Source organism: Agrobacterium sp. P15N1-A (genome assembly GCF_044626815.1).
Lineage (GTDB): Bacteria > Pseudomonadota > Alphaproteobacteria > Rhizobiales > Rhizobiaceae > Agrobacterium > Agrobacterium leguminum.
Window position 1 is genome coordinate 112,486 of record NZ_JBIUPF010000004.1, and the last position, 57,671, is coordinate 170,156.

Consider the following 57,671-nt stretch of genomic DNA (forward strand, 5'->3'; position numbering starts at 1 on the left):
GCCGCGGGGGCGGATCCGATTTGAGTTAAGAAGATGTAAACGGTTAATACCGTATTTAAAATACACACGGGACGGTGTAGAACTGCCGCCGCTTCGTGCCATCGTCTTTCGGATCAGATCATGCGTTTGACACATTTTGCACTTCTTGCCTGCACCGCGCTCGTTCTTGCCGGCTGCAACGATACGCTCGAAACCGTTGAACGCGACGTTTCCCACGTCAAGAACAAGGTCGATTACCCGCTGTCTCCGTCCATTCTGGCTGAGATCGACAAAAGGGGCATGGACCGCACCTCGCCGATCATGATCCGCATCTTCAAGGAAGAAGGCGCGTTGGAAATCTGGAAAGCCAGGCGCGACAACCGTTTCGAGAAGATCGCCGGCTACGAGATTTGCGCATGGTCCGGCAAACTCGGCCCGAAGGTGAAGGAAGGCGACCGGCAGGCGCCGGAAGGTTTCTACAACCTGACGCCTGCGCATCTCAATCCGAACTCGAAATATTATCTCGCCATCAATACCGGCTTTCCGAACCGCTACGATGCCGCCAATGGCCGCAACGGCACCAATCTGATGATCCATGGCGCCTGCTCGTCCTCCGGCTGTTATTCGATGACGGATGCGCAGATTCTTGAAATCTACGGTTTTGCCCGTGACGCCTTCAAGGGTGGCCAGAAGACCGTGCAGCTGCAGGCCTTCCCGTTCCGCATGACGGCGGAAAACATGGCCCGCCATCGCCAGAGCGAACATCTCGAATTCTGGAAGATGCTGAAGGTCGGTTACGACAATTTCGAAGTGACCAAGCGCCCGCCGGAAGTGAATGTCTGCGAGAAGAAATATGTCTTCAACCAGCAGACGGAAGGCGGCAGCTTCAACGCGTCTGCCCAATGCCCGGCCATGAGCACACCGCCGGCGCTCGTCAGCGCGCTTTCGAGCTACGAGAAAACCTACGATCTCGCCTATGAAAAGGCGATGAAGAAATATGACGGCATGGCCTGGTACGACCCGAGCGAAGCCGAGCGCAAGGCGCTGGTCGCCGAAAAGCGCAAGGGCCGCGAGCCCGCCTATGCCCCGACCGGCTCGGCGCTGAAGGCCGGCAAGCTGATGAAGGAAACGGAATATGCCGCGCTGATGGAGAAGAAGGCGCAGCAGGTGACGTCGTCCTCACCGGCGACGACCGCAACCGCCTCTTCCCTGCGCGGCCCGCGTCCTTCGGCTGTCCAGCCCGCCACGGCACCGCAATCGAACCCGGCCCCCGCGGCACCGACGATGGTTGCCTCTGCTGCCCCCGCAGCAGCCGGCCAGACCGGAGCTGCCGCCCAGAGCATCCCGGTTCCTGCCATGAACCCGCTTGCCTATTCCGCAGCGCCTGCACCGGAAGCGCCGGAAAAGAAGCCATTCTGGAAATTCTGGGCCAAGGAATGAGCGACACGGCCGAGATCGTCTATGATTTGAGGGGGCTTAAATGCCCCCTTCCGGTTTTGAGAAGCCGCAAGAAACTCGCAACCCTGAAGGCGGGAGATATTCTGACCGTCGAGACGACCGATCCGCTGGCGGTGATCGATATTACCCATATGTGCAATGAGGATGGGCATAGGCTGGTGGAAACCACTGCGCTGGATAAGGGGCATCGGTTTCGCATTGTGAAAGGCGGGTAACCGACGTTCAACGCTGACGCTCCGGGCTTACCCCCCTCGGCCCTGCCGGGCATCTCCCCCTCAAGGGGGGAATCAGTTGCGGCGACCGCTCGTTTTCTCACAAGCCCTGCACTTCGGGCTGCTGTCCCCATAAAGATGTTCGGAGCAAGCCGCTTGTCGATCTCCCCCCTTGAGGGGGAGATGTCCGGCAGGACAGAGGGGGGTGAACCACACCCGCCGACCTAGACCATCACGACACGCCCTAAAACCGCAACCCCGAAACCGCCAGCGGATTATCCGTCATCGCCTGCCTGTCCGGCCGGTCGATGCCCGGTGCGCTTGTAAAGGCCGCGAACAGGTCCTGCACGAAGGCTTCCGGCAAATCCTTCGTAATCAGCACCATGCGCGTACGCTGATCAGCCAGGTCCGGCCAGGCTGCAAGGCGCTCAGGCGTATGGAAAATATTCTGCACTCCATGCAGCACCAGCGGCCGGGCCGGATTATCCGACAGCTTGACGATGGCCTTCATGCGCAGGAGCTTTTCACCATGTGCCGAGCGCAGCAGATCCACGAACATGTCGATCGCCATCGGGCTGACCGGCTGATCGTGAATGATCGAGAAGGAACGGATAGACGCATCGTGCCGGTTCACATCGTGATGATGGTGGTGGTCGTCGTGATCGCCATGATGGTGGTGATGGTCGTGACCGTGATCATGATCGTGGTGATCGTGTACCGCCTCTTCGCCCAGCCAGCGGCCGACATCGGCATTCTTGCTGCCGGCATCGTAAAGGCCGTTGTCGAGAAGCCCCGCGGCGCTCCACTCAGTTTTGTCGCCATCCTCGATGGTCGCACGCGGATTGAGCGCCTGAAGACGGGCTGTCAGCGTGGAAATCGTGGCGGCATCGGCAAGTGCGCGCTTGGTCATCGCCAGGCGGTCAGCCACGGCGGCCTGTTTCACCGCCTCCTGATGATTGTCGAGCGTGGAAAGGCCGTTCACGGCATCCACCACCGTAATCATGCCGTTCAGCACGAAATTCTGCGCGATGACCGGGTTGCCCATGACCGACTGCATGACGGGGGCAGGATCGGCAAGGCCCGTGGTCTCGATCACCACCCGTTTTACCGGCTTCAGCTTGCCTGTCTGGATGCCGTCCATCAGTTCCGCCAGCGTATCCACCAGCTCGCCGCGCACCGTGCAGCAGAGGCAGCCCTCCGCCAGCTCGATGATGCCCTCGCCAGCACTTTCAACCAGCATGTGATCGATGCTGACATCGCCGAATTCATTGATGATGATCGCCGCGTCGCTCATCGCCGGATCCTTGAGGAGCCGGTTGAGCAACGTCGATTTTCCGGCGCCGAGAAATCCGGTGATGATGGAAACCGGGATGCGATCGCGAGACATGACTTGCCTGTGTGTTGATGGCCGCTCCGGCAGGTCACTGGACGACACGAAACCCGGAGCCGCATGGAGCTAAAAGAAATCGCCCGCGCCTGGAAGCCGCGAGCGACACTGTAATATCATAACATCATCGACCTGCGAATACACAAAGCGCATTGCAACCGCGAGGCTCAGCCTCAAGGCAGCCATCGATCATCAGAATGTCGGGCGCGGGATCGGGATCGGCACGTTCGCGAGTTCGCCCTTGCCGGCTCCCTTGGCGGCATTCACCGCCACCGTCTCACTGCCCGGAATGAGACCGGCGAAGGAATATTCCGGCGGGCGGGTCATTTCCTGCACATAAGGCGAATGGATGACCATGCGGCCAGCCTCATCGCGGCTTTCGCTGCGCACCTTGGCGGCCTTCGGGTTGCAGATTTCGGCGCTGACATCGTTCACATCGCCGGTATCGCCATAGGGCGCCAGCGCGGCGAGCGAGACGCCTTGCCCCGAGGGCGCCGTCAGCCCCATCTGCAACAGATCGGCCGATTGGTCGGTGCGCCCGGCAAGGCTGTCAGCACCCAGCACGACCGTGATGACGGAGCGGCCATTGCGCACGGCCGACGACACCTGGTTGAAGCCGGAGGCACAGATGAAGCCGGTCTTCATGCCATCCGCGCCATCGAAACGGCCAACCAGCATGTTAAAATTGGCGTAGTTCTTCTTGCCGGTGCTGACGCCTTCCAGCGAGAAATAATGGGCATATTCCGGAAACTCGCGCTTGATGATCAGCGCCAGCAGCGCCAGATCCCGGGCGGTCGTATATTGTCCTTTGCCGGGCAGGCCATTGGCATTGATGTAACGGGTGGAGCTCATGCCCAGCCGCTGCGCCTGCGCATTCATCTGCGCCACGAAATTGTCGCTGGTGCCGCCGATGGTCTCGGCAATCGCCACGGCGATGTCATTGGCGGATTTGATGAGCAGCAGCTTCAAAGCGCTATCCATCGTCAGCTTCTGGCCGGGCTTGAAATACATTTTCGAGGCCGGCTGATCGGCGGCCTTCTTGCTCATCACCACTTCCGTCTGCGGGCTGATCTTGCCGGCCTTCATCTGCGAAAAGGCGATATAGGCGGTCATCAGCTTGGTGAGCGAAGCGGGATACCACTTGCGGAAGGCTTCCTGATGGGAAATCACCTTGCCGGTTTTGACATCGACCACCATTTTCGGATTGGCATTTGCCACGGGCGCTGCGGCAACGAGGCCTGCGGTCATGATGGCAACGGCTGCGGAGAGCCGTCTGGCGGCGTTTGGCGATTTAAAAGTCTGTGGCAAGGCTTGTCCTCGAATTCCCGTCTTCGGTCGGGGAATGGCAATATTCACCATATATGTCCTAGCAATGGCAAAGTACATTGATTACGTCAATTATGCGGCGCACTATCCACCCCGGAGGATAGGATTTTACGACACGCCGCACCGATGAACCCAGGAATGAACGAATGCCGATTTTGAACAGAGCCGCCGAACTCCAGCAGGAAGTCAGCGAATGGCGGCGTCACCTGCATGAAAATCCCGAGATTTTGTATGATGTCGACAACACTGCGGCCTTCGTTGCGGAGAAGCTGAAATCTTTCGGCGTTGACGAAATCGTGACCGGTCTCGGCCGCACGGGTGTGGTCGGCATCATCAAGGGCAATCTTCCGGGCAATCGCACCATCGGCTTTCGCGCGGATATGGACGCTCTCCCCATTCTGGAGGAAACCGGCAAACCCTGGGCCTCCAAAACCGCGGGCGCCATGCATGCCTGCGGCCATGACGGCCACACCGCCATGCTGCTCGGCGCAGCGAAATATCTCACCGAGACCCGCAACTTCGCCGGCTCCATCGCCGTCATCTTCCAGCCGGCGGAAGAAGGGGGTGCCGGCGCGCTCGCCATGGTGGAGGACGGGCTGATGGAGCGTTTCGGCATCAACGAGGTCTATGGCATGCACAACATGCCGGGCATTCCGCTTGGTGCCTTCGCCATTCGCAAGGGCGGCATCATGGCGGCACCGGACAAATTCTCGATCACCGTCAAGGGCCGTGGCGGCCACGCGGCACAGCCGCACCGCACCGTCGATCCCATCACCATCGGCGCGCAGATCGTCGGCAATCTGCAGATGATCGCCTCGCGCAATGCCGACCCCATCCGCTCGGTGGTCGTCTCCGTCACCCGCTTTCAGGCCGGCTCCAGCCACAACATCATCCCCAACGAGGCATTGATCGCCGGCACGGTGCGCAGCCTCGATGAAACGGTGCGCGATCTGGCGCAGGATCGCATCAAGCAGATGGCGGAAGGTATTGCCCTTGCCAACGGCGCGGAAGCGGAAGTCGTCTATGAGCGTTATTGCCCGGTGACCTTCAACCACGCCGCCGAGACCGACCACGCCATCCGTGTGGCGCGCGATGTGGCAGGCGAACCGAATGTCGACCCCGATGTCGATCCTTCCATGGCGGGAGAGGATTTCTCTTTCATGCTGAAGGAAAGACCGGGCTGCTTCATCTTCATCGGCAACGGCGATTCGGCCGGGCTTCACAATCCGGGCTATGATTTTAACGACGAGGCCATCGCTTACGGCATTTCCTATTGGGTGAAACTGGCCGAACAGCGCCTGACGAGCTGATTGCCGACTGAAAAGAAGAAAGCCGAGGAAGAGATCGACCGCGATGAAGAACTCGGTTGATCCGCAGGCATCGTCAGGTTAAAGAGCAATTCAGTGTCCACGTAGCTCAGCAGGATAGAGCACAGGATTCCTAAGACAAATTGGGGGTTGCGCCCGGAAACGACGCAATCGATCTGCTCAAAGTCGGGGAAAGCTTCGCTGGTCTTCCAGCATGCCAATCCCGAGCCAAGCTCCGGAGAAATCCGGTGAAGGTGTAGAGACTGGATGGGCAGCACCTAAAGGCCGCAAGGCCCATGGTGAAGGGACAGTCCAGACCACGAACGTCTTGCCGGCAAACGGCGGGACGGCGGCGAAAGCCGAAGCGGTATGAATCCTGGGGTCGGAGGTTCGAATCCTCTCGTGGACGCCATTTTCCTGTTTTATTTGCTATCGAAAATGCAAGGCGCGTTTATGCGGATCAGGATGATATGACATCAACTGTCAGCGGAGCCACCGAGACCGCATCCACGCCATTCGCTTTCAGGAAGTCGGTAACCAGGCCTTCGGCTTTGGCGCTTTCCACAAACGCGGTCAGATAGCTCTCCGCCACCGGGCCATGCGTCCGTGCCACTCCCATCGCCTGCTCGATCACCATGAAGCGGCCGGCCAGAAGCCGCAGTCCACCGAACCGGTCCGCGTCCTGCTGAAGTTGCTGACGAACGCCCGCCGCGACGTCGGCTGACGTTTCCAGGAAATGCTGGACGACGGTGGGGGACGTCGCGGCGCGCTCGATCGTGGCGTGTAGAAGTTCTCGTGTAAGATACAGGTCGTAGGCGCTGCCCTTGCCCACAACCACCCTACGGCCCGCAACATCAATATCTTTCATTTCGGAGACCGGCGAGCCGTCTCGGACAAGATAACAGCCTTCGATCAGCACGTAGGGGGCAGTGAACGCAATCAGCTGCGCGCGTGTGGGATCGCGAGCGAAAAAGCCGATATCGGCACGGCCTTCCTCAACGGCGGTGACTGCCTCACCCGCTGACTCAAGAACGACAAGTTCGAGCGCTACGTCCAGACGCTCGGCCAGCGTCCGGGCGAGATCGACGGAAACGCCTCCCGGCACGTCTTTCCGGCTTGCGAGAATCGGATTCCCGACGTTTATCGTCGTCCGCAACGTTCCCGAGGGAGCAATTGCGCGTCGCACTTTGGCGATGTCGATGTCTGTCATTTCGCGTCTCCGATCACGCTTCCCACCCGGATGCCTTCCGACCCGTCCTGTTCAGCAATTGCTTGAGGATGAGCGGCAGCACGCCGCCTGCCCGAAGAATGCCGACCTCCGCGCTGGTTTCGATTGCCGCCGCGGCATCCAGGGTCGTCGAAGTGCCATCGGCCTTCCGTATTGTCACGGTCACATCGCAACGTGGTGTCATGGTCTGTGGATCGGCGTCAATCACGATGACATCGTCGGCCGAGATGCCGAGGTCAGCGGGCTTGACGCCTTGCGGTAACCGTAGGGGCAGCACGCCCATGCCGATCAGGTTCCAGCGGTGAATACGCTCAAAGCTGGTTGCGAGCACGGCGCGGACACCGAGAAGCGCCACGCCCTTGGCTGCCCAGTCACGAGAAGAACCCATTCCATAACGCTCGCCTGCCACCACGACCACGGACCTGCCCTCGGCTTGGTATCGTTGCGCCGCGTCCCAGAGTGACAGGACATCACCCGATCCGGCGTGGATGGTGGAACCGGGGGGAATGTCGTGGCCGAGAAGATTGCACACCGTTTTGTTGGTGAACAGGCCACGAATCATCACTTCCCAGTTGCCGCGCCGCGACGAGAAGACGTTGAGGTCGAAGGGATTTTCCCCGCGTTCGATCAGATGGCGGCCGGCATCGCCCTTTGCAGGGATCGCGCCGGCCGGTGAAATATGGTCGGTCGTGATGTCATCGCCAACAACGAGGATCGGATGCGCCTCATAGGTTCCGAGCTTGGTGCCCTTGCCGAAACTCGCAAATGGCGGACGGCGGATGTAGGTGGATGTCTCGTCCCAGGGAAACAGCGTCGTCGTTGGAGCCGGAAGCTCCTTCCACGCCTTGCTCGCTTCGGCGGCATCGTAGGTGGGCGCGAAGTCCTCTATCTTCGATGCGGCAGCCAGGGCTTCGTCGATCTCCGCAGCACTCGGCCACAGCATGGAGAGCGTCACCGGCGTGCCGTCCTGCGAAACTCCGATCGGATCGTTCATGATATCGAGTTCGACGGTCCCGGCGAGCGCGAAGGCCACGACCATTGGTGGCGAGGCGAGGAACCCGGCCTCAAGCTGGGGATGGATGCGCCCGGGGAAGTTTCGGTTTCCCGAAAGCACGGCGACCGGAAGGATGCCACGTTTGGCCATCGCATCCGCGACCGACTCGGTCAGCGGGCCGGAATTGCCGATACATGTCGTACAGCCGTAACCCACGATACCGAAGCCGACGGATTCGAGATCGGACAAAAGCCCTGCCCGCACGAGATAACGCTCCGCCGTCGGCGAGCCGGGAGCGGTGGACGTCTTGACCCAGTGCGGAGGGCGAAGTCCGTAGGCCTTCGCCTTGCGGGCCAGAAGTCCGGCAGCGATCAACAGGCGCGGATCGGACGTATTGGTACAGCTTGTAATGGCCGCTATCGCGACCGAACCGTCGTTCGGTTCGCCCTCGACGGAAGGCGCGCCGCCGTTCTTTTTCATTCCCGCGACTGCGCTACGGGTTTCGCTGACTGCAATCCGGTCCTGCGGGCGACGGGGGCCTGCGAGGCTGGGTTCGACGCTGGACAGGTCAAGATCGAGCGTGGACGTGTAGCGCGGACTAGCGTTCGGATCGAACCAGATACCGACCCGTTTCGCATAAGCCTCGACGAAAGCAGCGTGTACCGACCTGCGCCCGGTGGCGAGAAGGTAATCGATCGACTGGCGGTCGATCGGGAAATAGCCGCTATTCGCCCCAAACTCGGGCGTCATGTTGGCGACGACCGCACGGTCGCCCGCCGTGAGGTTCGAGACGCCCGGGCCGTAGAACTCGACGAACTTATCCTGCAAGTCGATCTGGCGGAGCAGATGGGTAACGACAAGCGCCAGATCGGTCGCAAGAACGCCCTCCCTCAGCGCGCCCGTCAGGCGGACACCGACAACATCGGGAACGCGGAGGGCGACAGGCATGCCGAAGAAAACGCTTTCCGCCTCCAGCCCGCCGACACCCCAGGCCAGCACGCCAATGCCATTGATCATTGGCGTATGACTGTCCGTCCCGATCAGCGTGTCCGGCATGGCCCACAGCCTGCCGTCGCGCTGCACCGACGTCGCGACCGTCGCAAGCCGTTCGAGATTGAGCGTGTGCATGATCCCGGTTCCCGGCGGATGCGCCCGGAAGTCGGCAAGGCTGTTTGTCGCCCATTTCATGAAACTATAGCGCTCGGCATTGCGCTCGTACTCCCGCTCCATGTTGCGTGCGAGTGCCGCCGAAGTCCCGAAAGCATCGACGGCGACCGAGTGATCGGTGGAGACATCGACGGGAACGACGGGGTTGAGCAGGGCCGGATCGCCGCCTGCCTCGGCGAGCGCCGAGCGCATGCCAGCGATATCCACGAGCGCGGGCCCGCATGTCGTGTCGTGCATCAGCACCCGGTTCGGCAGAAAGGGAATTTCGACATCGCTCTGGCCCGTTTCGAGCCAGGCGAGCATAGCGTCCTTGGCACGAAAGGCGTCGTCACCTGCCGTACGGAGAACGTTCTCCAGCAGGATGCGATGGATATAAGGCATGCGCACCAGACAATCGCCAGCCTCGGCCGGAAGATCGATGATGTCGTGGCTGACGCCGTTGATGTCGAATGTGGTGCGCATGCTGTTTTTCCATTCAGGCTTTGCGGGAGGACGTGCGGCCGGCGTGGAACTGTCCGGTCGGACTGTCATCGGCGTCGGGAGCCGGGAAGCGCATGAACCATGTCATGAAGAACGAGATCACGAGAAGCACCGCCAGAAACAAAAGGCCGCCGAGGGGGCTGCCTGTCGCCGTTTTAGCCCAACCCATCGCGTAGGGTCCGACGAACCCACCGAGGTTGCCGATCGAGTTGATCGCCGCAATCGACACCGCCGCCGTCGAACGTGACAGGAAGAGGCCCGGCAACGACCAGAACGGCGATTTGAACGCATAGATGCCTGCGAGAGCCACCGAGATCAGGCCAATCGCGACATAGGGATCGTGTGTCAGGCCTGTAGCGGCCAGCGCGAATCCGCCGATCAGGAGCGGTACGGCACTGTGCTTTTGTCGTTCGCCCATGCGGTCGGAACTCCTGGACCACAGGACCATCGCGATCGTGGCGATCGCATAAGGAATCATGGCGACGAGGCCGATCTGGGTGTGCGTTAGGGACTTGCCGAAGCTCTGGATGATCTGGGGCATCCAGAGACCGATCCCAAGATTGCCGACCTGATAGATGAAATAGATCGCTGACAGAAAAAGCACTTTCGGGTTGGAGATCGCCGCCCACAGCCCAAGATGCTGGACGTTCTTGCGTTTGTTATGGTCTTGGGCAAGCTCACCGACCAGCCAGTTGCGCTCGTCCTCGGTCAACCACTTCGCCTTCTCCGGGCGATCTGTCATGTAAAAGTAGTTGAAGACGCCGGCCAGGATCGCGGGCAACCCTTCGAGCACCAGCATCCAGCGCCAGCCCGCATGTCCGAACCAGTTCACGTTGTCCATGATCCAGGTGCTGAGCGGCGCGCCGAACAGATAGGAAGCCGGGATAGCGGCGGTGAAGAAAGCCACCGTCGTTGCCTGTTCCTTGGCGCGGAACCAGTAGGTGAGATAGATGATGATACCGGGGAAGAAGCCTGCTTCCGCGACGCCGAGGAGGAAGCGGAGTGTATAGAGCTGCCAGGCCTCCTGAACGAAGCCCGTCAGGACCGCAACCGCACCCCAGGTGAGCAGAATACGCGAAATCCAGATGCGCGAACCGTATTTCTGGAGCGCGACGTTGCTCGGAACCTCGAACAGGAAATAGCCGATGAAGAAGATTCCCCCTGCAAAGCCGAAAGCTTCGGCGGAAAGGGCAAGGTCCTTGTTCATCTCGAGGGCCGCGTATCCGAGATTGGCGCGATCCAGATAGGAAATGACATAGAGGATGAAACAGTAGGGCACGATTCTCCAGAAGACTTTACGCGTGGTCGTCTTCTCGAGCGTGCTCGTATCGGTGAGCGTCATGGCTCCCTCCCAAAGGTATTTATGTCGCTTGCCTCCCAAGGCATGACCCTTGTTTACATATTATAATTATAAAATGCAATTGAGATTTTTAAAGGACCGGTTTATCACAAGTGCTGGGCCATACGGAGGAGACCTGAGAAATGGAAAATCGCGGCGACCTGGTCGTTTATGTCGGCGCGCGAACAACGCGGCAACGCAACGCGCGCGGCAACGGCCTCAATGTGTACCGTCTTCGCAACGGCATGCAGTGGGAACACCTTCAGCTCCTCGAGATGGAAAACCCGTCCTTCCTAGCATTCGATCGAACCGGCCAGTTCCTGCACACCGTCCACGGCGACTCGGATCGGGTGACGTCATTCGCGATCGAACGGTCGACGGGCAAGCTGACGCCACTGGGAACGCAATCGACACGGGGACGCAATCCGGTCGATCTCTCCTTTGACCCGACGAACCGATACCTCGTCATCGCAAATCACGTTACGTCGTCCATCGTCCTTCTTCCGCGCCTTGAGAACGGATCTCTGGGCGAGGTCTGTGACCTTGCCGCAGTTACCGGGGAAATCGGCCCGCATCGCGTCGAGCAGGCCATGCCCAAGCCTCATCAGGTGAAATTCGATCCGAGTGGCCGGTGGATCGCGGTGCCGGACAAGGGTGCCGACACCGTCCTCATCTACGAGATCGACGCGGTGAGCGGAACCTTGCGGAAAGCGAGCGCCTGCGCCACGCGGGAAACCTCGGGTCCCAGACACATCGCGTTCCACTCCAACGGCCGCCTCGCCTATGTTGTCAACGAGCTCGACTCAACTGTCACCGCGTACCGTTTCGATCCCGACAACGGACGCCTCTCGCCCTTCCAGATACTCTCGACCCTTCCCGACACCTTCACCGGAAACAGCCGCGCTGCCGAAATCGCGGTATCGGGCGACGGACGGTTCGTCTATGCCAGCAATCGCGGCAGCGACACCATCGTGGTCTTCGAACTGGACCGCTCCGGCCACATGCGTCTTGCCGGACATTGGGCGACCGGCGGAAAGACACCGAGATTTTTCACAATCCTTCCAAACGGCGTCCTCCTCGCGGCAAACGAGGATTCGGACACCGTGACCGCGTTCGACATAGACGCAATGACCGGTCGCCTGTCTGCGAGGGATGAGGTGCTCTCGGTCGGGAGCCCTGTCTGCATCGTCTTCAAGGCGCTGGACTGATGGACGTCAGACCTTCGGAGTCTTGATGCGGCTCGCGCCCATGATGTGGGTGAATAGAAACGCCGCAGCCTCGTTTCGTCGCCCGTCCTCGACGAGATCGAGGATATGGAGATGTTCCGCCGTCTGCTTCGGCAGGCGGCTGCGGTCGATGGTGATGTGATATTCGATGAGGCGGCGAAGCCTGTTGATCCGCTTGATGGAGTCGAGGAAGAACTCGTTGCGGGAGCATGCGACGAGCATCTCATGGAACTCGTTGTTGGCCTTGAAGATATCGGCACGCGACCAGGTCTCGAAGCCGCCGTCGCGCAAGGCGGTCTGGACCTCGCGGGCGCGCTTCAAGCCCTCGACGTCGGGCTCGAACGTCGGCAACAGCATCGCCTGCTGCTCGATCACGGCCCGGAACGCATATCCATCCTCGTAACTCTGTCTGGACGTCAGAGCCTGACGGAACGCCCACCCATTCCCCGGCAGTCGCTCGATCCAGCCTTCGTCAGCGATGCGGTGCAGAACTTTCAGGAGACGGGTTCTGGGGACATCGTAGAAGCGCATCAACTCGTTTTCGCTGACGCGCTCTTCAAGCTTGCCCGACAGACGGTCTTCGGCCATACGGAAGTAGATTGCCTCGTCGCCCGCCGCGTCGTCGTTGGCGGTTTCAAGCGCGATATTTTCAGCGTCGACGGCAAGGAAGTAGCCCCTGTTTGGCTCGGCCCGGACGATACCATCTCCTTCGAGTTTCTGGAGAGCGCTCAGGATCGGCGCACGCGAAACCCGGAACGTATCAGCCAGCAGCTGCAATGGCAGGTGCTGGCCCTGTTGCATGCGGTTCGTCTGCACATACTCGACGATGTTGCTGCTGATCTGTGGTACCAGGCTTTTCCTAGCCATCCGCCGCCCTGTCCTGTTCATCGCATGGTCGCGATGTCCTCTTACGGAACATCGCGCCATGTTACCATAGCGCGATGGGTCGCCGGTCACCAATCAATCCTCGTCCTGCTGGAAACGTGACAGTCCGCGGAAGATGAAGGGTGCGACAAGAGCAACGACCGCGATCCCGATCATGATGGCCGAACTCGGATGTTGTAAGAAGACAATCGGATCACCGAGGCTCATCTGAAGCGAGCGACGCAATGCACTGTCGGCAAGAGGGCCAAGGATAAGGCCAACGACGGCAGGGGCGATCGGATAGTCGAAACGCCGCATGAGGAATCCGACGACACCGAATCCGGTCAGCAGGAGCAGTTCGACAACGGATGGATTCGCCGCAATCGTTCCCATTGACGCGAAGACCAGAATTCCGGCGTAAAGCCATGGAAGCGGGATTTTCAGCAGTCTGACCCAAAGGCCAACCAGCGGTAAATTAAGCACCAGCAGCATCACGTTGGCGATGAACAGGCTCGCAACGAGACCCCACACGAGATCGGCGTGCTGAGCGAAAAGGAGCGGTCCTGGTTGAATGTTATATTGCTGGAATCCCGCAAGCATCACGGCCGCCGTCGCGGACGTAGGCAGGCCAAGCGTGAGCAACGGCACGAGCGTTCCTGCCGCGGAGGCATTGTTCGCCGCTTCGGGCCCCGCAACGCCCTCAATCGCGCCTTCGCCGAATTCCTCGGGTTTGCGGGATAGCTTCCTTTCGATGTTGTAGCTGAGGAATGTCGGGATTTCTGCGCCGCCTGCCGGCAGCGCGCCGATGGGGAAACCGATGAAGGTTCCGCGCAGCCAGGGCTTCCACGACCGGCTCCAGTCCTCCTTCGTCATCCAGATCGATCCCTTCACCGGGATCGGTTTTTCCGGCTTGTAGAGATGCCGGGAAGCCACGATCAGGGCTTCGCCTATGGCGAACAAACCGACCGCGAGCGTCGTTACCTCAACCCCGTCGAGAAGTTCAGGAACGCCGAAGGTCAGACGTGCCTGGCCCGTAAGCTGGTCGATGCCCATAAGACCGAGCCAGAGGCCAAACGCCAAGCTCGTCAGACCACGTAGCGGCGACGATCCGAACGTCGCCGAAACAGTGACGAACGCAATCAGCATGAGGCCGAAATAGTCCCACGGGCCAAACTTGACCGCGACTTTAACGAGGACGGGCGCAAGGAATGCGAGGCCGACCGTTGCGATCAGGGCCGCGACGAAGGATCCGATTGCAGCCGTGGCGAGCGCCGGACCGCCCCTTCCCCTGCGCGCCATCTGGTTGCCTTCGAGCGCGGTCACCACTGACGCGCTTTCCCCGGGCGTATTCAGAAGGATCGCGGTCGTCGAACCACCGTACATCCCGCCATAATAGATGCCCGCAAACATAATGATGGAGCCGCCGGGATCGAGTTTGAAAGTGACGGGAAGCAGAAGCGCAACCGTCAGCGCCGGGCCTATACCGGGAAGCACGCCGACCGCCGTGCCTATGATGACCCCGATTGCCGCGTAGATGAGGTTCGCGGGATCGATGGCAATGGCGAAGCCCTGAAAAAGATAGATGAGGGTGTCCATGGCGACCTCAGAGCAGCCGCTCAAGCGGCCCCATGGGCAACGCGAGCGTCAGAAGCTTGTTGAAAAGAAGGAAGATGATGATGCCGAGGATCGCCCCAAGACAAATATCGGTGACGAATGCCTTGCGGCCGAAGGCGCGCGCCGTGAAGGCGAAAAGCAGCGTCGATCCCAGAATGAACCCGCCCCCTGCCCAGATGGACGCGATCAGTCCCGACAGGGCAAGACCGATCCAACCGACGGCCTGCCAGTCGACTTCCTCGTTCTCAACATCATTCGGTTTGAACGCGCTGATCAAATGGCCGGCCGCCAGAATTGCAAACAGGATCGCAACGAAATATGAAGCCGCGGTGGCGCTCATTCCGTATGTGGCCCGTACGACCATTCGGCTTGCGTCCCAGTAAGTCACGGCGGCGATAGCGAAAAGCACGATGGCGATGACCGCCGCGGGGCGGTTGTGGATAAAAGCTGATTTGCTGGTCATTGTTTCCTCGTCGCCGGGATGCCGCAGACGGGGCATCCCGGTCTTGGGAGAAATCAGTCGGCGAGGCCGATAGACTTCAGAATGCCGTGCACTCGCTCGGTCTCCGAGCCGATGAACGTCTTGAATTCGTCTGATGACGCGTAATAGTCGGTCCAGCCGCGCGTCTTGAGAACGGCCTGCCACTGTTCGGATTTCACCGTCTTCTCTACGGCAGTCTTGATAGCCTCAAGGTCAGCGCCCTCGACCCCGGGACCGGCGAAAACTCCGCGCCAGTTGACGAGTTCGATATCAAGGCCCTGCGCTTTCAGCGGCTTGGCCTCGATTCCTTCAATAGGCTCGGGATAGGAGATAGCCAGAGCGCGGAGATCGCCGGATTTGATCTGGCCTTCCCATTCCCCGTAACCGGAAACGCCTGCCGTCGCCTGCCCGCCAAGCATGGCCGCCAGAGATTCACCGCCACCGGAATAAGCAACGTAGTTGATCTTCGCAGGATCTTCGCCAGCGGCTTTCGTGACCAGCGCAGCAAGGATGTGGTCCGCGCCCCCGGCGGACCCACCGACCCAGATGGCCTTGGCAACGTCAGTCTTGATGGCCTTGAGCAGGTCATCCATGGTTTGGATCGGGGAGTCCTTGGGAACGACGATGACGAGCGGATCGCCTGTCAAGCGGGCGACCGGCGTGACCTGCGTAAGGTCCACGGGCGACTTGTTCGATATGCTGGCGCCGACAAGGGTAATGCCCGCGACGAGGAGCTGCTTGGGACTGCCCTTTGCCGACCCCACGAACTGCGCCAGCCCGACCGTGCCGCCGGCTCCCGGAACGTTGACGACCTGCACGCTCTTTGCGGCCCCCGTGGCCATCATGACTTCCTGGAGTGAGCGGGATGCCGAGTCCCACCCGCCGCCGGCGCCGGCCGGAGCGGTGATGGTGAACTCGAGGCCCTCAGCCATTGTGGCACTCGTTCCCGACATCGCGGCAGTGGCGGCGACCGTTGCAGCCACGAGAAATTTTCTGAGATGAAGCATTGCGACGATCCTCCTTATCGCGTGAACCCACCTCCATGGGTATGACGTGGAGAAACTGCATTATATAATTATAAAAGTAAATGGGTATTGCGTGCTTCTTTGTGAAGCGATCGATCGCAGCCGACTGGGTCCGCGCGAAAGGTCAGTCACGGCTCATTTCCTTGCCCGCTTGTTTCGATGCTTGCTTATCTGGCGCCCGCGTGACGCTTCTGAGCCTACTGCGCCTGCGGAAGGCTGCTTGCAACGATGCTGGCGTCAAGCGCTTCATAACCTGCAAGGTCGATCAGATCGTAGAGTTCGGCGCGGGTCTGCATCCTGTGGATGGCATCCGTCACGGCTCCCTGGCGGGCAAGCTCGGCATAAAGTTCCTGCTGCGCCTTGTTGGCGACCCGGAGCGACGAGACTGGCCAGATAACCATTCGGTAGCCGAGCGCCTGCAGCGCTTCGGCCGTCATGGGGGGAGAGCGACCGAATTCCGTCATATTGGCCAGAAGAGGAACGCCGTCCATAGCGGCTGCGAACTCGGCGAACATGGCTTCGGTCGTCAGAGCCTCAGGAAAGATGGCGTCCGCTCCGGCCTTCACATATAGACGAGCGCGGTCGATCGCCCGTTCCATTCCTTCATCGGCCACTGCGTCCGTCCGTGCGACGATCACGAGAGACCGTCGGGCCCGGGCCGCCGCCGCAATCTTTGCGGCCATGTCCGCAGGGGTGGCGAGCTTCTTGTCGTTCAGGTGACCGCATTTCTTCGGCAGCACCTGATCTTCGATCTGGATGGCCGCCGCGCCGACCTCTTCGAGACGATGCATCGTGTTCATGACATTCAGGACCTCACCAAAGCCGGTATCGCCGTCGACCAGCAGCGGAAGACCCGAAGCCCTGACGATCTGGCGTGTGAAGAACAGCACGTCCTCCAGCGTAAGGATGCCAAGATCGGGGAGCCCCATGGAGGCGCTCATCGCCGCTCCAGACAGATACAGCGCCTTGAAGCCCGCCTTTTTTGCCTGGAGAGCCGCAAGGCCATTGTGCGCGCCTGGCATTCTGACGATGTCAGGCGCGCGCAAAAGGAGGCGCAACCTTTCGCCTGCCGACGTTAGATCCTGATCCGTAGGCACGAGATAATTCATTCTGATCAATCCATCTGGAGAGATGTTTTCTGCCGCCACTTCGCGAGTCTGGGCAAAAGCAGCGGAACGAGAAGAACAGCGGCGGCCATCCCCCACAGGGTGACGGAAATCGGGCTCGACCAGAGGATGGCGACGTCTCCGGCAGAAAGAGACAGGGCCCGCCGCAGGCTTTGCTCCAGTATCTTGCCGAGCACGAGACCGAGGATGAGCGGCGCCATCGGCACGCCGAGACGGCGCAGAACATACCCACCAACCCCGAGGGCCACCATCAGCACAAGGTCAAAAGTCGTGGACTTGCCCGAATAGACACCAATCGCGCTGACGACGACGATGAACGGCACGAGTACCCAGGCCGGAACCGAAAGCATCCTGGCGAAAACACCGACGAGCGGAATGTTGATCGCCAGAAGGATGAAGTTGCCGATGAAGAGCGAAGCGATAAGGCCCCAGACCAGGTCAGGCTGCGAACGGAAAAGCGCCGGGCCCGGTGTCAGGTTATAAAGCGTCAGAACGCCAAGCATGATCGCCGTCGTACCGGAACTGGGGATGCCAAGCGTGAGCATGGGAATGAAATTGGAATTGGAAGCGCTGTTGTTGGCTGCCTCAACGGATGCGAGGCCGCGCATGTCGCCCTGACCGAAACGGCTGCCCTCGGGATCGTTCTTTTCAACCACGCGCTTTTCTGTCGTATAGGCAAGTGCGGAAGCGACCGTACCTCCGGCACCCGGCAGAATGCCCACGAAGAACCCGATCAGCGATCCGCGAAGCGCAGCCATATTGGTGAAACGCATCTCGGCCCGATTGAAGAGCGAGCGACCCAATTGCTCGATACGAACGGTCATGCCCCCGTGCATGGTGTCGAGCATGATCAGCAACTCACTGATCGCGAACAGACCAATGACGACAGTGGCGAACTGGACACCATCGACCAGATTTGGCGAGCCGAAGGTGTAGCGATAGACCCCGGAGTTGGCATCGATGCCGATCGTGGAGATCGCGAGGCCCAGCCCAATCGCAAGCATCGCCTTCACCGGCTGATCGGTAAGAAGGCCCGTCAGGCAGGCGAAAGCGAATACCATGAGGGCGACATATTCGACCGGTCCGAATGCCAGTGCCCATGTCGCAAGAATTGGAGCGGCAACCACGATGCCCAAAGTCGCGATTGCCGAGCCGACAAAGGAGGTCCAGGCCGAGAGGGAGAGCGCGATCCCGGCTTTCCCCTGGCGCGCAAGCGGATACCCCTCCAGAGCAGTCATCACCGCCGAAGCTTCGCCGGGCACGTTCAACAGGATGGCGCTGATCCGGCCTCCATATTCCGAGCCGATATAGATCGCCGCCATCAGGATCAGCGACCCCTCCGGAGGCAATCCGAGGGCAAATACCACCGGCACAAGCATCGCGACAGCGTTGATTGGACCCAAGCCGGGAAGAACGCCAACCATCGTCCCGACGACGGCGCCAAGGGCGGCAAGAAGGAGGTTGGCAGGCGAAAGAGCAACCCCAAATCCATGCATGAGATAGTTGAAAGTATCCATCAGACGATGCCTCCGAATGGACCAGCAGGAAGAACAACCTCCAGAAGCTGGTCGAAGAGCAAATACGACGAAACGGCCAGCACAACGCCCGTCAGCGCGCCCTGCCACCATTTGGCTCCGAAGATCATCGCAATCGGGATCATGAAGATCGTGGTCGCGATCACGAAACCAAGCGATTGGAAGAGAAGGGCATATCCGGCAAGACAGCCAGACAGGGCGGCGATGGCAGCGATGGGTCCCGCCGGCTCGGCGGCGGATTTACCCGGCTTCAGAAGCAGGATGACACCACAGAGCCCGATCATCGCTGCCGCGATGATCGGAAATGCGCGGGGTCCAACCGGTTCATAAGCAAAGGGTGCCTGCAACCCGTATCCGAACATGAGCATGATCGCTGCGACCGCAATTGCGGTCGCTCCCAGAAGACGGTCGGTCATCATTGTTCAGGCCCTTATTTGGTCGTCGCGAGGCCGAAGTCGGCGGCAAGCTCCTTGTAGGCAGCCACCTGCTTCTCAACGAAAGTCTTCGTTGCTTCGCCCGTCATCGGAAGAGGAAACAGGTTGCGCTTCTGAAGCTCGGCGGCGTAATCGGGAGACTGCATGGCCTTGGCGAAGGCATCGGCCCACCACCGGTAGTCCGCCTCGGTGACCTCAGGGCCGACATAGAAGCCGCGCACGATCGGCCACTTGATGTCGAATCCCTGCTCGATGGCAGTGGGCACCGGCGAAAGCTTGCCGGGAAGGCGCTGCTCCGAGAAGATTGCGAGCAACTTCAGCGGCGCGCCGCCATCGATTGCCGCCTGGCTGTCGCCGACGTCGTTCATGCAGATATGGACATGTCCACCCTGAAGGGCGGTCGCACAGTCTCCGCCGCCCTCGAAAGCAACAAAACGCATGGCTTTGTAATCGATACCTGCCGCGCGGGCGGCCATCGCGGCTTTCATCCAGTCCTGGCTGCCGATGGTGCCGCCGGCTCCAATGATGACGGACTTCGGATCCTTCTTGATCGCTGCCATCAGGTCCGTCAGCGACTTGTACTCGCTGCTTTCCTGGACGACGACCGCACCGTAGTCGGTGCCGACGCTTGCAACCCAGCGGACGTCTTTTTCGGAATATGCGCCAAATTTGCCCTGGGCGAGATTCAGAAGCGATCCGGCGGAAAAGGCCACGATGACATTCGGCTCCGCACGGCGCTGTCCGACGATGGCGTTATAGGCGACCGCACCGATACCGCCAGGCATATAGGAAACGCGTATGGGGGACTTCACCGCACCCGATTGCTGAAGCGTCGCCTGCGCAAGCTTGCAGGTAATGTCAAAGCCGGCGCCGGGCTGGGCAGGAGCGATGCATTCGGGATTCTTGGGGTCGGCATGAGCAATCGTCGAAGAAATCGAAAATGCTGTAAGGGAAAGGGCGGCGCCGAGAGCGGCGCGAAATGCGAACGTCATTGATGTTCCTCCAGAAAGTAACGCAGACCTCCTATCTGCGAAGCACCCCGTATATCGCTCTCAAGCTTTCAACTGGCTTTCAGTCGCCAGAGGCAGGTGAATGGAAACCACAAGGCCAGTCCGGTCCTTTCTATTCCGGACCTGCAGCGAACCACCGCTGGCGCGGGCGACGGTCAGCGCAATGGCCAGCCCCAACCCGCTGCCGCTTGCTGCCCGATGTCCGCTGCGGAAGCGTGTTCCCGCATGGGCCAGTTCGTCCTCCTCCATGCCCGGACCTTCGTCCATGATGTCCACAACAACCCATCCATCGTCGCGCAGGAGCTTCATCGTCACCAGGCTGCCCTCGGGCGAATATTTGACCGCATTGTCGAGAACGTTCATCATCGCTTCCTGAAGAAGCCCCTCATTGGCGCGGATGACCAGTCCATCGTCGTGGGCGTCTATCGCGCAGTCCATGCGACGGCTGCGGATTCGGGGCCACAGCATCCTGACGCTCTCGGCTACCGTCTCGGCAACGTTCAGGGAAACCTGCGGATATGTTTCCGTACCCTGGGAGGTCCGGGCCTTGGCGAGCGCGAGAAGCTGGTTCGTCGTTCGGATCGAACGATCCAGGACGTCCTTCGACGACTTCAACGTCATGCGGATTTCATCGGGGTTTGCCTGGTGCAGCGCGTAGTCGATCTGGGTTCGCAAGATCGTCATCGGGGTCCTGAGCTGGTGCGAGGCATCGTCCAGGAACCGCCGTTGCTGTTCCGCCTGCTCGACATTCCTCTCCATCAGCCGATTCATCGCCTCCACGGCCGGGCGAACCTCCTTTGGTAGATCGGCGATCTCGAGCGGCCTTAGATCGTCGGGTTCGCGGGCATCGATCGCCTCCCGCAGCCTGTTGAGCGGTTTCAGCGCCATGAAGACGCCGATGCCGATAAGCATTCCCAGAACCACCACGACGAGAACGTCACGAAGGATGGCACGGAAGATCAACTCATTCTGGAACATGGTGCGCGACAGTTTCGTCTCGGCCACCTGAATGGTGATCTGTGTCCCGTCCGGCTTAACGGGATCGAGCGGCCGGCTGAGTGCTCCGACGCGTATTGCCTCGCCGAAATAGTCGCCGTCATGGAAGCGAAGCTCCCCCGGCAGGAGGTTCGGGGTTTCTGGCAGGAGGACATCGCCGATCTGGACGAGGCCGTCGCTCGTGGACACGTTGAAATAGACCTTCCCCTGCGCCGTCAGCTGGAAGAACTCGAAGAGATTGTAAGGAAGCTCAACCCCGATACCCCCGCTTTCCGTGGAAATGTTTGCATCGATCGCCCTGACTGCCCCCGCAAGCGATCGATCATAGGCGCTATCGGCCATTTCCTGAACGGTCGTCGCACTGAACCAAAGCGTGGACGCCATTGCCAGAATGATTGCCGGCACAATCCAGAGACCGAGCGTGAGGGCGAGCGGACGTCCGGGCTTGCCGGACCTTCCAGCGCTGCTCATGCCGCGCCCGCTTCGAGCACGTATCCCAGTCCGCGCACTGTTCTGATCTGAACCGAGTTCGAAAGCTTCTTCCGCAATCGATGCGCGATGACCTCGATTGCCTCCAGTTGGATATCGGCATCATAGGAGAACATCCGGTCGACAATCTTCTGCTTCGACATGGGTTCGCCCGCATGTTGCACGAGGATACGAAGGAGCGAGTGCTCACGAGGCGTCAGGTCGAGCGGATCGCCACACAGGGTGAAGCGCTGCTCGGCCGAATAATAGGTAAGGCCACCGCAGGAAAAGGTGCCCACATTGCGCCCATGGGCTCGGCGCACCAGCGCTACCAGCCGAGCCTCCAGTTCCTCGATCGCGAACGGCTTGGCCAGAAAATCATCCGCGCCTTCGTGAAGCGTGCCTATTCGTTCGCTGAGGGTATCTTGAGCGGTCAGGATGAGAGCCGGAGTATTGTCGCCGCGTACTCTCATAGCGGAGAGAACGGCGCGTCCGCCCATCTTCGGCAGCCCCAGGTCCAGAATGACGGCGTCGAACTCCTCCTGGCGAAGCCGCTGGTCGGCAGCCGTTCCGTCATCTGCCCAGTCGATCATGAACTCGTAGCGCTGCTTCAGCGCCTTTATCAGCCACTGTGCCAGCTCCGCATCGTCTTCGACCAGCAGTAGTTTCAAATGTAAACCTCCGCTTACATGGCATCATGACCAGCTTCGGCGCAAGATGAACCAAATCATCGTCTGCCTGAAACCGTGACCGATCATCGTTTCTCGCTGATATACAGATAACGATCTACGACAATTTCGCTTTCCCCAAGCCGTTTCTGATAAATTTCCTTTCTGTCATGCACCCGTTCCGCAACCCTTTGCGAAGGGATGTTTTCGGGCCTGGTGATGCTGACCACTCTGCGCAAACCAAGGTTGTGAAAGGCATAGTCGCGGCAGGCGATGGCCGCTTCGGTTGCCAGACCCTTGCCCCAGAAACCGCGCCAGAGATGATACCCTATTTCCGCTTCAAGGCCCGCAGGGGTCCTCTGCAGCGTAATTCCACAATCGCCGATGACCTCTTCCGAGACCGGATCGACGACAGCCCAAAGACCGAAGCCATGCCGGCTATAACTATCGAAAGCCAGTTCCTGAAACCAGGCGAGGGTTTGCGCAGGTGACTTGGTGCTGGGATAAAACTGCATGCAGTCCGGGTCAGCGTAAATCCGGCTCAATGCGGCCAGATCAGCACTCTCGACTTTCCGCAGATGTAATCGTCTGGTCCTTATGATGATCGACACGCGAACCCCTCCAGCGCCGTGCCGCACCCTGCCCCCATCCCGTTATGAAAGCAACACCGCCCCTCCTTTCGTCATTCTCGGTTCGGTGGAGGGCCTGGCAGAGAAATTCACACGACCTTCCGGACCGGCATGGCCTCTCCGGAAGGTCGATTTGCTGTATAATCCCCTTGGCTGCAAGCCTATACCGCCACCGGGGTAATCCAGCGCGGATCGGTGCTCTCGGCGCTGTCCACCACCGCCTCCACGAAGGCCACGCCCTTCAGACCGTCATAGGCAAGCGGAATGTTGCGGCCAATCGCACCCGGTTCGCGCCCAGCCTTGCGGGCACGGATGGCTTCCGCGAAACCGACATAGAGGTTGGCGAAGGCCTCCAGATATCCCTCCGGGTGGCCGGGCGGAGTACGGGTTCGAACCTTCGCATCTTCGGAAAGATCGTCCGCGCCCCGCTTGATGGTCTGCACACGCCCGTTAAGCGGCGTATAGACGAGTTCGTTCGGCTGTTCCTGAAACCATTGCAGCGAACCGGTCGCGCCGAAAACCCGCAGACGCACGCCGTTGGAATTGCCGAGCGCCACCTGCGACGACCACAGGAGCCCCCGCGCGCCGCCCTCATAACGCATCATCACATGGGCATTGTCATCCAGCGCCCGCCCCGCCACGAAAGTGGCGAGATCGGCGGTGAGCGACTGTAGTTTCAGCCCGGTCACGAAGCCAGCCAGATGATAGGCATGGGTGCCGATATCGCCGATGGAGCCGCCGCGGCCGTTCTTCTTCGGGTCGGTGCGCCATGCCGCCTGGGCATTGCCCTGCTGTTCGATGGCCGTCGCCATCCATTCCAGCGGATATTCCACCTGCACGGTGCGAACCTCGCCGATCTCACCCGCCGCGACGCGCGCACGCGCTTCGTGCACCATCGGATAGCCGGAATAGGTGTAGGTCACCCCAACGAAGCGGCCGCTTTCCCGCGACAGTTTTTCCAGCGCGATGGCGTCTTCCAGCGTCGCGGTCAGGGGTTTTTCGCAGATCACGTCGAAACCTGCCTCGATCAGCGCCTTCGCGATCGGATAGTGGGTGAAATTCGGTGTGCAGATTGCAACCGCATCGACACGATCCTCACGGGCAGCTTCGCCGGTAATCAGCTCCTGATAGCTGCCATAGCTGCGGGCCGGGTCAAGCCCTTCATTGATCGCAAAGGCGCGGCCCCTTTCGGGATCGGCATCGAAGGCACCGGCCACAAGCACCCATTTGCCGTCAAGGCGTGCGGCAAGACGGTGGATATTGCCGATATAGGCTCCCTGGCCGCCGCCGATCATGCCCAGACGAAGTGGTCTTTCGATAGTCATTGTTCCTCCAGCCCCAGCATGGCGCGGTTGGCATTGCGGTTCGCGCCGGATTTGACGAAATCGTCAAAGGCGCGGTCCGAAACACGGATGATGTGATCGGCGATGAAACGCGCGCCTTCAGACGCCCCGTCCTCGGGGTTCTTGACGAAACATTCCCACTCCAGCACCGCCCAGCCATCAAAGCCGTAGGTGGTGAGCTTGGTGAAGATCGCCCCGAAATCAACCTGCCCGTCGCCGGGGCTGCGGAAGCGGCCGGCCCTTTTGGACCATGGCTGATAACCGCCATAGGCGCCTGATTTTCCGTCTGGACGAAACTCGGCATCCTTGACGTGGAAGGTTTTTATCCGCTCGTGGTAATGGTCGATGAAGGCGAGATAATCCATTCCCTGCAGAACGAGATGCGAGGGATCATACATCAGGTTCGCCCGGGGATGTTCCTTGACCTTGTCGAGAAACATCTCCCAGCTGTGGCCGTCATGCAGGTCTTCGCTGGGATGGATTTCATAGCAGACATCCACGCCATGGGCGTCGAAGTCGTCGAGGATCGGTGTCCAGCGGCGCGCAAGCTCGTCAAAGCCTTCTTCCACCAGCCCTTCCGGCCATTGCGGATAGGGATAAAGATAGGGCCATAAAAGTGCCCCGGGGAAGGTCACATGGCGGTCGATGCCGAGGCGCTTTGAGGCGCGGGCGGCAAAGCGCAGTTGTTCCTCGGCCCATGCCCGACGCTTTGCGGGATTGCCGCGCACATGCTCCGGCGCAAAACTGTCCATGATCGCGTCATGGGCAGGGTGCACCGCCACAAGCTGCCCGGTAATGTGGGAGGCAAGTTCGGTGATCTCCAGCCCATGCTCGCCGAGCATGCCCTTCAGATCATCACAATAGGCATCGCTTTCCGCTGCCTGTTTCATGTCGATCAGACGCGTATCCCAGGTGGGAATCTGCACGCCCTTGAAGCCCTTGGCCGAGGCCCACGCCGCCAGCGAGGCAAGCGAATTATAGGGCGCATCATCGGCCGCGAACTGCGCCAGAAAGACACCTGGCCCCTTGATGGTCCGCATTATCTTATTCCTCCAGCTTTTTCGCCGGCACAGGCGCGTCGTCGTAACCGCCATAGACCGACTGATCGAAGGGGATCACGGCGCCCGTCATCATGCCACTGTCGTCGGAGGACATCCAAAGGATGGCGCGGGCCACTTCGAGCGGATCGAGGATGCGCCCGAACGGCTTGGCCGCCGCCGCGCGGTCGATGAAATCGGGATCGCCGGTCTCGGAAAGGACAAGCTTGCGCTCGTGATCGGAATTCATCCAGCCGATGTCGAGCTGGTTCACATGGATACGATGACGCATCAGCGAAAAGCCGGCATGGCGGGTGACGGTGGCAAGCGCACCCTTGGACGCCGCATAGGGCGCAAGGAAAGGCTGGCCTGTCAGACCCGACATTGATCCGACATTAACGACACGACCCTCGATACCCTCGCGGATCATCACCTTTGCCGCATCCTGAATGAGAAAGAATGGCGCACGCGTATTGACCGCAAACATCCGGTCGAAAAGCTCGGGCGTCGTGTTGAGCATATTGCCGCGATCCGTCAGGCCCGCCGCGTTAACGAGGATATCGACCCGACCAAAGCGTTTGTCCGTCGCCGGAATGATGCTGCGGACATCATCGATATCGCCGAGATCGGCCGCCACCATCTCAACCGGCACGCCGGATTTCTGCGTGATGGCATCCGCGACAGCCTGTCCTTTTTCCACACCGCGCCCGACGATGACGATCCCCGCCGCGCCCGCCTGCGCAAACACCTGCGCAACCGCTGCACCCAGACCCTGGGTTCCGCCGGTAATAACGGCGATCTTTCCTTCAATACGGTTCATTTCACGACCTCATATCCAACGGCGTCCATCACGCGCAGCAATTCCCTGTGCCCCTTGCGGGCCATGTCCAGCGGCGGGTTCCTGATCGGGTCCTGCTCCGCCTCGACCACGAACCAGCCCTCGTAACCTTTCGACGCCAGCGCCTTGACGATTGCCCCGAAATCCAGGCTGCCATCACCCGGCACGGTAAAGGCGCCCTTGATGACGGCATCGAGGAAACTCTCCCGGCTCCTGTCCAGCCCATCGACAACCTCACGCCGGATATCCTTGGTGTGGACATGGGTAATGCGCGCATGGTGGTTTTCGATGACACGCATGACATCGCCGCCCGCAAAGGCCATGTGCCCGGCATCGAACAGCAGGGGCACGGAGGAGTGCTTCATGAAGAGATCAAGTTCCGGCTCGGCCTCCACCACCGCCGCCATATGGTGATGGTAGGAAATCGGCATGCCCTTCGCCGCACACCAGTCGGCAAAGTCGGACATCTTGCGGCCATAGGCCGCCATGCCGGCCTCGTCGAGCCGGGGCTTCGTGGCAAGCGGTGCGGAGCGCACGCCCTGAATGGAGCGCGCCGTTTCACCATAAACCATGCAGGGCGCACCGGCGGCGATGAAGAATTCCATCTGCTGCGCGATGCGGTCTTTCTCCGCCTCGATATCACCATCCAGCAGCAGGCCGGAAAACCAGCCGCCACATACCGATATGCCGTAACGGTCGAGGATCGGCCCGAGCTCCGCCATATCCATCGGAAACCGGCGCCCGGTCTCCATTCCGGTAAAGCCGGCTTCGCTTGCCTGCCGCAGGCATTCCTGAAGGCTCACATCATCGGAAAGCTCGGCAAGATCGTCATTCCACCAGGCGATCGGCGCGATACCAAGTCTTGCTTTCATCTCAGACCCCCACTCGCTGCGCCTGGCGGATGTTTTCCTGCGCGGCGCGGGCGGCACGCACTGTCTCGAAACTGGAGACGGAGGGAACACCGACATCCCAGTCGGCATCGCCCGGCACCCATTTCCAGGCATCGGAAACGATGGAGATGACAGTCACGCCATCATTGCCCTGCGCCCAGATCATCGCGTCTTCAAGATCGGCAAGGCTTTCGGCCCTGCGCGCATGGGCGCCCATGGCTTCCGCATGTTTGACGAAATCGACATGCAGCGGATTTTCCCTGTCCCTGACGCGGCAATCTGCCAGCAGATTGTTGAAGCCGGGAACGCCCTTGGCCTGCTGCAGACGGTTGATGACGGCATAGCCGCCATTATCGCAGACCACCACGATCATCCGGTGCCCGGTAAGCGCGGCTGAATAGATATCCGAGTTCATCATCATATAGGTGCCGTCCCCCAGCATGACGATTGGAACGCCGCCGGTACCGCCCGGCCCTTCCTGCGCCATGGAGCAGCCCCAGCCGGCGGCGATTTCATAACCCATGCAGGAAAACCCGAATTCGCAATCGAATGTATTGGGGTTCTTGACCCGCCAGCCCTTGGTCACCTCGCCCGGCGTTCCGCCCGCCGCAGCAATCAGCGTATCTTCCGGACGGGCGACCCGGTTCAGGACGCCGACCACCTGCGCATAGGAAGGAACCGGCGCATTGGAGACACGCTGGTGCTCGTCCAGCAGCTTGTCCCATTCGGCGAACAGTGTTTTGGCCCGCTGCATATGGGCGACATCGGCCTTATAGGGTCCAAGCGCCTGGTCCAGCTCGTCAATGGTCTCGAGCGCATCGCCGACCACGGAAAGCGCCCGGTGCTTGACCGCATCGAAGCGGGCGGCATTGATGGAAATGAACTGCGCCTCGCGGGAGAAAGCCGTCCAGGAACCCGTGGTGAAATCCTGAAGCCGGGTACCGATCGCCAGCACGACATCCGCATCCTTGGCCAGCGCATTCGCCGAGGTTGATCCGACGATGCCGATCGGCCCGGCATGGACCGGATGGTGATGGGTGAGCGCGCCCTTGCCGGCGATGGTTTCGACCACGGGAATGCCGCGCTTTAAAGCGAAATCGGCAAGACGTTCTTCCGCCAGCGAATAACGCACGCCACCGCCGGAAATGATGAGTGGACGTTTCGCCTGCGCCAGCAGCCGGGCGGCAGTCGCCACGGCGTCACGGTCAGGACGCGGCCGAGGAATTTTCCAGACCTTCGGTTCAAAGAAGACTGCCGGATAATCGAAAGCGATTTCCTGCGTATCCTGCGCAAGACCGATAAAGGCCGGGCCGCAATCGGCCGGATCGAGCATGGTGGCGACCGCCTGCGGCAGCGATTGCAGCAATTGTTCCGGCAGCACGATCCTGTCCCAGTAACGCACCACGGATTTGAACGCGTCATTGACGGTGAGGGTCGGATCGCCGAAATGCTCGACCTGCTGCAGAACCGGGTCCGGCAGGCGGCTTGCGAAGGTATCGCCTGCAATGAGGAGAACGGGCAGCCGGTTGGCCATGGCGACGCCGGCGGCGGTCACCATGTTCAACGCCCCCGGCCCGATCGAAGTCGCAGCGACCATGATCTGCCTGCGCCGCTTTGCCTTGGCAAAGCCGATTGCGGCAAGCGCCATGGATTGTTCATTCTGCCCGCGCCAGGTCGGCAACTGGTCCTGCACCGTCTCCAGAGCTTCGGAAAGGCATGTGACATTGCCGTGCCCGAAAATGGCGAACACGCCTGCAAACAGGGGAACGCGCTCTCCGTCGATCTCGGTAAACTGGTTGCACAGGTAACGTATTAGCGCCTGGGCCATGGTCAGGCGTAAGGTCTTCGCGGTCATCTCGCCTCCTCCTGCGGATGGTTGTTGATACGTTTTTGGAATACATATTGACAAATTCTGTACTTTGCAATGATTATTGCCAAATACCTCGGGAGGAAAATTTCAATGTTGAGAATTGCAGTGCTTGGCGTGGGCCGTATCGGCCGCATGCATGCGGAAAACATCGTCGCTCATCCACGCGCGACATTGGCTGGTATCTTTGATGTATACGAGCCCTCGGCGAAAGAAATTGCCGAAAAGCTTGATGTGACACGATTTGAGTCGGCCGAGGCGGTTTTTGCCTCGCCTGAGGTCGACGCCGTGCTGATCGCGACCTCAACGCCCACCCATGCGGATCTGCTGGAAAAGGCGGTTGCCGCCAGAAAACCGGTGCTTTGCGAAAAGCCCATCGATCTCTCCCTCGACCGCGTCAACGCCTGTGCAACAAAAATTGCCGGCAGCGATGTACCGATCATGCTCGGCTTCGTCCGGCGTTTTGACAGCGGACACCGCGCCGTGCGGGAGGCCATCGAAAACGGAACGATCGGCGACCTGCATCAGGTCGTCATCACCTCACGCGACCCCGGCATGGCGCCTGCCGCCTATATCGAAATGTCGGGCGGCATTTTCCGCGACATGACGATCCATGATTTCGACATGGCCCGCTTCATTCTGGGTGAAGAGATCGCCCAAGTCTCCGCCACCGGTTCGCGGCTGGTCGACCCGGCGCTGATGGAAAAATGCGACGACTACGACACCGTAACCGTGGTGCTGAAAACCGCTTCGGGCAAACAATGCACGATCAGCAATTCGCGGCGTGCGGTTTATGGCTACGATCAGCGGGTGGAAGCCTTCGGAAGTGCCGGCATGGCGATTTCCGAAAACCGGACGCTCAATCACCTGCGCCTCCACACCGAAACCGGCACCGACCGGGCAGCACCGCTGATGAACTTCTTCATCGACCGTTATGCCGAAGCCTTCGCAGCGGAAATCAGCGCCTTCGTCGATGCGGTGGAACAGGGCAAGGCACCGGAGGTCGGCTTCGAAGACGGCCGGCTGGCATTGCTTCTGGCCGAAGCGGCGATCCGCTCTGTCGCCGAGGGGCGCACCGTCAACACAAGCGAGATCGGGTAAGCCATGTACGCAAATTTTGGACTTTTCATCAATGGCCACTGGCTTGCCGGTGCCGCAACGGGAGAGGTCGTCTCTCCGGTCACCGGCGCTGTGCTCGGCGAAGTGATGCTTGCCAGCGCCGATCAAACTCGCGATGCGATCGACGCGGCGGCCGCGGCCCTTCCGAAACTGCGCGCCATGGGCGGCTTCGCACGTGCCGAAGCGCTGCACCGGGCAGCCGACGAAATGTTGCGCCGTGCCGATGAGGGCGCGAAGATGATCTCGCTGGAGACCGGCAAACCGATTGCCCAGGCGGGCCGTGAATGGGCGCTTTCCTGCGACCAGTTCCGCTGGTTCGCCGAAGAAGCGCGCCGTGTCTATGGCCGCATCGTCGACAGCCGGGTGCCCGGTGGTCGATTTGAGGTGACCCGCGAAGCAGTCGGCATCGTCGGCGCTTTCACCGCCTGGAATTTTCCGGCCGCCCTTCCGGCCCGCAAGCTTGCCCCGGCGCTCGCCGCCGGATGCCCCGTCGTGCTGCGCCCCTCATCCCAGACGCCGGGTGTCGCCGTGGTGATGGTCGATTGCCTGAGGGCCGCCGGCTTTCCCGATGGCGCCGTCAATCTGGTTGTCGGTTCGACCGCCGATACCTATGGCCCGATCATGGCGGACAAGCGCGTGCGCAAGGTGTCGCTGACCGGCTCCACCCGGGTCGGCCAGCAAATGATCCGTGACGCCGCTGAGACTGTGAAGAAGGTCTCTATGGAACTGGGCGGCAATGCGCCCCTCATCATTTATGACGATGCGGATCTCGACAACGCGCTCGATCTTGCGGTGCCCACCAAATTCGCCAATTGCGGCCAGGTCTGCGTCACGCCGGATCGCATCTTCGTCCACGAGAGCCTGCACGACGCCTTTGTCGATGGTTTCGTGGCCCGCGCAGCGAAGATCAGGCTTGGCGACGGGCTTGATGCCGATACAGGAATGGGTCCGCTCATCAATGCCGGTCGCCTTGAGGACATCGAGGCGGTAGTAGCCGAAGCCGTGCGCGCCGGCGCAAAAATCGCCCATGGCGGCAAACGCCCCTCACACCTGAACCACGGTTTCTTTTTCGAGCCCACCGTGCTGACCGGCGTGACGGACACGATGAAGGTTTTTGCCGAAGAAAATTTCGGTCCGATTGCCGCAATCACCCGCTTCAGCACCGAGGACGAGGTTCTGGAGCGGGCCAACGCCTCCGACATGGGCCTTTCCGCCTATGCCTTCACCCGTTCTCCGGACAGGGCACGGCGAACGGTAGCGGCACTGAAATCCGGCATGGTCGGCATCAACAGCTTCGCGCTCGCCGCATCCGAAGCGCCTTTCGGCGGCACCAACCATTCCGGCATGGGGCGTGAGGGGGGTATCGAGGGGATAAGCGATTATCTCGAAACCAAACTCGCCCAGATCGTCTTTTGAAGACGAATATTCTTTCAGGAGAAAATCATGCGGAAAAACAAATTGAAGGAAATCTGGGCCGAGGGACGTCCGGTGCTGCATGGCTGGCTGTCGATTGCCAGCCCGTTCAGCGCCGAAATCATGGCGGCGCAGGATTATGACGCCATCTCCATCGACATCCAGCACGGCGCGGTCGACTACAAGGACGTGCTCGGCATGTTCCAGGCGATGCGCGCCTCCGACAAGGTGCTGATGGCGCGGGTGCCCTGGCTCGACCCGGCGTGGATATCCAAGGTTCTGGATGCCGGGGCTTATGGCATCATCTGCCCGATGATCAACAACCGGGCGCAGGCCGAGCAATTCGTCCGTTACATGCGCTACCCGCCGCTCGGGGAACGCAGCTTCGGCCCCACCCGCGCCGTTTACGCCGCCGGCGGCAATTATGCCGCGGAAGCCAATGACGAAATCCTCGCATTTGCAATGATCGAAACGGCAGAAGCGATGGACAATCTCGAAGAGATCGCTTCCACCCCCGGCCTCGACGGGATTTATGTCGGCCCCGCCGACCTGAGTTTCTCGCTTTCGAAAGGGCAACTGACACCTGCCTTTGACCGCGAGGAGCCCGAGGTCATCGACGCCATCAAACGCATCCTCGATGCCTGCCACCGCAACGGCATCAAGGCCGCCCTCCATTGCGGCACAGCGGATTACGCGGCACGCGCGGTGGAATGGGGTTTCGACATGACCACCGTATCAGGCGATTCCCGCCTGCTGGCCGCTGCAGCGACGGAATCGACCGCGACCTGGCGCAGGCTGGTGGAAAAGACCGCCAAAAAAACCGATGGCAAAGGGGGGTATTGAATGCCGAACCTTCTCGTGGCCGGAAAACTTCATCCTTCCGGCGAGGCCATGCTGCGTGACCTGCCGGCCCTCGGCTTCTCCGTCCGCTATATCGAAGACGTTTCCGAAGCCTCCTATGCTCCCTTCATCGAAGAAGCGGATGCCATCGTCATTCGCACACAGCCGCTTTCGGCAGCCACCATTGCCAGGGCCGGACGGCTGAAAGTGGTGTCCCGCCATGGGGTGGGTTACGATAGCGTCGATCTTGCCGAACTCAACCGCCGCAACATCGCACTCACCATCGTCGGCGATGTCAATTCCGTGTCCGTCGCCGAACATGCGATGATGCTGCTGCTGGCGGCGGCAAAGCGGGCCATACTCGCCGACCGCGCTGTCCGGGAGGCCGGACAGTGGAGTTGGCGCAACAGGCTGGAGCAGCAGGAAATATCCGGCAAGAACCTGCTCATCCTCGGTTATGGCCGGATCGGGCGGCATCTTGCCAGAATGGCTTCGGGTTTCGGCATGCATATCCGCGCCTACGACCCCTACCTGCTGCAATCAGGATGGCCCGAAGGGCCAACAAGACCCGTATCGCTGGAAGAGGGCCTGCCCTGGGCCGACTATATTTCCGTGCATATTCCCAAAGGGCCAAGCCCGGCAATCGGGGCCGCGGAAATCGCGCTGATGAAACCCGGTGTCGTCCTGTCAAACACGGCCCGTGGCGGTGTCGTTTGTGAAAAGGCGCTCAGCGAAGCGCTTGCCTCGGGTCATGTCGGCGCGGCCGGGCTGGATGTCTTCGACGACGAGCCGCCGGAAGGCTCCTCCCCGCTGCTATCGCAGTTCAACACTGTCCTGTCGCCGCATATTGCCGGGCTTACGACGGAATGCGGGGAGAGGATGGCCATCGCGTCCATCCAGAACGCCGTCAATTATCTGAAAGGGACGATCGATCCCGGCCTCATCGTCAATCCGGAATTTGCCCATGTCTGAAAAACCCGCTCTACGCGTCGGCCTCATCGGCACCGGCTTCATGGGCAAAGCCCACGTCTTCGGTTTCGCCTCTGCCCAGAAGGTCTTCGACCTCCCCTACCGGATCGAATTGCACACCGTTGCCGACATCACCGAAGATGCGGCTTTACGGGCAGCTGCGGATTTCGGCTTTGCCCATTCCACGGCGGACTGGCGCAGCATCATCACCGATCCGGATGTCGACCTCGTCGACATCACCGCGCCGAACGCCCTGCACAAGGAAATGGCGATTGCCGCGATTGCCGCCGGCAAACATGTCTATTGCGAAAAACCGCTGGCGCCGCTTGCTGCGGATGCCGGCGAGATGGCCGCTGCCGCGGCTGCGCGTGGCGTCAAAACACAAGTGGGCTTCAACTATCTCTGCAATCCCATGCTGCGGCTGGCGCGGGAAATGGTGGCGGCAGGCGAACTCGGCAAGATACGCGGTTATCGTGGTCTGCACGCAGAAGATTATATGGCCGACGCCTCCGGCGCCTTCACCTTCCGCCACGACCCGGCCGGCGGCGGTGCACTTGCGGATATCGGCTCTCACGCACTTGCCACAGCCGAATTCCTGCTCGGCCCGATAACCGAAGTGATGGGGGATTGCGTGACGCTGATTGCCGAGCGGCCGGATGGCAAGGGCGGCACACGCAAGGTGGAAGTGGACGATGTGGGGCGCGCCTTCCTGCGTTTTGCCAATGGTGCGCAGGGCTCGGTCGAAGGCAACTGGATCGCCACCGGCCGCAAGATGCAGCATGATTTCGAGATCTACGGCGACAAGGGTGCGCTTTACTTCACACAGGAGCGGTTCAACGAGCTACATTTCTATTCCGCCGCCGATCCAGCCGGCCGCCGTGGCTTCCGCAAAATAGAGGCCTCTCCTGACCACACGCCCTATGGCCGCTTTTGCGTCGCGCCCGGCCATCAACTCGGCTTCAACGACCTGAAAGCCATCGAAATCGAGGGTTATCTCCGGGCGATCGCGGGACAGGCACCAGAGCCTTTCGGCTTCGCTGCCGGCCTGCGCATCCAGCGGCTGGTCGAGACGATCCAGCGCTCGTCATCCGCCCGGCAATGGATGGATGTCGCTGCCTGAAATCCCGGATTAAACGGCGGGCTGCGGACCCTCATGCCTCTTGGAAAACCGCAATAAATATTGCAAGATCATGCCATGAAGCAACAACCGCAGCCCGTCGACCCTCCGAAAGATTACGAAGAACTGATCCGCCTCATCCATGATCGTCATGATCAGATGAGCAAGACCTATCAGCGGATCTCCGTTTATCTGACGCAGAACCCCAATGAAGTCGCCGTGCATTCGGTCAATACCATTGCAGAGCGGCACAACATCCACGCCTCCAGCTTCGTGCGGTTTGCGCAGTCGCTGGGCTACAAGGGGTTCAAGGAGCTGCAGGCGCTGTTCCAGAAACGGCTGGCGACGGCGGCTCCGGGTTTCGAGGCACGCGTGCGCGCGCTCGACGATGAATTGCAAAGCCGCGAGGACCGTTCGGAATACGGTTTCCTTCACGATCTTGTCGTCAGGGATATCGCCTCCCTTCAGGACCTGCTCGAACGCATCAGCGCCGAGCAGCTCGGCACCGCCGCCGATCTGATCGAGGCCGCCGGTACAGTCTATCTCGTCGGCCAGCTGCGCTCCGCACCGGTGGCGGAACTGCTGCGTTACATCCTCACCATGCTCGGCAAGCAATGTATCCTTCTCGATCCCGGCGGCGGGCTCGCCACCCATATGGCGCGAACGATGAAGACCGGTGACGTGCTGATCGCTGTGTCCTTCCGATTTTACGCGACGGAAGTGGTGAATATCGTCGAGGAGGCGGAAAAGATCGGTGTGCCGACCGTGGCGATTTCCGACAGTACCCTGTCGCCGCTGGCAAAATCGGCAAAGGTCCTGTTCTCGGTCCCCGAGCATGATTACAGCTTTTCCCGGTCTCTGGCCGCGCCGATGTGCCTTGCGCAGGCTCTGGCCGTCGCCGTTGCCGCACGGGTTCAGAAGAACGAAACAGCGCCGCGCATTCCGACGGTGACCGGCCTCTAGGCACTCACACTCAAAGCCCTGTGACGCCGTCCCAGATCAGCTTCACCGCCACCAGCGCCACGGACACATAGGTCAGTGGATAAAAGATCGAGGCGCGCATGTGGCGCACCGTCCAGGCGCCAAGCCATGTGGAGACGATCGCCAGCGGCACCATCAGGGCGGCGCGGCCGAGATTTTGCGCGCCGAAGCCGCCAAGAGCCGCATAAGGCACGAGCTTCAACACATTGGTAATGGCAAAGAACATCACATTGGTGCCGGTGAAAACCTTCGGGTCCATGCGAAGCGGCAGCAGGTAGACCTGCAGCGGCGGCGAACCCGCATGGGCGACGAAACTGGTGTAACCCGCAAGCAGGCTCCAGAAGCGTCCCGCCATCGGCCGCTCCTTCGCAACCGTCACCAGGACGCCCCTTGAAAGCACGACGCGCAGCACGAACACGGCCGAGACAAGGCCGACGATCAGGCGCACCACGGCATCCGAGGTGATCTCGGCGGTCATCCATCCAAGCCCGATGCCGAAAACGGCTGCCGGCAGAAGCTGGCGCATGATCCGCCAGTCGACCCATTTGCGCCAGGCGGCCACGCCGACCATGTCCATGACCACCAGAATGGGCAGCAGGATGGCCGCCGCCGTGACCGGCGACATCACCAGCGCCATCAGCGGCACGCCAAGCAGGCTCATGCCGCCGAGCCCGCCCTTGGAAAGCCCGACCAGCACGACGGCAAGCACGGTGACGCCCAGTTCCAGAGGAGAGTTGAAAAGGTTCAAGTGCATCTCCTCAGCATTGCCGCCGGCACCCCTGCCGGGGCACCGCGCGCATGGATATCAGCCCTTCCTGAGCCGGGCTTTTTGACGGTAGACATCAGCGACGACCGCGCTGACGATGATCAGTCCCTTGACGATCTCCTGATAGTAAGCATCCACACGCAGGAATGTGAAGCCCGACATCATCAGACCGAGGATCACCGTTCCGATAACGGTGCCGAAAATGCGCCCCCGCCCGCCGGAAAGGGATGTGCCGCCGATGACCGCCGCAGCGATGGCGTCGAGTTCATACATCATGCCCATACCGGCCTGCGCCGTTTCCGCACGGGCAGCGGTGACGATGCCGGCGAGGCCAGCGAGCAGGCCGGCAATGGCATAGACCTTGACCAGATGCAGCTGGACATTGATGCCCGACACGCGGGCCGCCTGCATGTTCGCGCCGATCGCATAAGTGAACTTGCCATAACGCGTATAGCGCAGGGCAATGTGGAAGGTGACGGCGACGAGCAGGAAGATGACGACAGGCCATGCGCCCGAGCCGATCGACGCGAAGCTCTCGGTCGGGAAGGAGATCGGTTGCCCCTTCGTATACCACTTGGCGATGCCGCGCGCAGTCACCATCATGCCCAGCGTGGCGATGAAGGGCGGTATTCCCGTCACCGCGATGAGCATGCCGTTAACGATGCCGGCAATCAGGCCGAGACCGAGGCCGACGGCCAGCGGCACCACCACGGGCATATCGGTGAGCGCCGGATAGATCGCCCGGGCGAAATCGCTGCTTTGCGCAAAACTCATGGCGATCATGGCCGTCATCGCCACCACCGAGCCCGAACTGAGGTCAATGCCGCCGGTGATGATGACCTGAGTGACCCCGACGGCGATGATGCCGACGACGGAGACCTGCAGGATCATGATCGTCAGGCGCTGCGGGCTGCCGAGAAAGCTCTGCCCCTGCACGAACCAGCCGAGCAACTCAAACACAAGTGCGACGCCGATCAGCACGGTCAGAATATTCAGTTCCTGCGGCAGCTTGCGCCTTTTCCGTTCGACCGGTTCGGTCTGTACGCTATCCATGATTTTTCCTCCCCGGCGTTACCGCCGTCGCAGCCTCAGCGGGCCGCCAGTTCCATGATTTTGACTTGGTCCGCTTCGGCGCGATCGAGAATCCCGGTCATATGCCCCTCATGCATCACGACAATCCGGTCGGACATGCCGAGAACCTCCGGCAGTTCCGACGAGATCATGATGACGGCGACACCTTCCTTCGCCAGACTGGAAATCAGGCGATGGATTTCCGCCTTGGCGCCGACATCGATGCCGCGCGTCGGTTCGTCGAGGATGAGGATTGCCGGTTTCGTCAGAAGCCAGCGGGCGATCAGCACCTTCTGCTGGTTGCCGCCGGACAGGTTTTCGATCCGCTCGTCGAGATCGGGCGTCTTGATGCGCAGTGCCTTCTTCATGTCGTTGCACAGCACCGTCAAACCGCGTTCATCGACATAACCCATCGCGGCATGGCCATTCTGGAGGGCCGCGATCTGCATGTTTTCGAGGATCGAGAGCGGTAGAAAACAGCCGGTTGCCTTGCGGTCTTCCGTCAGCAGCGCCATGCCCCTGCGCATCGCATCCCCCGGCGAGTGGATCGTGACTGGGGCGCCGTTGATGCGGATGGTCCCTTCGCTCGCCGGCACCACCCCGAAAATCGCTTCGGCGACGTTGGAACGGCCGGATCCCACCAGCCCCGCCACGCCGAGGATTTCGCCACGATGCAGATCGAAGGAAATACCACGGAAAACGCCGGACAAGCCGAGATCGCGGACCTCGAGAACCACGTCGCCGATCGATGCCTCCTGCTTGGGAAACATGTTGGTGATCTCGCGGCCGACCATCATTTTTATGATGTCGTCGCGCGTGACATCGGTGCTCGCATGGGTTCCGACATATCGCCCGTCGCGGAACACCGAAAACTCGTCGGCGATCTCGAACAGTTCATTCATCTTGTGGGTGATGTAGACGATGCCGATATTGCGCGCCCGCAGGTCGCGGATGATATCGAAAAGATGCGCGACCTCGGACTCCGTCAGCGCCGATGTCGGCTCGTCCATGATGAGCACGCTGGACTGGTAGCTGACGGCCTTGGCGATTTCGACCATCTGCCGCTGCGCCACCGTCAGCGTGCTGACCTCCGCCGCCGGATCGATATTGATCTTCAGCTGGTTAAACAGCGCCTTTGTCTCAGCAAACATTTGCGCATGATCTATGAGGCCAAGACGGTTTTTCGGTTCGCGGCGGATCCAGATATTTTCCGCCACCGTCATCCAGTCCATCAGGGCCAGTTCCTGATGGATCATGGCGATGCCGCGCTCCAGCGCATCGCGCGGACTTTTGAGGCGAACCTCTTCCCCCCGCAGCCGAACGGTGCCGGCATCCGGGCTGTAAATTCCGGCGATGATCTTCATGAGCGTCGACTTGCCCGCGCCGTTTTCGCCCATCAGCGCATGCACGGAACCGGGACGCAGCCGGAACTGGACGTCATCCAGTGCAACGACGCCCGGAAACTCCTTCCGCACCCCCTCGATTTCGAGAAGATAAGGTCCAATAGTCTGCTTGAAGCGTTCGATCGCCTCTAAGGTGGTCGTGGAAATCATATCTCACCCGTCCTTCATCCGGCCATCGGCCGGGCCATGATTTGCCGTGCCGGCGACCGGGGGAAACGCCCGGCCGCCGGCTGCAAATCAGTTGCTGGACTTGTATTGAGCGACATTGGCGGGGGTGACGAGTTCGAAGGGCACATCCACCTTCTGCTCGAATTTTTCGCCGCGCGCGATTTTCAGTACGGTCTCGAGCGACCCTTCGCCCTGGCCCTTGGCGGACTGATAGACCGTGACGTCGAGATCACCCGCTTCCATGGCCGCCAGCGCATCCTGCGTCGCATCGACACCGGCAACGACGACGTCTTTCATGCTGATGCCGGAGGATTTCAGCGCCTGGATTGCGCCGAGCGCCATCTCGTCATTATTGCCGAGCACGATGCTGGGCTTCATTCCGGATGTGATCCAGTTCGCCATCAAATCCATGGCCGGAGTGCGCATCCAGTTCGCGGTCTGTGCGTCCAGCACCTTGATGCCCTTGCAGGCATCGCTTTTGAGGACGCGTTCCGCGGCAGCAGTACGGCCGCGCTGGCCCGTGGTGCCGAGCTGGCCCATCAGAATGACGGCCTCGCCCTTGCCGCCGGCAAGCTTGCAAACCTCGGTCGCCTGCAATTCACCGGCCTGTTCCTCATTGGAGCCGACCCATGCCTGCTTTTCCGGGAATTTTTCCATATTGGCCGGAAGCATGTTCACGAAGACCAGCGGAATGCCCGCCTGATCGGCGATCTTCGACATGGCCTTGCCGGAATCCGCATCCACCAGCATGGTGATGATGCCATCGACCCCGGCCGCCACGAAGTTTTCGATCTGCGACTGCTGGCGGGCGATATCGCCCTGCGCATCTTCCATCTGGACTTCAACGCCGAGGTCCTTGGCGTGGCGCTGGATATTGTGACGCAATACGGTGAGATAATTATCGTCGAACAGCGACATCGCCACGCCAATTTTTTCGGCATGGGCGGCACTTGCCATCAGGGCGCAGAATGCGGTTGTGATTGCGATTTTTTTGATCACGAGATTTTCTCCTCCTCTTTTTCCCGCACGTGACGAATGTGTGCGACCATCCAAACCGGCGCTTCCCGGCCATCTCCAGGGCATGACTTCGCCTTGACGGATGCAGCAGCACAATCCGCCTCGAGCGAGGTCATGTCCTTTCGATCAGCCGAAACGGCAGCACCGTTTGCGCGCAGCTTCAATGCTGCGCCCGTCTCTCCCATGCGGCCGGCATTTTCCGGCTGCAGTTTCAACATAACGGGATGGAACTGGATTCGCAACAAAAATTGCAGAATTTTTATACGGCAATAAAATTTCCAGAATTTCACTCGCAGACCCAAGGCCATGAGGGGCGCCAGTACCCGGTGCCACGGCTTCGCGGGCCGAAACCGCGCGACTATGTTCCTTTTGAACAAGACCAGATGAAAGCGGCACCGTCAGGCCGCAGAAATTCACTCGACGAAAACCCGCACGCTCGAGGCGCGGCCGTCGGCATCGATCACTGTAAGCGTGGAAAATCCCTGGCCTTCCGGCCGCCATTCGCTGTTGCGGCGGTGGGACGCGTTCGGCAAGGGCAAACCATTGGCAAGCCAGCGGAAAGGTGCGCGCCCGCCCTGCAGCTTCAGTACCAGCGGCGAGATGCCCGACTGGCCGGAAAGCTCCACGCGCGCGCCTTCCGGCGGATAAACGATGCGCGGGGCGCTTTCACGTCTTGAAGCAGAAAGCAGGCCGCTGGCCGTCGTGGTGAAACGCCGCTGGTTGGCGGGGAGGTCATTGACCGCGACCCGCGCGACGCCGGAAGGCGCGGCAGGCATCGGCGTGATCGCCACGCCGGATTTTTCGAAAGCCTCGAACAGGATCGGGGCGGCCGTCGCATAACCGGCAATGCCCGGCACCGCGCCATTGTCGGCCCGACCGACCCAAACGCCGACCACATGCCGCCCGTCATACCCCACCGACCAGGCATCGCGATAGCCATAGCTGGTGCCGGTCTTGTAGGCGATGCCGCGCTGTTTCATGCCGAGCGGCGGCAGCACGCCGGAGAGGATGTCGGAGACATTCCAGATCGCGGCATCGGAGAACAAACGGTCGCCCTCCAGCCGTTCCGGGTCCGAGCGGACGCCGTCTCCAAGCCGCACGGGATCGCCGCCGGCCAGCCCCGCATAGAGCTGCACCAGATCGACCAGCGAAATACCCGCGCCGCCAAGGGCTATGGCAAGCCCGGGCGCTTCATTGGCGGGAAGCACGAGTTTGACGCCCACCCGCCGGAACCGCACCATCAGCGCCGAGGGGCTGACGGCATCGAGCAGCTTGACGGCAGGCACGTTGAGCGACAGTTGCAGCGCCTGCCGGATGCTGACATCGCCCTGATAATGCATGTCGAAATTGCGCGGTCTATAACCGGAAAAGTCGGCCGGGCGATCCTCGATGATGGTTTCCTGCCCAACAAGACCGTCTTCGAAGGCAAGGCCGTAGATAAACGGCTTGAGGGTGGAGCCCGGCGAGCGAACGGCCCGGCTCATCTCCACGAAACCGCGTCTTGCCGTATCGAGATAATCCGCCGAGCCCACTTCCGCCAGAATATCGCCGCTCTGCGCATCGGCCATGACGATGGCGACGGAGACCCTGTCGCCGAGCTTTTCCGCCGCATGGCGGGCGACACCCTCCAGCTCCCGCTGGATCTGCAGCTTCAGCGTGGAGCGCACCTCGGCAGTATTCGGGAATTTCACCCTTGCGGCGACGGCCATATGCGGCGCATAGGCCGGCAGGTCCTGCCGGTTGGCGGGCACATTCGCAAGCGCCGACCGTTCCGCCTCCCCCTCACCCACCACGCGTTCGACGGCAAGCCGTTGCAGCACCCGCTCCCGCGCCTGCTTCGCCGCCTCCGGAAAACGATCCGGACGTCGCTTTTCCGGCAATTGCGGCAGCGCCACCAAAAGGGCTGCTTCCGCCGTATCGAGCCGGCCCGGTTCCTTGCCGAACCAGGCGAGGCTTGCGGCGCGAATGCCTTCAAGATTGCCGCCATAAGGCGCGATATTCAGATAGAGATCGAGGATCTCCGCTTTGCTCAGCCGTCTCTCGATCTGAAGCGCGCGCGCGGCCTGCAGGAATTTCGCCGAAAACGACCGGTCGGCGCGCGGCTCGATCAACCGCGCCACCTGCATGGAAAGCGTCGATGCGCCGGAAACGATCCGGCCGTTGCTGGCCAATTGCCAGGCGGAGCGCAAAAGCGCCCAAGGATCGACCCCGTGATGCTCATAGAAACGCTGGTCTTCATAGGCCACCAGCATGCGCAGGAATTGTGGGTCGACTTCGGCGGCCGAGGTTTTCAGCCGCCAACGGCCATCGGGTGTCGCGAAAGCGCGCAAAAGCCTGCCGTCACGATCCAGAACCTCGAAGGATCGTTGCTGCGCAGCGTCCAGCGGCGGCGGATAGGCCTTGTCCAGCGCATCAAGACCAAAGGCCGCGCCGCCCATAAGCAGCGCGGCCGTCATGATGCCGACAATGATCGCCTTCTTCCGCCTCATGGGTTTGCCGAGCGCACCTCCATGCGGCCGGTTGCCGTGCGGGCAGCAAATTGCGGCCGGTACATATCCTCAACCGAAGCTGCCGGATGATCGTAGGTGCCAGGGGTAACGGCGCGGACCACATAGGCAAGCGCAATTTCCGAACTGTCGCCGGCGGAGCGGTCGAAGGCCGCCACGAAACGGTCGTAGCGGAATTCCGTATGCGCCGCTTCCGTTTCCGGCAGCCAGTCGAAATTCGAAAGCGCTGCCGAATTGACGAGGCTCGGATTGTCGATTTCGAAACCGGAGGGCAACAGGTCTGTTACCAGAATACGCGACTGCCAGTTATTTTGCGGCACCACATTCAGCACCACGACATAACGCTCGTTCTGGATCACCTCGCTCGGGTTCACCTCCTCACCATCCATGGAATAATAGGTGCGGGTAATGGTGAAGCCTTCGCCGCCCGCCGCAAGCGGCTGCGCCGGCGGCGCCACCGTGGTGACGACGGCCGTGACCGGATCGGCCGAGGCATTGGCGATCTTCAAGGGTGCGGCCAGCAATTCATCGCCGCTCATCCGTTTGCCGAAACCGCCGGTCTGCAGATCGCCGTTCACATCGAGACGGATATCCTTGTCCTCGCCTTTGACGGCGCGGGCGGCAAGCAGCATCCATGCCTGTTCCTGGGTGCTGGTATAGGGCTTCTTTTCCCATTCCTTGGCCACCGCACCGGCAAGCTGCGGCACGACGGCCGGAACCGGCCGGCTTTCCGCCGCAAGCGCCAGCGTCGCCGCGCCGTCACGCAGGGCGGAGCCGTAATCCGCGCGCGAGAAGCTGACATTGGTGGTGCGGCTTGCCATGTCGAGCGAAGCGCCGAACACGGCCTTCGAACGGGCCTGATCGCCATAAAGCGAGAGGGCGGCGGCAACCTGCGCCTTGGCGAGCGGTGTCGGGAAATCGGCAAGCGCCGTATCCGCGTAATAACGCAGATCGTTGATCGCCGCCTTGCGGTTGCGCGCCAGCACATAAAGCGAATAGGCGATCTCGTTGCCGCGATCCTTGACATTGCTGTCATAGGAAAGACCGTTTTGCAGGTTGTTCAGCGCCTGCACCATGGCCTGTTCGGGCACATCGTAATTCTGCTCACGCGCCCTTGTCAGGAAGTCGCTGATATAGGCATCGAGCCACAGATCGCCATAACCCGGCGACCAGAGGCCGAAGCTGCCGGAACTGGACTGGAAGGACAGCACCCGGTAGATCGCCTCCTGCACGCGCTTGCGGGTGTCGGGGTCTTCTGCAAGGCCGCTATCCTTCGTCAGTTCCGAAACGTAAAGCAGCGGCAAAGCGCGGCTCGTCGTCTGTTCGGCGCAGCCGTAAGGATATTTGTCCAGCATCATCACCAGCGCCGGAATATCGAAGGCGGGCGAACGCGTGACATTGACGGCGACGGAAGAGCCGAGAAGCATGCTGTCTGCCAGAAGATCGCCGTTGATCGTCAGGCTGCTGTTCGGAGCGATCTTGATTTCGCGCCGCGTCGTCACCGGCAGAACGGCCGGACGCACCGGAACGTTCAGAACCTGCTCCAGTGAAAGACCGGCGGCATTGGAAACCTTGATGGTGATCGCGCCATTGCCGGGCTGTTCGCCCGTCAGCGGCACCGTCAGCGAAGACTTGCCGCCTTTCTGAAGCGCGAGAGTTTGCGACATCTCGCCCTGATCGACGGTCAGCGCCGTATTGCTGGTCACATCCAGCCGATAGTCGCCGGCCTCGCCATCCGTATTGGCGATATCGAGCCGCAATTGCGAGACATCGCCGGGTGCGAGGAATTTCGGCGCGCTGGCCGTGACTACCACGGGATCGCGAATGATGGCGTCGGAGACGGCGTGTCCCACGCCTGTCTTCGTCCAGGCCACCGCCATGATGCGGGCAGTACCGTTGAACTGCGGAATATCGAAGCTGACCGTCGCCTTGCCGTCTGCGTCGAGTTCGACCGGACCGGCAAAGAAGGCCACGAGCTTTTCCGTGGGCGGGCTGCCCTGAAGGGCTGCCTGCCCGCCGTCGCCGCCGGTGCGCAGCCGGCCGGTGGCGCCGAGCGAACCGGCGATCAGGCGGCCATAGAGGTCGCGGATTTCCAGCCCCAGCCGGCGCTGGCCGAAATACCATTCATCCGGCTTCGGCGGCTCATAGCGGGTAAGGTTCAATATGCCGACATCGACGGCCGCAACGATGGCATAGGCCTTTTCGCCAACGCCGGCACCGGCAACGGTGATCGGAATTTCAAGCGGCTGGCGCGGCAGCGTCTTCTGCGGCGCGCCGAGCGTGACGGCAAGTTTGCGCTCGGCCGGATCGACGGCGAGCCATTTGATGCCGATGGCGCGCATCGGCATACGGCTTTCCTGCGCATCGCCGGGGCGGAACAGCGTGGCCGTCACATAAGCGCCCGCACCCCATTCCTCGGTGACGGGAATGTCGATCTCGCCGCCATCCTCGCCGATCTCGGCATTCTGAACGGCAATCAGCTTTTCCGAACCGGAAGTCACCATCAACTCACCGGCAAAACGCGACGAAACCTTGAGTTTGGCCGTATCGCCGATCTTGTAGCTCTGTTTGTCGAGAGCGATTTCCAGCGCATCCGGCGTTTCCGTCGAGCTTGCCTCGACATAAAAACCGGCATCGAACTCAACGCTGGAGACAGGCGCGCCATTGCCGGCGCCCTCCACTTCCAGCCGGTAACGGCCCCAGGTGACGGGCACGGAAATCTCACCGCCATTGGCATCGACAGACAAGCTGCCGGCTTCCTGCTGCTTGGTATATTCCACCGGCTCGTAACGCCAGGAATTGCCCTGTCGGTACCACTGATAGTTCCGCTCGACCTTGATGAGCTTCCAGGTCAGGCCATTCATCGCCTGTTTGGCACCGTCAGCATTGACGCCGATGATGTGGAAACGACCCACGGAATTCTGGGCGAGATCGCCGGAAAATTGCGGTTTGATACCGATGACCGGCGCTTCAGCCTTGATGGGCAGCGTCAGGGAGCGCTCCACGGCACGGCCGCCGGCCTCCTGCATGCGCACGGTGATGTTGGCGGAAAGAAGCTGCGTTGTGGATGGCAGGTCGGTCAGATCGACATTGAAGCTCGCCTTGCCCTCTTCGTCCAGAACCGGCAGATCGGCAAGCGTGGTGCGGTTTTCCTCTTCGCTCTCCTCATCGGCCAGACCGAAGAAATAACCTTCGAAATCGGCGCTGGTGCGCGTCGGCTTGATCGCGACCTCGCCTTCCAGCGTCAGGCCGGCAGCGGGCGCGCCATAGAGATAACGGCCATCGACGTCGATTGCCGTTTCCGCGCCGGGGTCGATCTGCTTTGCCTTGCTGGAAAGATCGAACTCGGTGCGGTCAGGCACGAAATCATCGACGAGGAAGCTCTTTTCGCTGATCGCAGGCGTTTTCGGATCGGTATGGATGCGCAATGTCCAGGTGCCGCGCATCGCATTTGCCTGCAACGGCAGATCGACCGCATGGCCGCCCAGCGCCTTGCCGTCGCTGACGAAGCGCCGGTCCTCGACACCGTCAGGGCGCGAGAAGATGAAAGTGAGCGGAAGATCCTCGATTGCCTTGCCGTCGACATCGCGGGCAAGCGCTGCGGCATGCACAGTCTCGCCGGCGCGGTAGATGCCGCGTTCCGTCCAGCTGAACACGTCGATGGCACCGGGGGCTGCACGTCCCGTCACGCCGCGATCCGAAAGATCGAAGCCGGCGCGGGTCATGTCGAGGAAAACGTAGTCCTTGTCGCCGTTGCGCGCGGTCAGGATCGCAGGCGCCTGCGCCGCCGTGCCGCGCATCAGGCCGGCCGAGAACACCGCGCGGCCGTCCGCATCGGTCTTCGCGGTGCCCAGCACCTCATTATTCTTGGCGAGCAGCTGCAAATCCACATCTGCAAGCGGCTTGGCACTGCCAAGTGCACGGACAAAGACATTCAGGCCATCGGTTCCGGCATAGGTGGTGATACCGGTATCCGACACCAGGAACCATTGCGTGGCGCGCGAATCCCATGTTTCCGGCGCGGTGCCCGGCGGCACGGCGGTCAGCACATAGATGCCGGGCTTGCGCTCCGGCAGGGCCTCATCCACCGGGAAGCTCGTCACCACATCCTTGTTGAGATCGGGCTGGATATCGATCGAGCCCTGCCAGACAAGCTCGCCAATTTCGTTTTCGATACGGTCGGCATTGTAGCCGTCCATCTGCGTCAGAAACTGCGAGTTTGAAAGAAGCGAGGTGATGTTGCGGTCGCCGACGCGATAGAGCTTCAGGTCGGCCTTGTCGGCATTGACAGAGACAATTGGAATGCCGCGGCGCGCCGTGCCCGGCAGCACGAAATTCTCGCCGGTGAAGCGCACGCTGGCGGCGCGGTCACGCACATAGATATCGAGATCGACCTGCTTTTCCAGAGGCTCTTCCACCGAAGACGGCAGGCCGGCGCGAAACGCGATCTTGTAACGCTGGCCATGGGTCAGGCCTTCCACGCAAATCTCGCTGCCCTTCGCCTCGATGGCCTTGGGCGCTGCCCCATCCAGCGTGATGAACGAGGAATAGTCTACGCCGTTCTTTACCAGCGGCTCGGAAAACTGCACGCAGGCGCGCGGGCTGACGCTATCCGTATCCACGGTATTGTTGATGACGCGGAAACCCTGACGCGTGCGCAGATCGGCATAGGCCGCCCTGGTCTGTGCATTGTCGGTAAGCGCGAGGCTTTCCTTATAGGCATTGAGTGCCGCGCGATAATTCTGGGTTCGCTCAAAGGCCTTCGCCAGCCGGTTCAGGGCCTCGGTGCGGGCGCTGACCGTGCGGCTCAGCTGGTAAGCGTTGATGGCGGCGGAAGCGGCCTGTCCCGCTATCGAATAATTATCGGTGACCTGCGCGGCCTTTTCCGACAATTCCGCCCAGAGCGCACCATCGTCAGGTGTGATCGCAAGGGCCTGTTTATAGGTCGTGACCGCATCGGGAATATTGCCTGCGGCTGCCTGCTGCCGCGCCGTCTCCACGAGGGCTTCCAGACCCTGTTCGCCCTCACCGTCATTTGCCGCAAGGCCGGATTTCAGCCGGCGCGCTTCCTGCTGCAGGCTGTCGGTCACGAAGGACAGGCGCTGCGGCGCACCGATATCGGCTTCCGCGGCCACTTCCACGATCTTGCCGGCAACCGCGCCGGGGAAGGCGTTCAGCTGATTGAAATCCGATTTGAGGAAGCACCATTTCACCTTGGGATTGTAGGTAAAGGCCTTGCAGGCGGTATCGCCGACGCAAATCTCGCCGCATTGCTCCAGCGAGACATTCTGCTCCGTCCTGAGATCGAAGCCGAAATAATCGCCATTTTGGGTCGTAACGACCTTGCGGGAGGGTTCCGCCGCCATGGCTGGCGGAAAAAACAGGGCGGTTGAGACCGCAACCAGCGAAATCCGGACGAGCGCGCGCAACGACATCAGTTTTCTCCCCGCAACAGACATGTCGGGCGGGACTCTGGTCAAATCCACGCATGGTTGTCAACGCATCTTCGTCAATTGGCGACACGCAATGTGTAAAGACGGGCAAGCGCGAAGGTCAGTCTTCTATTTTTCGCGCTTCCGAAATCAGCATGATCGGCACGCCATCGCGGATCGGATAAGCAAGCCTGGCGCTCTCGGAGATGAGTTCATTGCGGGCGCGGTCATAGGCAAGGCGCCCTTTCGTCAAAGGGCAGACCAGCAGCTCCAGCAGCTTGGGATCGACATTGCTCATCCTGTCGTCCATGGCGGCGATCCTATTGCAGCACGTTGCCGCCCTCGCCCGATCCCTGGGCAAGAACGATCTCGGTGATGGCGATCAATGTTTCGGCCCGCGTCTTCAGGTCCGGCGCTTCCAGAAGCGCCTGTTTTTCCGCCGGTCCGAAGGGAGACATCATGGAAAGCGAATTGACGAGAACGCGATTGCCCGCCCTTTCCACGCTTTCCCAATCGGCTTCCAGCTGGTTGGCATCCAGAAACGAGCGGAATACCCGGAGCAGGTTTTCGCGGTCCACCGCATCCTCGTCATACTCGCCGGAAAGATCGGCGATGAAGGGCGCATGCCGGAAGCTGCGATAGGGTTTGCCCGCCTCCACCTCTTCCAGCAGGCGGAAGCGGCACACGCCGGTGAGCGAGATGATATAACGGCCATCGCCGGTTTCGGAAAAGGACGTGATGCGGCCGAGGCAGCCGACGGCGCTTAGCGGACCGCCCTCAAGCCCCGCCTCGATGACATGCAGGGCGGGCTGCACCATGCCGATGATGCGGTGGCCGGCCAATGCCCAGTCGATCATGGCGAGATATCGAGGCTCGAAAATATTGAGTGGAAGATGGCCTTCCGGTAGAAGCAGCGCGCCCGGCAATGGAAAGACCGGCACGGTTTCCGGCAGATCGTCGTTCTTCACATATCTCGCATTTCCGACATGCATGGGAATCAAGCCCCCTGTTCACTGGTGCCCGGCCGGCGGATCAACCGCCGCGGCCGGGATATGCCCGCATTACGAAAACAGTATCGCCGAAAGCTTCCTGCGGCCGGCAACGGTTGCCGGGTCCTTGAAGCCCCAGGCCTCGAAAAACTCCAGAAGCTGGCGGCGCGCGCCGTCATCGTCGAAGGTCCGGTCCTTGCGCATGACGTAAAGCAGATGGTCCGCGGCCTCGTCGCGCCGGCCTTGAGCATTCAGCACCTTGGCAAGCTTCACCCGCGCCTCGTGACGATCGGGATCGAGCGCCAGCTCGCGCTCCAGCGCGACCGGGTCGCCGATCTTGCGGGCTTCCTCATATTGCGCGATCTTTTTCGAAACGAGTTGAATGCCCGCATCTTCGTTGAGTTCCGCAGGCAGCGAAGAGAGCAGTTCGCTTGCCCGCTCATATTGGCCGGCGGCGATCATGCATTCGGCGATACCGGCAATCGCGGCCGGATTTTCCGGATCGGCCTGCATGACGGCGCCGAAAAGCTGCGCCGCGCCGTTGAAATCGCCATCCGCCAGAAGCTGCTTCGCCTCCGTCAGAACAGCCTCGATCTCGGCCTTGGGATCGCCCGCATCAGGCCCGGCGATCTTCTCGATGAACTGCTTGATCTGGCTTTCCGGCACGGCACCCATGAAGCCATCCACCGGCCGGCCGTCGGCAAAGGCGACGATTGCCGGAATGGACTGGATACCGAGCTGGCCGGGAATCGACGGGTGGTCGTCAATGTTCAGCTTCACAAGCTTCACGCGGCCATTCGCCTCGTTGATGACCTTCTCGAGCACCGGCGTCAGCTGCTTGCACGGGCCGCACCAGGGCGCCCAGAAATCCACCAGAACCGGCTGGCGACGCGATTCCTCAAGAACGTCCCTGGAGAAACCCGCCGTCGTGGTGTCCTTGATGTGGCCGGAGGCCGCGCCGTTCAGTTCGCCATTATGATGGGCGCTTGCGGTCATCTGCCCGCTATAGGAACCGCCGTAAGGATTATTTTCGCCGCTCATGCCGGTCTCCCGTAACCTCTGTCATATGTCTTATTTGAAGCAAAGATCGTATCTCACTCGCTGACTTTCAAGACAAGCGGCGCATGTCCGGTTGCCTCGAGAAAGCGAATGAGATCCGTGGACGCGATCGTTGTCGTCTGGTCGTTGGAAAGCGGATGGCCATTGACCAGCTCATTTTCCAGAAGCCCGCTGTCGAGCACGAAGGTGACCTGCCTGTCGGTGTCGTTGATGGCTCCGAACACCGTTACCGAGCCCGGCACGACGCCCAGATATTCAAGCATCTTTTCCGGTCTGCCAAAGGACACGCGGCTTGCCGCACCGATGGTCTTGTGAACGCTTTTCAGATCGACGACCGCATTTTCCTCAACGGTCAGAACGAAATACTGATCCTTCTTGTCCTTTACAAAGAGGTTCTTTGTATGGCCGCCGGGAATGAGGTCGCGCAGCGACTGGGATTCGGCGACGGTAAACACCGGTTCGTGCTGCTTCGTGGTGTGGGAAATGCCGAGTCCGTCGAGAAACTCGAACAGCTCCGATGCCGTCTTCCGGGAATTTTCCGCCATATCCTGCCGCCTGCCTCTACCGATTCCACTATGCTTGTTTCCTGATTAAGCGGGCAACCGACGCTTGGCAACGCAGGAAAAAACAGCGGCATGAAAAATTCTCAATCATTTCCGCCGCTTGTCGCATTTCTCAAAGAAATTTTCGCGTTTTTGTCATTTCCCTGTTGCATTCCAAAATCGATTGAGCGATATAGCGCCCGTCGCCGCTTGGTGGCCCACGGTTCAGCGAACTACCCCGGACCGGTGGATTTGAGCGGGTGTAGCTCAGGGGTAGAGCACAACCTTGCCAAGGTTGGGGTCGAGGGTTCAAATCCCTTCGCCCGCTCCAAATTTTCCTAAAGATAGAATATTTATCGAAGCATTCCTGTGCGCGCGCGTCGCATCGTTCCGTGTCGTGCGGCTTGAAACTCGGCCTGCCCAGCCCCCTGTCGGTAAAGCGTGACGGAAATTATTCCGCAAGCGGAACTTATGCGGAAGATGTCCGTTTCAGACCCGAGGCTCCTAACCTCAGTTCCCCTCTGATTGCCCGCCATGAGCGGGCATTTTTTTGCCGGTGCCCCTGGAACAGCTTATGTGCACAGCACGTTCTCCTGCGTTGTTCAACGCGGGGAAGAGCCATGTCCGCACATCCTGGAAGAATTCTCTTGATTGCCGCATTCGCCACCTTGTCAATATCAGGCACATCCTTTGCCGCAGATATGACAGTTTATCGTGAGGAACGGGTTTTGCCGCACAGAACACATCCTCAACCGCAGCGCATCGAAAATACCTATTCCAATCCCGCAGAAATGCGCTGCACCGAAAATATCGTGTCCTATCGCTCCCCTTACGAGCGGCAGACGGAACAGGTCACGCTCTGCCATCCTCCACTAAACTGGCGAACAGGGCCATCAACAGCAACAATATGGTCGCCTTGATCTTGCCATAATTCATTCAATGTGCTTTTGTGCAGCCGCCCTTGTGGGAGGGGGTAGAGGTCGAGACCCGCTGGCTGCATTTTGGCAGTAAGCGGGTTTCCCTTTTTTTGGGCATGACTTACCGGCAGGCACCATCGGATCCATCGTTTCTCCGGCTCGGAAAATCAATGAAACATGGGCGCAGAATCGTGCGGTTTGGATTTTTCGTATGAAGGAAAGTGGTAGCGGGAGAGGGACTTGAACCCCCGACACGCGGATTATGATTCCGCTGCTCTAACCACCTGAGCTACCCCGCCACAGGGGAAACGTGACAGTCATGTGACCGGCCGTTCCATCAGGATGAGCGGCTTATAAGGTGCCGCTCCCCAAAGTGTCAAGCGCAAGATGCGCAAAAAATTCGCTTTCCGCATCGCTGCAAAAAGCGAGTGGTTTCAGGCGGCAACCGGCTTTTCCAGAAGCGCCTTTAGCGACGCCTCGGCTTCGGCCGAGCGTTCCGACCGTTCGATGAAACCGCCGCCGTAAACGCGGGCATCCGCACCCGGCGCGGAATAAAGCACGCAGGCCTGACCGGGAGCGACACCGGCCTCCCCGGTCATCAGGTCCACATAAATACCGTTTTCATCCGCATGCAGCACCGCTTCCGTCGGCGGGCGGGTGGAGCGCACCTTGGCGAAACAGGCAAAGCCCTGCCCGGCATCGCTCGCCAACTCGCCGTCGCCCAGCCAGTTCATGTCACGCAGATAGACCCGGCGGGTTTCCAGCGCCTCGCGCGGGCCAACGATGACCCGGCGGCCGCGTGCATCGAGATGCACGACATAAAGCGGCTCCCCCGTCGCGACACCAATGCCGCGGCGCTGGCCGATCGTGTAATGCACGATGCCATCGTGGCGGCCGAGCACGCGCCCGTCGAGATGGACGATATCGCCCGCCAATGCCGCATTCGGCTTCAGCTTGTTGATGATATCGGTATATTTGCCCTGCGGCACGAAACAGATGTCCTGGCTGTCAGCCTTCTTGGCGACGACCAGCCCCATATCTTCCGCCAGAGCGCGCGTCTCGGCCTTGGAGAGGCCGCCGAGCGGAAAGCGCAGATAATCGATCTGTTCCTGCGTCGTGGCGAACAGGAACCAGCTCTGGTCACGGTCGCTGTCGATCGGCCGATAAAGCGCACGCCGCCCCAACTGACCGGAAACGGGATTGGGACGCGAGCGGATGTAGTGGCCGGTCGCCAGCGCATCGGCGCCGAGTTCCTGCGCCGTGGCGAGCAGATCGGCGAACTTTACCGTCTGGTTGCAGGCCACGCAGGGGATCGGCGTTTCACCCATCGCATAGGCTTCGGCAAAGGGGTTGATGACGGTTTCGCGGAACCGCGCTTCGTAATCCAGCACATAGTGGGGAATGCCGAGCGTTTCGCAGACCCGGCGCGCATCGTCGATATCCTGCCCCGCGCAACAGGAGCCCGCGCGGTGCACGGCAGCACCGTGGTCATAGAGCTGGAGGGTAATGCCGAGGACATCATAACCCTCGCGCTTGAGGATACCGGCCACCACCGAAGAATCGACGCCACCGGACATGGCGACAACGATCCGGGTATCTTCCGGCCTCTTGTCAAAATCGAGCGTATTCACGTTTTTTCCCATCGTCAGTCATAACGGGGGTAAAGGCCCCGCCGCCTGTCGGTCATCCGCTGCGAGAAACCTGGCCATCAATGGGGCCGTCCTGTCTCGCTATCCTGCGGATTTAAGGGCTGCATATAGAAAGGAATGGCCGCGCACGCAAGTACGGGGCGGAAAACCGCCCCGCAAAGCCGCCAGATTCAGGCTGGGACCGGCCGTCAGGCGCCGGCCGTCTTCTGGCCGCTGCTGCCGAACCACTTGTCACGCTCCCGCCACAGGGCTGGCAGAGCCAGCAATCCGATAGCCGTGAAGGCGATCAGCGTCTTGTTGAGTTGCGACAGTTCCGCCGTGCGGCCATCCAGATAATAGACGCCATAAACGATCGCCACGTGCCAGACATAGACCTGCAGCGAATGGCGGCCGAGCAATTGCAGGAACTTCAGCGACAGCACCCAGATGACGCCCTCGGCGATGGAGCGCACGAGCGGACGGTGGTGTTTCGGACCTGCGATCACCAGCCAGGTCAGGCCGACGCCGACGGCGAGGAAGTTGATGAGATAGACCGGGCCGAAATCGGCGCGGATTTCCATCGTGGAAAATTTGCCCATCATGAATTCCGGCATCAGGCCCCAGGCGGTGGCGATGCGCAGCGGCATGAAGAACAGGCAGATGACGAGTGCCGCCTTCGGCAGCCACGTATGCTCAGGCGAGAAGATCGCCTTCCACGGAATGCGATTCTGCGCCGTCATCGCGCCCATCACCAGCGCCGAATAGAATACGAGCTGCCAGCCGAGCAGGTTGAAGCTGACGCGAATGCCCTGCTCGTCCGCACCCTTCACGAGTTCGTTGAGGGGGGTCGTCACGATCTGCTGGAGGCCAAGCTGGCCGGCCATCCAGACCAGCAGGGAGCCGGCCATGACATAGGCCCACTTGCCGTCGAGGCAGAGCTTCACCAGCACCGGCGCAAAGATCATGTAGACGATATATTGCGGCAGAATATCCATGAAGGTCGGCTGGAACAGGAATGTCGCAATCGCCGCCAGTCGCAGCGGATCGTCGAATGACGTCATGCCAAGCCAGTTGTACCAGATATAGGGTGCGTGCGGGATGACCATGCGGAAGAACAGCACGGCGATGACGAGACCCATCGCGTAACGATAAAGTTCCAGCGCGCGGTTCCAGATCATCTGCTTGCCGGCGTCATAGCCGTATTTCATCATCTTGCGCGCATAGACCATGCCGATCAGCAGGCCGGACAGGAACACGAAGCCCTGGGCGTCCTCGACAAAGGCAAACTGCCGGTGATTGATTTCCACCAGCCAGAAGCCGCCGGCAAACACCAGATGGTTGATCAGCATGAAGACGAGGAAGTAACCACGCATCCCGTCGATCAGGTCAAAGCGTTTCATCTCGATAGCTCTCCGTTCTCGCAGGGCCTGCATTGCCCGGCCACCCAGCCCGGCTTGGGAGGGGCCGGGGATTGGATTGTCAACGCTGTTTTGCGCCTGAGGTTCCCTTTCCAAAGCGGTTTAGAACCGGCACGAAAAGTCACATTGACGTGTATGCGTTCTGGTTAGGATGCAGGGACTGAATGCCGGATGAATAAAAAAAGGCAATTCCGTGAAGCGGATGAGCCATGCGCGGGCAACATGCCGCGAGAGGCAGGGCTCAAAGCCTTGCATGGCAGGGCGAAGCGGAATTCACCGCCGATGAGCGGGGGAGATATCACCCATTAGATTTATCAGTCGTTTTTTAGCCGCGCCTTGCCGCCTCTTTCGCCAAGCGAGCGTCGGCGCAACCATGCTTTCCGGGAGCGAGACGAGCAAAGGCCCGGCGGTCACCAAACCGCCGGGCCTTTATCCGTTAAACACGCTTCGATTCGTCAGGCAGCAGCCTGAATGGCGGCCACCTGCCAGTTGTCGTTTCCGGGGCGGCGAACGAAGGTCCACATTTCCACCGCTTCAGAAGGCTGGTGCTCGTCACCTTCGATCACCTTGCCGGAGGTACGGTCGCGCATCACGTCGATGGCGGAGTAACGCATCGCCACCGTTGCATAATCCTGGCCCTCTTCGTGCCATGCTTCGGCGACGTCGCCCTGTAGCAGCGTCACATCGCGGACGTCGTTTTTTACGCCGCTCGTGGCGTTGTCGCTCAGTTCTTCTGCGAGGTAAGACATGGCTTCCGGCGTCGTCAGCTTGCGCAATGTGCCATAATCCTCGGCGGCATAGGCGGCCTGCACGTCTTCCAGCATTTTCTGGAAAGTTTCGAGATCGCCCTGGGTAATGCCGATTTCATCGCCTTCCGACATGGCGTTGGCATGAGGCGCAGGCTTTGCCGTTGCGGCAGCGGCGGCCACACCGCCCGCAGTGCCGGCCAGCGCGCCGATCTTCGGAATCTTGAACGAGGAAGCGGCAGAACCCGCCTGCGAAGCGCCATTATAGGAAGAACCGGAATGATCCGTGCGCTGAGACCCGCCGGCCGAGCCATAAGCGGGTTGGCCCTGACGACGCGAGGCGAAGAAACGCATGGCGAGCATGACCAGAAGACCGATCAACGCCACCTGCAACAGCATGCCGATGAAACCGGCCATGCCGCCAAAACCGCCACCCAGCAGCATGCCGAACAGACCGCCCATCAAGAGGCCGCCCATCAAACCACCCATCATGCCGCCGAACAGGCCGCGGCTCTGCTGCGGTGCCTGCGCGCCCGGACGGGCCGGCTGAGCAGCGTTCGGCGCTCCCTGATTGGTGTTGGGCGTCATGCTGCGGTTAATCGGCGCGGTCTGGCCAGGTGCAGTGCTGGTCGAAGGCGGAGCGGAATAGGTCCGCGTGCCGCGGCTGCCGAAACCGCCGCTGGCGCGACGCGCTTCTGCCATATCAACCGCCACAAAAGACACCGCGATACCAAGCGCGGCGACTGCGAACAAACCCTTGAAGCGCCGAAAGGCAGCAAACATCGTTATCTCCTGTTGGCCGCCCTCCCATGAGCGGCATGTCAGCAGGCGATATAGCAACTCATGATCATCATTTTTAGAGCACTTGGCTTAAATTTTTTGTGATATGCAACCAATGCGATAGTCGCCCGTATTTTGCGACGAAACAGACACTGGAAAAACGAAAAACCCGGCACAGGGTCTCCCCTGCGCCGGGCCTTATTGTCCCCTTGGGAGGAACGATAAGATCAGTCGACGTTGAAGGTCAGCGGCTTCACCTGGCGGATCGCCGGGTTGGCGCGCAGCTTGTCGAGCACGGCTTCGGAAACCGGGCCGTCGACATAAAGCAGCGCGATGGCGTCGCCGCCTTCCTTTTCACGGCCGAGCTGGAAGTTGGCGATGTTGACGCCAGCCTCGCCGAGCGTGGTGCCCATGAAGCCGATCATGCCGGGAACGTCGGTGTTGGTGATGTAGATCATGTGCGATCCGACATCCGCATCCATGTTGATGTTCTTGATCTGGATGAAGCGCGGCTTGCCATCCGAGAACACCGTGCCGGCAACCGAGCGGATCTGGTTTTCCGTCTTGACCGTCAGCTTGATGTAGCCGTCGTAAACGCCGGTCTTGTCGCGCTTGACCTCGGAGAGGATGATGCCCTTTTCCTTGATCATGACCGGGGCCGAAACCATGTTCACATCCGCAACCTGGCTGCGGATAAGGCCGGCCAGCAATGCACTGGTCAATGCCTTGGTGTTCATGCTGGCGGTTGCGCCGTCATAAAGGATTTCGATTTCCTTGGTGGCGCTTTCCTGCACCTGACCGACGAAGGAGCCGAGAACATCCGCCAGACGGATGAAGGGCTGCAGGCGCGGCGCTTCCTCAGCCGTGATCGACGGCATGTTGATGGCGTTGGAAACCGCACCCTTGACCAGATAATCCGACATCTGCTCGGCAACCTGAAGCGCGACGTTTTCCTGCGCTTCCGTGGTCGAAGCGCCAAGATGCGGCGTGCAGACGACGTTCGGCAGGCCGAAAAGCGGGCTCTCGGTGGCGGGCTCGACTTCGAACACGTCGAAACCGGCGCCGGCGACATGGCCGGACTTGATGGCTTCGGCAAGGGCCGCTTCATCCACCAGACCGCCACGGGCGCAGTTGACGATACGAACGCCCTTCTTGGTCTTGGCAAGGTTTTCGGCATTGAGGATGCCGCGCGTCTTGTCGGTCATCGGCACGTGCAGGGTGATGAAGTCGGCCTGCGCCAGAAGCTCGTCCAGCTCGACCTTGGTGACGCCCATTTCCTGCGCGCGCTCCGGCGAGAGGAAGGGGTCGTAGGCCAGAACATGCATCTTCAAGCCCAGGGCTCGCGAGCAGACGATGCCGCCGATATTGCCGGCACCGATGACGCCGAGCGTCTTGCCGGTGATTTCGACACCCATGAATTTCGATTTTTCCCACTTGCCGGCCTGCGTGGAGCTGTCAGCGGCCGGAAGCTGGCGCGCGACGGCGAACATCAGCGCAATCGCATGTTCGGCTGTGGTGATGGAGTTGCCGAAGGGCGTGTTCATGACGATGATGCCGCGGCGCGAGGCGGCCGGGATATCGACATTGTCCACACCGATGCCGGCGCGGCCGATGACCTTGAGGTTGGTCGCCGCCTCGATCAGCTTTTCCGTTGCCTTGGTGGCGGAGCGGATGGCGAGACCATCGTAGTTACCGATGATTTCGGCAAGCTTATCCTTGTCCTTGCCGAGCTTCGGCTGGAAATCGACTTCGACGCCACGATCGCGGAAGATCTGGACGGCGGTTTCCGACAGTTCGTCGGATACGAGTACGCGAGGTGCCATGGTTCACGGGCTCCTTGAAAGCGGTGCAGTTTTGAAA

The 57,671-nt window shown here is 60.8% G+C and carries 47 protein-coding genes and 3 tRNA genes; 13 read left to right on the top strand and 37 right to left on the bottom strand.

The annotated features are described in order from the left end of the window. Positions 1–120 precede the first annotated feature (120 nt). Together ACIK7D_RS15595 and ACIK7D_RS15600 are read left to right on the top strand one after the other, a co-directional pair. Positions 121–1,419, top strand: a complete 1,299-nt coding sequence (locus tag ACIK7D_RS15595; RefSeq protein ID WP_120947689.1) for a murein L,D-transpeptidase family protein — start codon at positions 121–123, stop codon at positions 1,417–1,419. After that, on the top strand, positions 1,416–1,652 hold the full coding sequence (locus ACIK7D_RS15600) for a sulfurtransferase TusA family protein (protein ID WP_020811686.1): 237 nt from the start codon (positions 1,416–1,418) through the stop codon (positions 1,650–1,652). Before ACIK7D_RS15595 ends, ACIK7D_RS15600 begins: the two co-directional genes overlap by 4 nt. Positions 1,653–1,893: 241 nt before the next feature. Here the strand turns inward: ACIK7D_RS15600 and ACIK7D_RS15605 are convergent, their stop codons facing one another. Beyond that, positions 1,894–3,036, bottom strand: a complete 1,143-nt coding sequence (locus tag ACIK7D_RS15605; protein ID WP_400156739.1) for a CobW family GTP-binding protein — start codon at positions 3,034–3,036, stop codon at positions 1,894–1,896. 192 nt (positions 3,037–3,228) lie between these two features. Then, positions 3,229–4,284, bottom strand: a complete 1,056-nt coding sequence (locus ACIK7D_RS15610) for a D-alanyl-D-alanine carboxypeptidase family protein (RefSeq protein WP_174058226.1) — start codon at positions 4,282–4,284, stop codon at positions 3,229–3,231. 224 nt (positions 4,285–4,508) lie between these two features. On the opposite strand from ACIK7D_RS15610, the gene ACIK7D_RS15615 reads away from it, so the two are divergent. After that, positions 4,509–5,672: a M20 aminoacylase family protein gene (locus ACIK7D_RS15615; protein ID WP_127755607.1), complete on the top strand. Its 1,164-nt coding sequence runs from the start codon at positions 4,509–4,511 to the stop codon at positions 5,670–5,672. A 312-nt stretch (positions 5,673–5,984) separates the two neighbouring features. Then, positions 5,985–6,081, top strand: a tRNA-OTHER gene (locus ACIK7D_RS15620). Positions 6,082–6,129: 48 nt separating this feature from the next. Here the strand turns inward: ACIK7D_RS15620 and ACIK7D_RS15625 are convergent. Genes ACIK7D_RS15625 through ACIK7D_RS15635 form a run of 3 tightly spaced genes read right to left on the bottom strand, consistent with a single transcriptional unit; the run spans position 6,130 to position 10,880 of the window. Further along, entirely contained in the window at positions 6,130–6,879 is a 750-nt protein-coding gene (locus tag ACIK7D_RS15625; protein ID WP_400156740.1) for a transporter substrate-binding domain-containing protein, read from the bottom strand. Between the two features lie 13 nt (positions 6,880–6,892). Beyond that, the gene (gene acnA / locus ACIK7D_RS15630; protein ID WP_400156741.1) at positions 6,893–9,520 is read right to left on the bottom strand and encodes an aconitate hydratase AcnA; all 2,628 of its coding nucleotides are present in this window, start codon (positions 9,518–9,520) and stop codon (positions 6,893–6,895) included. A 13-nt stretch (positions 9,521–9,533) separates the two neighbouring features. Continuing rightward, complete coding sequence (locus ACIK7D_RS15635) at positions 9,534–10,880, bottom strand: MFS transporter (RefSeq protein ID WP_400156742.1); 1,347 nt, start codon at positions 10,878–10,880, stop codon at positions 9,534–9,536. Between the two features lie 140 nt (positions 10,881–11,020). Here ACIK7D_RS15635 and ACIK7D_RS15640 point away from each other — a divergent pair, with 140 nt between their 5' ends. Beyond that, a complete protein-coding gene (locus ACIK7D_RS15640; RefSeq protein WP_400156743.1) occupies positions 11,021–12,085 on the top strand; it encodes a lactonase family protein in 1,065 nt (354 codons plus the stop codon). A 6-nt stretch (positions 12,086–12,091) separates the two neighbouring features. Here the strand turns inward: ACIK7D_RS15640 and ACIK7D_RS15645 are convergent, their stop codons facing one another. The 16 genes from ACIK7D_RS15645 to iolD form a co-directional block, all read right to left on the bottom strand. Continuing rightward, positions 12,092–12,970, bottom strand: a complete 879-nt coding sequence (locus tag ACIK7D_RS15645) for a GntR family transcriptional regulator (protein WP_262532820.1) — start codon at positions 12,968–12,970, stop codon at positions 12,092–12,094. A 93-nt stretch (positions 12,971–13,063) separates the two neighbouring features. Further along, positions 13,064–14,563, bottom strand: coding sequence for a tripartite tricarboxylate transporter permease (locus tag ACIK7D_RS15650; protein ID WP_003520634.1), 1,500 nt, complete (start codon positions 14,561–14,563; stop codon positions 13,064–13,066). A 7-nt stretch (positions 14,564–14,570) separates the two neighbouring features. Then, positions 14,571–15,044: a tripartite tricarboxylate transporter TctB family protein gene (locus ACIK7D_RS15655; protein ID WP_400156744.1), complete on the bottom strand. Its 474-nt coding sequence runs from the start codon at positions 15,042–15,044 to the stop codon at positions 14,571–14,573. A 53-nt stretch (positions 15,045–15,097) separates the two neighbouring features. Beyond that, the gene (locus tag ACIK7D_RS15660; RefSeq protein WP_400156745.1) at positions 15,098–16,069 is read right to left on the bottom strand and encodes a Bug family tripartite tricarboxylate transporter substrate binding protein; all 972 of its coding nucleotides are present in this window, start codon (positions 16,067–16,069) and stop codon (positions 15,098–15,100) included. A gap of 215 nt (positions 16,070–16,284) precedes the next feature. Further along, positions 16,285–17,196 carry a methylisocitrate lyase gene (gene prpB, locus ACIK7D_RS15665; protein WP_400156746.1) on the bottom strand — a complete coding sequence of 304 codons (912 nt, stop codon included), beginning with the start codon at positions 17,194–17,196 and terminating at the stop codon, positions 16,285–16,287. A 5-nt stretch (positions 17,197–17,201) separates the two neighbouring features. Further along, positions 17,202–18,731: a tripartite tricarboxylate transporter permease gene (locus tag ACIK7D_RS15670; RefSeq protein ID WP_080854349.1), complete on the bottom strand. Its 1,530-nt coding sequence runs from the start codon at positions 18,729–18,731 to the stop codon at positions 17,202–17,204. Further along, the gene (locus ACIK7D_RS15675; protein WP_400156747.1) at positions 18,731–19,165 is read right to left on the bottom strand and encodes a tripartite tricarboxylate transporter TctB family protein; all 435 of its coding nucleotides are present in this window, start codon (positions 19,163–19,165) and stop codon (positions 18,731–18,733) included. Before ACIK7D_RS15675 ends, ACIK7D_RS15670 begins: the two co-directional genes overlap by 1 nt. 14 nt (positions 19,166–19,179) lie before the next feature. Next, positions 19,180–20,175: a Bug family tripartite tricarboxylate transporter substrate binding protein gene (locus ACIK7D_RS15680; RefSeq protein ID WP_400156748.1), complete on the bottom strand. Its 996-nt coding sequence runs from the start codon at positions 20,173–20,175 to the stop codon at positions 19,180–19,182. A gap of 60 nt (positions 20,176–20,235) precedes the next feature. Further along, positions 20,236–21,660, bottom strand: a complete 1,425-nt coding sequence (locus ACIK7D_RS15685; protein WP_400156749.1) for a sensor histidine kinase — start codon at positions 21,658–21,660, stop codon at positions 20,236–20,238. After that, entirely contained in the window at positions 21,657–22,328 is a 672-nt protein-coding gene (locus ACIK7D_RS15690) for a response regulator (protein WP_400156750.1), read from the bottom strand. The genes ACIK7D_RS15685 and ACIK7D_RS15690 overlap by 4 nt, the downstream gene beginning before the upstream one ends. An 83-nt stretch (positions 22,329–22,411) precedes the next feature. Then, positions 22,412–22,936 (bottom strand): GNAT family N-acetyltransferase, encoded by a 525-nt coding sequence (locus ACIK7D_RS15695; RefSeq protein ID WP_400156751.1) that lies wholly within the window; start codon positions 22,934–22,936, stop codon positions 22,412–22,414. A gap of 179 nt (positions 22,937–23,115) precedes the next feature. Then, positions 23,116–24,279, bottom strand: coding sequence for a Gfo/Idh/MocA family protein (locus ACIK7D_RS15700; RefSeq protein WP_400156752.1), 1,164 nt, complete (start codon positions 24,277–24,279; stop codon positions 23,116–23,118). Then, the gene (locus tag ACIK7D_RS15705; protein WP_400156753.1) at positions 24,276–25,337 is read right to left on the bottom strand and encodes a sugar phosphate isomerase/epimerase family protein; all 1,062 of its coding nucleotides are present in this window, start codon (positions 25,335–25,337) and stop codon (positions 24,276–24,278) included. The genes ACIK7D_RS15700 and ACIK7D_RS15705 overlap by 4 nt, the downstream gene beginning before the upstream one ends. Positions 25,338–25,341: 4 nt before the next feature. Then, positions 25,342–26,154, bottom strand: a complete 813-nt coding sequence (locus ACIK7D_RS15710) for an SDR family oxidoreductase (RefSeq protein ID WP_065117434.1) — start codon at positions 26,152–26,154, stop codon at positions 25,342–25,344. Continuing rightward, positions 26,151–27,044, bottom strand: a complete 894-nt coding sequence (gene iolE / locus ACIK7D_RS15715; protein WP_400156754.1) for a myo-inosose-2 dehydratase — start codon at positions 27,042–27,044, stop codon at positions 26,151–26,153. Before iolE ends, ACIK7D_RS15710 begins: the two co-directional genes overlap by 4 nt. 1 nt (position 27,045) lies before the next feature. Next, a complete protein-coding gene (gene iolD, locus ACIK7D_RS15720; protein ID WP_400156755.1) occupies positions 27,046–28,917 on the bottom strand; it encodes a 3D-(3,5/4)-trihydroxycyclohexane-1,2-dione acylhydrolase (decyclizing) in 1,872 nt (623 codons plus the stop codon). A gap of 105 nt (positions 28,918–29,022) precedes the next feature. Between iolD and iolG the strand changes: the two genes are divergently transcribed. The 6 genes from iolG (at position 29,023) to ACIK7D_RS15750 (ending at position 35,350) form a co-directional block, all read left to right on the top strand. Further along, positions 29,023–30,030: an inositol 2-dehydrogenase gene (gene iolG, locus ACIK7D_RS15725; RefSeq protein ID WP_400156756.1), complete on the top strand. Its 1,008-nt coding sequence runs from the start codon at positions 29,023–29,025 to the stop codon at positions 30,028–30,030. Positions 30,031–30,033: 3 nt separating this feature from the next. Continuing rightward, entirely contained in the window at positions 30,034–31,464 is a 1,431-nt protein-coding gene (locus ACIK7D_RS15730; protein WP_400156757.1) for an NAD-dependent succinate-semialdehyde dehydrogenase, read from the top strand. 27 nt (positions 31,465–31,491) lie between these two features. Continuing rightward, the gene (locus tag ACIK7D_RS15735) at positions 31,492–32,304 is read left to right on the top strand and encodes an HpcH/HpaI aldolase/citrate lyase family protein (RefSeq protein WP_127755588.1); all 813 of its coding nucleotides are present in this window, start codon (positions 31,492–31,494) and stop codon (positions 32,302–32,304) included. Further along, positions 32,305–33,273: a hydroxyacid dehydrogenase gene (locus tag ACIK7D_RS15740; RefSeq protein ID WP_400156758.1), complete on the top strand. Its 969-nt coding sequence runs from the start codon at positions 32,305–32,307 to the stop codon at positions 33,271–33,273. Further along, on the top strand, positions 33,266–34,390 hold the full coding sequence (locus ACIK7D_RS15745; RefSeq protein ID WP_400156759.1) for a Gfo/Idh/MocA family protein: 1,125 nt from the start codon (positions 33,266–33,268) through the stop codon (positions 34,388–34,390). Before ACIK7D_RS15740 ends, ACIK7D_RS15745 begins: the two co-directional genes overlap by 8 nt. 75 nt (positions 34,391–34,465) lie before the next feature. After that, complete coding sequence (locus tag ACIK7D_RS15750) at positions 34,466–35,350, top strand: MurR/RpiR family transcriptional regulator (RefSeq protein WP_080819437.1); 885 nt, start codon at positions 34,466–34,468, stop codon at positions 35,348–35,350. Between the two features lie 10 nt (positions 35,351–35,360). On the opposite strand, the gene ACIK7D_RS15755 is transcribed toward ACIK7D_RS15750, so the two are convergent. The 11 genes from ACIK7D_RS15755 to ACIK7D_RS15805 form a co-directional block, all read right to left on the bottom strand. Then, on the bottom strand, positions 35,361–36,116 hold the full coding sequence (locus ACIK7D_RS15755) for a sulfite exporter TauE/SafE family protein (RefSeq protein WP_400156760.1): 756 nt from the start codon (positions 36,114–36,116) through the stop codon (positions 35,361–35,363). 57 nt (positions 36,117–36,173) lie between these two features. Beyond that, complete coding sequence (locus tag ACIK7D_RS15760) at positions 36,174–37,187, bottom strand: ABC transporter permease (protein ID WP_046799878.1); 1,014 nt, start codon at positions 37,185–37,187, stop codon at positions 36,174–36,176. A gap of 35 nt (positions 37,188–37,222) precedes the next feature. Continuing rightward, a complete protein-coding gene (locus ACIK7D_RS15765) occupies positions 37,223–38,758 on the bottom strand; it encodes a sugar ABC transporter ATP-binding protein (RefSeq protein ID WP_400156761.1) in 1,536 nt (511 codons plus the stop codon). A gap of 87 nt (positions 38,759–38,845) precedes the next feature. Then, positions 38,846–39,772, bottom strand: a complete 927-nt coding sequence (locus ACIK7D_RS15770; protein WP_162936128.1) for a sugar ABC transporter substrate-binding protein — start codon at positions 39,770–39,772, stop codon at positions 38,846–38,848. Then, positions 39,772–40,101 carry a hypothetical protein gene (locus ACIK7D_RS15775; protein ID WP_400156762.1) on the bottom strand — a complete coding sequence of 110 codons (330 nt, stop codon included), beginning with the start codon at positions 40,099–40,101 and terminating at the stop codon, positions 39,772–39,774. Before ACIK7D_RS15775 ends, ACIK7D_RS15770 begins: the two co-directional genes overlap by 1 nt. A 105-nt stretch (positions 40,102–40,206) precedes the next feature. Then, positions 40,207–42,282: a penicillin-binding protein 1C gene (gene pbpC, locus ACIK7D_RS15780; RefSeq protein ID WP_400156763.1), complete on the bottom strand. Its 2,076-nt coding sequence runs from the start codon at positions 42,280–42,282 to the stop codon at positions 40,207–40,209. Continuing rightward, positions 42,279–47,735: an MG2 domain-containing protein gene (locus tag ACIK7D_RS15785; protein WP_400156764.1), complete on the bottom strand. Its 5,457-nt coding sequence runs from the start codon at positions 47,733–47,735 to the stop codon at positions 42,279–42,281. The genes pbpC and ACIK7D_RS15785 overlap by 4 nt, the downstream gene beginning before the upstream one ends. A 118-nt stretch (positions 47,736–47,853) precedes the next feature. Beyond that, positions 47,854–48,042, bottom strand: a complete 189-nt coding sequence (locus tag ACIK7D_RS15790) for a Trm112 family protein (protein WP_003523265.1) — start codon at positions 48,040–48,042, stop codon at positions 47,854–47,856. Positions 48,043–48,052: 10 nt separating this feature from the next. Next, positions 48,053–48,724 (bottom strand): LON peptidase substrate-binding domain-containing protein, encoded by a 672-nt coding sequence (locus ACIK7D_RS15795; protein ID WP_003523264.1) that lies wholly within the window; start codon positions 48,722–48,724, stop codon positions 48,053–48,055. 69 nt (positions 48,725–48,793) lie between these two features. Continuing rightward, positions 48,794–49,762, bottom strand: coding sequence for a thioredoxin (gene trxA / locus ACIK7D_RS15800; RefSeq protein WP_035261692.1), 969 nt, complete (start codon positions 49,760–49,762; stop codon positions 48,794–48,796). Positions 49,763–49,815: 53 nt separating this feature from the next. Beyond that, positions 49,816–50,325, bottom strand: a complete 510-nt coding sequence (locus ACIK7D_RS15805; RefSeq protein ID WP_400156765.1) for a prolyl-tRNA synthetase associated domain-containing protein — start codon at positions 50,323–50,325, stop codon at positions 49,816–49,818. A gap of 253 nt (positions 50,326–50,578) precedes the next feature. Between ACIK7D_RS15805 and ACIK7D_RS15810 the strand changes: the two genes are divergently transcribed. Further along, positions 50,579–50,653: transfer RNA gene (locus ACIK7D_RS15810), tRNA-Gly, on the top strand. A 289-nt stretch (positions 50,654–50,942) separates the two neighbouring features. Beyond that, positions 50,943–51,242: a hypothetical protein gene (locus ACIK7D_RS15815; protein WP_400156766.1), complete on the top strand. Its 300-nt coding sequence runs from the start codon at positions 50,943–50,945 to the stop codon at positions 51,240–51,242. Positions 51,243–51,461: 219 nt separating this feature from the next. On the opposite strand, the gene ACIK7D_RS15820 is transcribed toward ACIK7D_RS15815, so the two are convergent. The 5 genes from ACIK7D_RS15820 to serA form a co-directional block, all read right to left on the bottom strand. Further along, positions 51,462–51,538 (bottom strand) — tRNA-Met (locus ACIK7D_RS15820). A gap of 135 nt (positions 51,539–51,673) precedes the next feature. Beyond that, on the bottom strand, positions 51,674–52,870 hold the full coding sequence (gene mnmA, locus ACIK7D_RS15825) for a tRNA 2-thiouridine(34) synthase MnmA (RefSeq protein ID WP_400156767.1): 1,197 nt from the start codon (positions 52,868–52,870) through the stop codon (positions 51,674–51,676). 206 nt (positions 52,871–53,076) lie between these two features. After that, complete coding sequence (locus ACIK7D_RS15830; RefSeq protein ID WP_080854269.1) at positions 53,077–54,267, bottom strand: OpgC family protein; 1,191 nt, start codon at positions 54,265–54,267, stop codon at positions 53,077–53,079. 473 nt (positions 54,268–54,740) lie between these two features. Next, positions 54,741–55,814, bottom strand: a complete 1,074-nt coding sequence (locus tag ACIK7D_RS15835) for a Tim44 domain-containing protein (protein WP_400156768.1) — start codon at positions 55,812–55,814, stop codon at positions 54,741–54,743. Positions 55,815–56,038: 224 nt separating this feature from the next. Continuing rightward, complete coding sequence (gene serA / locus ACIK7D_RS15840) at positions 56,039–57,634, bottom strand: phosphoglycerate dehydrogenase (RefSeq protein WP_400156769.1); 1,596 nt, start codon at positions 57,632–57,634, stop codon at positions 56,039–56,041. Positions 57,635–57,671: the final 37 nt, after the last annotated feature.

Coding starts and splice junctions, on each gene's coding strand:
- ACIK7D_RS15765 (WP_400156761.1), bottom strand. CDS start 38,758: ATGATTTCCACGACCACCTTAGAGGCGATCGAACGCTTCAAGCAGACT.
- ACIK7D_RS15795 (WP_003523264.1), bottom strand. CDS start 48,724: ATGCATGTCGGAAATGCGAGATATGTGAAGAACGACGATCTGCCGGAA.
- ACIK7D_RS15740 (WP_400156758.1), top strand. CDS start 32,305: ATGCCGAACCTTCTCGTGGCCGGAAAACTTCATCCTTCCGGCGAGGCC.
- ACIK7D_RS15615 (WP_127755607.1), top strand. CDS start 4,509: ATGCCGATTTTGAACAGAGCCGCCGAACTCCAGCAGGAAGTCAGCGAA.
- ACIK7D_RS15645 (WP_262532820.1), bottom strand. CDS start 12,970: ATGGCTAGGAAAAGCCTGGTACCACAGATCAGCAGCAACATCGTCGAG.
- ACIK7D_RS15750 (WP_080819437.1), top strand. CDS start 34,466: ATGAAGCAACAACCGCAGCCCGTCGACCCTCCGAAAGATTACGAAGAA.
- ACIK7D_RS15775 (WP_400156762.1), bottom strand. CDS start 40,101: ATGGCCTTGGGTCTGCGAGTGAAATTCTGGAAATTTTATTGCCGTATA.
- ACIK7D_RS15685 (WP_400156749.1), bottom strand. CDS start 21,660: ATGAGCAGCGCTGGAAGGTCCGGCAAGCCCGGACGTCCGCTCGCCCTC.
- ACIK7D_RS15640 (WP_400156743.1), top strand. CDS start 11,021: ATGGAAAATCGCGGCGACCTGGTCGTTTATGTCGGCGCGCGAACAACG.
- ACIK7D_RS15730 (WP_400156757.1), top strand. CDS start 30,034: ATGTACGCAAATTTTGGACTTTTCATCAATGGCCACTGGCTTGCCGGT.
- ACIK7D_RS15605 (WP_400156739.1), bottom strand. CDS start 3,036: ATGTCTCGCGATCGCATCCCGGTTTCCATCATCACCGGATTTCTCGGC.
- iolG (WP_400156756.1), top strand. CDS start 29,023: ATGTTGAGAATTGCAGTGCTTGGCGTGGGCCGTATCGGCCGCATGCAT.
- iolD (WP_400156755.1), bottom strand. CDS start 28,917: ATGACCGCGAAGACCTTACGCCTGACCATGGCCCAGGCGCTAATACGT.
- acnA (WP_400156741.1), bottom strand. CDS start 9,520: ATGCGCACCACATTCGACATCAACGGCGTCAGCCACGACATCATCGAT.
- ACIK7D_RS15830 (WP_080854269.1), bottom strand. CDS start 54,267: ATGAAACGCTTTGACCTGATCGACGGGATGCGTGGTTACTTCCTCGTC.
- ACIK7D_RS15835 (WP_400156768.1), bottom strand. CDS start 55,814: ATGTTTGCTGCCTTTCGGCGCTTCAAGGGTTTGTTCGCAGTCGCCGCG.
- ACIK7D_RS15790 (WP_003523265.1), bottom strand. CDS start 48,042: ATGGACGACAGGATGAGCAATGTCGATCCCAAGCTGCTGGAGCTGCTG.
- ACIK7D_RS15650 (WP_003520634.1), bottom strand. CDS start 14,563: ATGGACACCCTCATCTATCTTTTTCAGGGCTTCGCCATTGCCATCGAT.
- ACIK7D_RS15785 (WP_400156764.1), bottom strand. CDS start 47,735: ATGTCGTTGCGCGCGCTCGTCCGGATTTCGCTGGTTGCGGTCTCAACC.
- ACIK7D_RS15610 (WP_174058226.1), bottom strand. CDS start 4,284: ATGACCGCAGGCCTCGTTGCCGCAGCGCCCGTGGCAAATGCCAATCCG.
- ACIK7D_RS15710 (WP_065117434.1), bottom strand. CDS start 26,154: ATGAACCGTATTGAAGGAAAGATCGCCGTTATTACCGGCGGAACCCAG.
- ACIK7D_RS15600 (WP_020811686.1), top strand. CDS start 1,416: ATGAGCGACACGGCCGAGATCGTCTATGATTTGAGGGGGCTTAAATGC.
- ACIK7D_RS15655 (WP_400156744.1), bottom strand. CDS start 15,044: ATGACCAGCAAATCAGCTTTTATCCACAACCGCCCCGCGGCGGTCATC.
- ACIK7D_RS15745 (WP_400156759.1), top strand. CDS start 33,266: ATGTCTGAAAAACCCGCTCTACGCGTCGGCCTCATCGGCACCGGCTTC.
- iolE (WP_400156754.1), bottom strand. CDS start 27,044: ATGAAAGCAAGACTTGGTATCGCGCCGATCGCCTGGTGGAATGACGAT.
- ACIK7D_RS15760 (WP_046799878.1), bottom strand. CDS start 37,187: ATGGATAGCGTACAGACCGAACCGGTCGAACGGAAAAGGCGCAAGCTG.
- ACIK7D_RS15700 (WP_400156752.1), bottom strand. CDS start 24,279: ATGACTATCGAAAGACCACTTCGTCTGGGCATGATCGGCGGCGGCCAG.
- ACIK7D_RS15635 (WP_400156742.1), bottom strand. CDS start 10,880: ATGACGCTCACCGATACGAGCACGCTCGAGAAGACGACCACGCGTAAA.
- ACIK7D_RS15735 (WP_127755588.1), top strand. CDS start 31,492: ATGCGGAAAAACAAATTGAAGGAAATCTGGGCCGAGGGACGTCCGGTG.
- pbpC (WP_400156763.1), bottom strand. CDS start 42,282: ATGAGGCGGAAGAAGGCGATCATTGTCGGCATCATGACGGCCGCGCTG.
- ACIK7D_RS15805 (WP_400156765.1), bottom strand. CDS start 50,325: ATGGCGGAAAATTCCCGGAAGACGGCATCGGAGCTGTTCGAGTTTCTC.
- ACIK7D_RS15625 (WP_400156740.1), bottom strand. CDS start 6,879: ATGACAGACATCGACATCGCCAAAGTGCGACGCGCAATTGCTCCCTCG.
- ACIK7D_RS15680 (WP_400156748.1), bottom strand. CDS start 20,175: ATGACGTTCGCATTTCGCGCCGCTCTCGGCGCCGCCCTTTCCCTTACA.
- ACIK7D_RS15705 (WP_400156753.1), bottom strand. CDS start 25,337: ATGCGGACCATCAAGGGGCCAGGTGTCTTTCTGGCGCAGTTCGCGGCC.
- ACIK7D_RS15675 (WP_400156747.1), bottom strand. CDS start 19,165: ATGACCGACCGTCTTCTGGGAGCGACCGCAATTGCGGTCGCAGCGATC.
- ACIK7D_RS15815 (WP_400156766.1), top strand. CDS start 50,943: ATGTCCGCACATCCTGGAAGAATTCTCTTGATTGCCGCATTCGCCACC.
- ACIK7D_RS15660 (WP_400156745.1), bottom strand. CDS start 16,069: ATGCTTCATCTCAGAAAATTTCTCGTGGCTGCAACGGTCGCCGCCACT.
- trxA (WP_035261692.1), bottom strand. CDS start 49,762: ATGAGCGGCGAAAATAATCCTTACGGCGGTTCCTATAGCGGGCAGATG.
- serA (WP_400156769.1), bottom strand. CDS start 57,634: ATGGCACCTCGCGTACTCGTATCCGACGAACTGTCGGAAACCGCCGTC.
- ACIK7D_RS15595 (WP_120947689.1), top strand. CDS start 121: ATGCGTTTGACACATTTTGCACTTCTTGCCTGCACCGCGCTCGTTCTT.
- prpB (WP_400156746.1), bottom strand. CDS start 17,196: ATGAATTATCTCGTGCCTACGGATCAGGATCTAACGTCGGCAGGCGAA.
- ACIK7D_RS15670 (WP_080854349.1), bottom strand. CDS start 18,731: ATGGATACTTTCAACTATCTCATGCATGGATTTGGGGTTGCTCTTTCG.